The sequence below is a fragment of the Sphaerisporangium dianthi genome (genome assembly GCF_042654065.1).
GTDB lineage: Bacteria > Actinomycetota > Actinomycetes > Streptosporangiales > Streptosporangiaceae > Sphaerisporangium > Sphaerisporangium dianthi.
In genome coordinates, this window is the sequence record NZ_JBHSFP010000031.1 from 55,353 (window position 1) to 108,578 (window position 53,226).

Annotated in this window: 42 protein-coding genes (1 of these 42 cut by a window edge); 27 read left to right on the top strand and 15 right to left on the bottom strand. The window is 73.0% G+C overall.

Annotated elements, in window-relative coordinates:
- From ACFO60_RS32125 to ACFO60_RS32190, 14 genes are all read left to right on the top strand, one after another.
- Positions 1 to 136 carry the 3' portion of an MSMEG_0570 family nitrogen starvation response protein gene (locus ACFO60_RS32125; RefSeq protein WP_380848120.1) on the top strand. Its footprint begins 137 nt before the window's first position, so 136 of the gene's 273 nt are visible here — the last part of the coding sequence; its start codon lies off the left edge, out of view; its stop codon occupies positions 134 to 136.
- On the top strand, positions 133 to 1,539 hold the full coding sequence (locus ACFO60_RS32130) for an MSMEG_0569 family flavin-dependent oxidoreductase (RefSeq protein ID WP_380847997.1): 1,407 nt from the start codon (positions 133 to 135) through the stop codon (positions 1,537 to 1,539). Before ACFO60_RS32125 ends, ACFO60_RS32130 begins: the two co-directional genes overlap by 4 nt.
- Before the next feature lie 3 nt (positions 1,540 to 1,542).
- Positions 1,543 to 2,358: an amidohydrolase family protein gene (locus tag ACFO60_RS32135; protein ID WP_380848000.1), complete on the top strand. Its 816-nt coding sequence runs from the start codon at positions 1,543 to 1,545 to the stop codon at positions 2,356 to 2,358.
- A gap of 96 nt (positions 2,359 to 2,454) precedes the next feature.
- Positions 2,455 to 2,976 (top strand): MSMEG_0572/Sll0783 family nitrogen starvation response protein, encoded by a 522-nt coding sequence (locus ACFO60_RS32140; RefSeq protein WP_380848003.1) that lies wholly within the window; start codon positions 2,455 to 2,457, stop codon positions 2,974 to 2,976.
- Positions 2,977 to 2,985: 9 nt separating this feature from the next.
- Complete coding sequence (locus tag ACFO60_RS32145; protein WP_380848006.1) at positions 2,986 to 4,038, top strand: MSMEG_0568 family radical SAM protein; 1,053 nt, start codon at positions 2,986 to 2,988, stop codon at positions 4,036 to 4,038.
- 107 nt (positions 4,039 to 4,145) lie between these two features.
- On the top strand, positions 4,146 to 5,648 hold the full coding sequence (locus ACFO60_RS32150) for an MSMEG_0567/sll0787 family protein (protein ID WP_380848009.1): 1,503 nt from the start codon (positions 4,146 to 4,148) through the stop codon (positions 5,646 to 5,648).
- On the top strand, positions 5,645 to 6,505 hold the full coding sequence (locus ACFO60_RS32155) for a carbon-nitrogen hydrolase family protein (protein WP_380848013.1): 861 nt from the start codon (positions 5,645 to 5,647) through the stop codon (positions 6,503 to 6,505). The genes ACFO60_RS32150 and ACFO60_RS32155 overlap by 4 nt, the downstream gene beginning before the upstream one ends.
- Positions 6,506 to 6,508: 3 nt before the next feature.
- The gene (locus ACFO60_RS32160) at positions 6,509 to 7,327 is read left to right on the top strand and encodes a carbon-nitrogen hydrolase family protein (protein ID WP_380848016.1); all 819 of its coding nucleotides are present in this window, start codon (positions 6,509 to 6,511) and stop codon (positions 7,325 to 7,327) included.
- Between the two features lie 114 nt (positions 7,328 to 7,441).
- Positions 7,442 to 8,506, top strand: a complete 1,065-nt coding sequence (locus tag ACFO60_RS32165) for an MSMEG_0565 family glycosyltransferase (protein WP_380848019.1) — start codon at positions 7,442 to 7,444, stop codon at positions 8,504 to 8,506.
- 448 nt (positions 8,507 to 8,954) lie between these two features.
- A complete protein-coding gene (locus tag ACFO60_RS32170; protein ID WP_380848022.1) occupies positions 8,955 to 10,229 on the top strand; it encodes an ABC transporter substrate-binding protein in 1,275 nt (424 codons plus the stop codon).
- 47 nt (positions 10,230 to 10,276) lie between these two features.
- On the top strand, positions 10,277 to 11,230 hold the full coding sequence (locus tag ACFO60_RS32175; RefSeq protein ID WP_380848025.1) for a carbohydrate ABC transporter permease: 954 nt from the start codon (positions 10,277 to 10,279) through the stop codon (positions 11,228 to 11,230).
- Positions 11,227 to 12,069, top strand: coding sequence for a carbohydrate ABC transporter permease (locus ACFO60_RS32180; RefSeq protein ID WP_380848028.1), 843 nt, complete (start codon positions 11,227 to 11,229; stop codon positions 12,067 to 12,069). Before ACFO60_RS32175 ends, ACFO60_RS32180 begins: the two co-directional genes overlap by 4 nt.
- Positions 12,066 to 12,611: a hypothetical protein gene (locus tag ACFO60_RS32185; RefSeq protein WP_380848031.1), complete on the top strand. Its 546-nt coding sequence runs from the start codon at positions 12,066 to 12,068 to the stop codon at positions 12,609 to 12,611. Before ACFO60_RS32180 ends, ACFO60_RS32185 begins: the two co-directional genes overlap by 4 nt.
- A gap of 58 nt (positions 12,612 to 12,669) precedes the next feature.
- Positions 12,670 to 15,369: an exo-rhamnogalacturonan lyase family protein gene (locus tag ACFO60_RS32190; protein WP_380848034.1), complete on the top strand. Its 2,700-nt coding sequence runs from the start codon at positions 12,670 to 12,672 to the stop codon at positions 15,367 to 15,369.
- A gap of 107 nt (positions 15,370 to 15,476) precedes the next feature.
- Here the strand turns inward: ACFO60_RS32190 and ACFO60_RS32195 are convergent, their stop codons facing one another.
- The 7 genes from ACFO60_RS32195 to ACFO60_RS32225 all read right to left on the bottom strand — a co-directional run bounded on the left by ACFO60_RS32195 (position 15,477) and on the right by ACFO60_RS32225 (position 23,401).
- Positions 15,477 to 16,742, bottom strand: coding sequence for a sensor histidine kinase (locus ACFO60_RS32195; protein WP_380848037.1), 1,266 nt, complete (start codon positions 16,740 to 16,742; stop codon positions 15,477 to 15,479).
- A 168-nt stretch (positions 16,743 to 16,910) separates the two neighbouring features.
- The gene (locus ACFO60_RS32200) at positions 16,911 to 17,891 is read right to left on the bottom strand and encodes a M24 family metallopeptidase (protein ID WP_380848040.1); all 981 of its coding nucleotides are present in this window, start codon (positions 17,889 to 17,891) and stop codon (positions 16,911 to 16,913) included.
- Complete coding sequence (locus tag ACFO60_RS32205) at positions 17,888 to 18,802, bottom strand: ABC transporter ATP-binding protein (protein WP_380848043.1); 915 nt, start codon at positions 18,800 to 18,802, stop codon at positions 17,888 to 17,890. The genes ACFO60_RS32200 and ACFO60_RS32205 overlap by 4 nt, the downstream gene beginning before the upstream one ends.
- Positions 18,799 to 19,689, bottom strand: coding sequence for an ABC transporter ATP-binding protein (locus ACFO60_RS32210; RefSeq protein WP_380848046.1), 891 nt, complete (start codon positions 19,687 to 19,689; stop codon positions 18,799 to 18,801). Before ACFO60_RS32210 ends, ACFO60_RS32205 begins: the two co-directional genes overlap by 4 nt.
- Positions 19,686 to 20,567 (bottom strand): ABC transporter permease, encoded by an 882-nt coding sequence (locus tag ACFO60_RS32215; protein ID WP_380848049.1) that lies wholly within the window; start codon positions 20,565 to 20,567, stop codon positions 19,686 to 19,688. The genes ACFO60_RS32210 and ACFO60_RS32215 overlap by 4 nt, the downstream gene beginning before the upstream one ends.
- Positions 20,568 to 20,598: 31 nt before the next feature.
- A complete protein-coding gene (locus tag ACFO60_RS32220) occupies positions 20,599 to 21,810 on the bottom strand; it encodes an ABC transporter permease (RefSeq protein WP_380848052.1) in 1,212 nt (403 codons plus the stop codon).
- The gene (locus ACFO60_RS32225) at positions 21,785 to 23,401 is read right to left on the bottom strand and encodes an ABC transporter substrate-binding protein (RefSeq protein ID WP_380848055.1); all 1,617 of its coding nucleotides are present in this window, start codon (positions 23,399 to 23,401) and stop codon (positions 21,785 to 21,787) included. Before ACFO60_RS32225 ends, ACFO60_RS32220 begins: the two co-directional genes overlap by 26 nt.
- Positions 23,402 to 23,520: 119 nt before the next feature.
- Here ACFO60_RS32225 and ACFO60_RS32230 point away from each other — a divergent pair, with 119 nt between their 5' ends.
- Positions 23,521 to 24,171 (top strand): Lrp/AsnC family transcriptional regulator, encoded by a 651-nt coding sequence (locus ACFO60_RS32230; protein ID WP_380848058.1) that lies wholly within the window; start codon positions 23,521 to 23,523, stop codon positions 24,169 to 24,171.
- Between the two features lie 16 nt (positions 24,172 to 24,187).
- Here ACFO60_RS32230 and ACFO60_RS32235 read toward each other — a convergent pair whose 3' ends face one another.
- On the bottom strand, positions 24,188 to 24,571 hold the full coding sequence (locus tag ACFO60_RS32235) for an avidin-fold protein (RefSeq protein ID WP_380848061.1): 384 nt from the start codon (positions 24,569 to 24,571) through the stop codon (positions 24,188 to 24,190).
- 216 nt (positions 24,572 to 24,787) lie between these two features.
- On the opposite strand from ACFO60_RS32235, the gene ACFO60_RS32240 reads away from it, so the two are divergent.
- The 7 genes from ACFO60_RS32240 (at position 24,788) to ACFO60_RS32270 (ending at position 33,155) form a co-directional block, all read left to right on the top strand.
- Positions 24,788 to 26,344, top strand: coding sequence for an AMP-binding protein (locus tag ACFO60_RS32240; protein WP_380848064.1), 1,557 nt, complete (start codon positions 24,788 to 24,790; stop codon positions 26,342 to 26,344).
- 312 nt (positions 26,345 to 26,656) lie between these two features.
- Positions 26,657 to 27,469 (top strand): SCO2525 family SAM-dependent methyltransferase, encoded by an 813-nt coding sequence (locus tag ACFO60_RS32245; protein ID WP_380848066.1) that lies wholly within the window; start codon positions 26,657 to 26,659, stop codon positions 27,467 to 27,469.
- Between the two features lie 31 nt (positions 27,470 to 27,500).
- Positions 27,501 to 29,333: an SCO2524 family protein gene (locus ACFO60_RS32250; RefSeq protein ID WP_380848069.1), complete on the top strand. Its 1,833-nt coding sequence runs from the start codon at positions 27,501 to 27,503 to the stop codon at positions 29,331 to 29,333.
- The gene (locus ACFO60_RS32255) at positions 29,333 to 30,253 is read left to right on the top strand and encodes an SCO2523 family variant P-loop protein (RefSeq protein ID WP_380848071.1); all 921 of its coding nucleotides are present in this window, start codon (positions 29,333 to 29,335) and stop codon (positions 30,251 to 30,253) included. Before ACFO60_RS32250 ends, ACFO60_RS32255 begins: the two co-directional genes overlap by 1 nt.
- Positions 30,253 to 31,212, top strand: a complete 960-nt coding sequence (locus ACFO60_RS32260) for an SCO2522 family protein (protein ID WP_380848074.1) — start codon at positions 30,253 to 30,255, stop codon at positions 31,210 to 31,212. The genes ACFO60_RS32255 and ACFO60_RS32260 overlap by 1 nt, the downstream gene beginning before the upstream one ends.
- Positions 31,199 to 32,242: an SCO2521 family protein gene (locus ACFO60_RS32265; RefSeq protein ID WP_380848077.1), complete on the top strand. Its 1,044-nt coding sequence runs from the start codon at positions 31,199 to 31,201 to the stop codon at positions 32,240 to 32,242. Before ACFO60_RS32260 ends, ACFO60_RS32265 begins: the two co-directional genes overlap by 14 nt.
- Positions 32,184 to 33,155: a hypothetical protein gene (locus tag ACFO60_RS32270; protein ID WP_380848080.1), complete on the top strand. Its 972-nt coding sequence runs from the start codon at positions 32,184 to 32,186 to the stop codon at positions 33,153 to 33,155. The genes ACFO60_RS32265 and ACFO60_RS32270 overlap by 59 nt, the downstream gene beginning before the upstream one ends.
- Here the strand turns inward: ACFO60_RS32270 and ACFO60_RS32275 are convergent.
- Positions 33,152 to 34,351 carry an NAD(P)/FAD-dependent oxidoreductase gene (locus tag ACFO60_RS32275; RefSeq protein WP_380848082.1) on the bottom strand — a complete coding sequence of 400 codons (1,200 nt, stop codon included), beginning with the start codon at positions 34,349 to 34,351 and terminating at the stop codon, positions 33,152 to 33,154. The two genes, ACFO60_RS32270 and ACFO60_RS32275, sit on opposite strands and share 4 nt — an antisense overlap.
- A 325-nt stretch (positions 34,352 to 34,676) precedes the next feature.
- Between ACFO60_RS32275 and ACFO60_RS32280 the strand changes: the two genes are divergently transcribed.
- A complete protein-coding gene (locus tag ACFO60_RS32280) occupies positions 34,677 to 35,081 on the top strand; it encodes a hypothetical protein (RefSeq protein WP_380848085.1) in 405 nt (134 codons plus the stop codon).
- Positions 35,082 to 35,121: 40 nt separating this feature from the next.
- Here the strand turns inward: ACFO60_RS32280 and ACFO60_RS32285 are convergent, their stop codons facing one another.
- Entirely contained in the window at positions 35,122 to 36,561 is a 1,440-nt protein-coding gene (locus tag ACFO60_RS32285) for a S41 family peptidase (protein WP_380848088.1), read from the bottom strand.
- Positions 36,562 to 36,648: 87 nt separating this feature from the next.
- Here ACFO60_RS32285 and ACFO60_RS32290 point away from each other — a divergent pair, with 87 nt between their 5' ends.
- From ACFO60_RS32290 to ACFO60_RS32300, 3 genes are all read left to right on the top strand, one after another.
- On the top strand, positions 36,649 to 37,302 hold the full coding sequence (locus ACFO60_RS32290) for a response regulator transcription factor (RefSeq protein WP_380848091.1): 654 nt from the start codon (positions 36,649 to 36,651) through the stop codon (positions 37,300 to 37,302).
- Positions 37,299 to 38,528: a HAMP domain-containing sensor histidine kinase gene (locus ACFO60_RS32295; RefSeq protein WP_380848094.1), complete on the top strand. Its 1,230-nt coding sequence runs from the start codon at positions 37,299 to 37,301 to the stop codon at positions 38,526 to 38,528. The genes ACFO60_RS32290 and ACFO60_RS32295 overlap by 4 nt, the downstream gene beginning before the upstream one ends.
- 353 nt (positions 38,529 to 38,881) lie before the next feature.
- Positions 38,882 to 40,291, top strand: coding sequence for an acyl-CoA carboxylase subunit beta (locus ACFO60_RS32300; RefSeq protein ID WP_380848097.1), 1,410 nt, complete (start codon positions 38,882 to 38,884; stop codon positions 40,289 to 40,291).
- A 19-nt stretch (positions 40,292 to 40,310) separates the two neighbouring features.
- On the opposite strand, the gene dpgD is transcribed toward ACFO60_RS32300, so the two are convergent.
- The 5 genes from dpgD to dpgA all read right to left on the bottom strand — a co-directional run bounded on the left by dpgD (position 40,311) and on the right by dpgA (position 46,043).
- Positions 40,311 to 41,108: an enoyl-CoA-hydratase DpgD gene (dpgD, locus tag ACFO60_RS32305; RefSeq protein WP_380848100.1), complete on the bottom strand. Its 798-nt coding sequence runs from the start codon at positions 41,106 to 41,108 to the stop codon at positions 40,311 to 40,313.
- Positions 41,109 to 41,270: 162 nt separating this feature from the next.
- On the bottom strand, positions 41,271 to 42,728 hold the full coding sequence (locus ACFO60_RS32310; protein ID WP_380848103.1) for a benzaldehyde dehydrogenase: 1,458 nt from the start codon (positions 42,726 to 42,728) through the stop codon (positions 41,271 to 41,273).
- 58 nt (positions 42,729 to 42,786) lie between these two features.
- Entirely contained in the window at positions 42,787 to 44,151 is a 1,365-nt protein-coding gene (gene dpgC / locus ACFO60_RS32315) for a (3,5-dihydroxyphenyl)acetyl-CoA 1,2-dioxygenase DpgC (protein WP_380848106.1), read from the bottom strand.
- Entirely contained in the window at positions 44,148 to 44,897 is a 750-nt protein-coding gene (gene dpgB / locus ACFO60_RS32320) for an enoyl-CoA-hydratase DpgB (RefSeq protein WP_380848109.1), read from the bottom strand. Before dpgB ends, dpgC begins: the two co-directional genes overlap by 4 nt.
- Before the next feature lie 36 nt (positions 44,898 to 44,933).
- Positions 44,934 to 46,043: a 3,5-dihydroxyphenylacetyl-CoA synthase DpgA gene (gene dpgA, locus ACFO60_RS32325; RefSeq protein ID WP_380848111.1), complete on the bottom strand. Its 1,110-nt coding sequence runs from the start codon at positions 46,041 to 46,043 to the stop codon at positions 44,934 to 44,936.
- Positions 46,044 to 46,402: 359 nt separating this feature from the next.
- Between dpgA and ACFO60_RS32330 the strand changes: the two genes are divergently transcribed.
- The coding region (locus tag ACFO60_RS32330) for a beta-ketoacyl synthase N-terminal-like domain-containing protein (RefSeq protein ID WP_380848114.1) at positions 46,403 to 53,226 on the top strand (6,824 nt) is incomplete at its 3' end.

A 53,226-nucleotide genomic window follows, 5' to 3' on the forward strand; every position in this document is an offset into this window, starting at 1 on the left:
CGCCGCGGGCGAGCGGGTGCGGGAGAAATACGGCTTCTTCTGCACCGGCGCCGCCCGGCAGATCGCCGAGATCGAGCGGAAGGCCGCCGCGTTCACCGGCGAGGGTTCGGTGACGGTCGAGAGCTTCGACCGGTGAGCGGGGACCGTCACCCGGGGACCCCGGACGGGCGCCGCGCCGAGGCGCCGGACGGGAGCGGGGCGCAGGCGCCGGACGGGCGCAGGGCCGAGGCGGCGGGCGGGCACCACGCGGTGGTCGTCATCGGCGGCGGGCAGGCCGGGCTGGCCATGAGCCACCACCTGAAGCGGGGCGGCGTCGACCACATCGTGCTCGAACGGCACCGGGTGGGCCACGAGTGGCGTTCCCGCAGGTGGGACTCGTTCTGCCTGGTCACGCCGAACTGGCAGTGCCGGCTGCCGGGGTTCCCCTACCCGGGCGACGACCCCGACGGCTTCATGCGGCGCGACGAGATCGTCCGGTACGTCGAGGACTACGCGGCCTCGTTCGGGCCTCCCGTGCTCGAGGGGGTCTCCGCCACCGGGCTGACGACCGCGCCGGGCGGGTTCGAGATCCGCACCGACCAGGGGACGTTCACGGCCGGCCAGGTGGTGGTGGCGACCGGGCCGTACCAGACGCCGGTGATCCCCCGGCTGTCCGAGCGGTTCCCCCGGCACGTGGCGCAGCTCCACTCCGGCGAGTACCGCAACTCCCGGCAACTGCCGCCGGGCGAGGTGCTGGTCGTCGGCAGCGGCCAGTCCGGCTGCCAGATCGCCGAGGATCTGCACCTGGACGGGCGCCGGGTCCATCTCGCGGTGGGGTCCGCGCCGCGCGTCGCCCGCTTCTACCGGGGCAGGGACGTGGTCGCCTGGCTGGACCTGATGGGCCACTACGACCGGCCCATCGGCTCCTTCGCCGACCCGGACGGGGTGCGGGCCCGCGCCAACCACTACGTCACCGGGCGCGACGGCGGGCGTGACATCGACCTGCGGGCCTTCGCCCGCGACGGCATGCGGCTGTACGGCAGGCTCGCCGGCGTCGAGGACGGCACGATCAGGTTCGCCCCGGGCCTGCGGCGCGACCTCGACCACGCCGACGCCGTGTCCGAGAGCATCAAGGACACCATCGACTCCTTCATCGCCGCCCGCGGCATCCAGGCGCCCGCCGAGGCCCGGTACCGGCCGGTGTGGGAGCCCGCCGGCGAACCGGAGGGCCTGGACGCGCGCCGCGTCACCTCGGTCGTCTGGTGCACCGGGTTCCGCGCGGACTACCGGTGGATCAGAGTGCCGGTCTTCGACGGCACCGGCTATCCGGTCCACGAACGGGGCGTCACCTCGGTGCGCGGGCTGTACTTCCTCGGGCTGCCCTGGCAGCACACCTGGGGGTCGGGCCGCTTCTCCGGCGTCGCCGGCGACGCCGAGCACCTGGCCCGGCACCTGGGCTCGCCCGGCGTGCCCCGGCCCCGGCCGCACCACGTGCCGGACGCCCAGGAGTTCCCCGACGCCGGCCGGTACTTCGTCCACCCCGAGCTGCTGGGGAGCTGATCGATGGTCTTCGACGCGCATCGCCACCTCGGCGTGCTCCCCGCCCACCCCTTCTACGGCGGCCCGCCGGTGCGGCCCGACGTGACCGCGCGGGCGACCGTGGACCAGCTGCTGGAAGACCTGTACGTCGAGGGCACCGAGCGGGCGCTGGTGCTGCCCAACTACGGCGTGCCCGACCCGGCGGTCGCCTTCGGGTTCAACGAGCTGTGCCTCGAGGCCGCGGCGCGGGACGAGCGCGTCCGCTGCGGGCTGTGGGTGTCGCCCCGCCCGCAGGACGCCGAGCGCACCGCGGCGGCGCTGGCGCTGGCCGGCGAGCGCGGCGTGCGGGCGCTCAAGCTGAGCTTCCTGCTGGGCGGCCGGCCGACCGACCCGGCCTGCCGGCCCGCGCTGGACCGCATCTTCGCCGTCGCCCGCGCCCACGACCTCGTCGTCCACGTGCACACCTCGCCGGGCGCCGCCTCCGACATCGACGAGGTGGGCCACCTGGTCGAGTGGTACGGCGACGAGACCGCGGTGCACCTGGTGCACTTCGGCGGCGGGATGAGCGGTCACATCAAGCTCGCCGGCTCTCGCTTCTTCGACTGGATCGCGGCCGGCAAGCGCGTCTACACCGACCTGTCCTGGGCGATCGGCTTCGCGCCCCGGTGGCTGGCCAGTGAGATCGAACACCGAGGCGTCGGCCACGACCGGGTGCTGTTCGCCAGCGACGAGCCGTGGGGCGACTTCACGGGCGAGCGGGCCCGGCTCGGCGCGGCGGTGGGCGACGGCGAGCTCGCCCGGCTGATCTTCCGCGACACCTTCGAGAAGCTCTACGGCTGACCCGCGTCCGGCCCCCGTCCCGTCCGCCCGCCGGACCGCCCCACGTGCATCCACCTTTCAGATACGGCTCCAACCCCCCTCGACAAGGAGATGTCCATGTCCGAAGTGTCCGAACTGACCGACCTTGAGAAGCAGAGCCTGACGGAGATCCCGCACCCCTCGCTGCCGGAGGGATCGAGCCTCTACGGCGGCACCAAGGTCTTTCCCGACTACCAGGCGGAGAACGGCGAGAGCTACTTCACGCTCGTGCACGGCATCGCCCACGAGTCGTCGGTCAGCTTCGTGGCCATCCTGCAGGCCACCCGGGCGCTGCGGAAGGGCTTCGAGTCCGCCATCTACTTCTACGGGCCCGGCTCGCTGAACTGCCTGGCCACCCGGGGCTTCCCCACCACGGGCAACTCCGCCTTCCCTGGCGAGCACAACATCAACAACTCGCTCAAGACCTTCATCCAGGAGGGCGGCAAGGTCTACTGCTGCCGCTTCGGCCTGTCCCTGCACGGCGCCCGCGAGGAGGACCTGATCGAGGGCGTCATTCCCACGCACCCGCTGGACGTGCAGGACGCCCTGATCCACTACGGCCGCAAGGGCGCGATCATCAACTCGACCTACATGTTCTAGGAGGCTCGCGTGAGCGTCGGTACCAGGGTCGACGTGGCGATCAGGGGCGTCCGCGCGGACACCCCGGTGCGCCGCGCGGGCGGGGCGGGACCGAGCGACGACGGTCACCTGATCATGGGTGGCGCCGGCGCGGCGATCCCGTTGAACCCCGGCAGTCCTTACATCGTCCGCGACGGCAGCCTGTGGCTGGGGGAGACCGATCTGGGCGTTCCGGTCCTGCCGGTGCCGCGCCCCCGCTTCTACGACCTGGTCACCGCCGACGGCGTCCCGTACGAGAAGATCGCCAAGTTGCACGGCGCGGACGTGCTGGCCACCACCGTCGTGCAGACCTGCGTCCGGTACGGCGAGGCCGACCGGTGCCGGTTCTGCACCATCGAAGAGTCGCTCGACGCCGGCGCCACCGTCGCCGCCAAGACCCCGGCGCAGCTCGCCGAGGTCGCCGAGGCGGCGGTGCGCCTGGACGGGGTGCGGCAGATGGTGATGACCACCGGCACCACCTCGGGCCCGGACCGGGGCGCGCGGGTCCTCGCCCGGTCGGTACGGGCCGTCCTCGCGGCGGTTCCCGGGCTGCCCGTCCAGGTGCAGTGCGAGCCGCCCGCCGACCTGTCGTGGATCACGGCGCTCAAGGAGGCGGGGGCCACCGCGATCGGCGTCCACATCGAGTCGCTGGACGAGGCGGTCCGCCGCCGGTGGACGCCCGGCAAGGCGAGCGTGCCCCGGGCCGCCTACGACGCCGCGTGGGCGGAGGCGGTGCGCGTGTTCGGCCGCAACCGCGTCTCCACCTACCTGCTCGTCGGCCTCGGCGAGGACCCGTCCGAGCTGGTCGCCGGCGCCGCGGAGCTGATCGGGCGCGGCGTATACCCGTTCGTCGTGCCCTTCCGCCCGTTGAAGGGCTCCCTGGCGGGGCGGGACGGCCTGCCGGCCCCGTCGCCGGGGGTCGTCCGGGAGGTCACCGAACAGGTGGCCGCGCTGCTGCGCGCCGCCGGGATGACCGGCGCCGACCAGCGGGCGGGCTGCGCCGCCTGCGGCGCCTGCAGCGCCCTCGCCGTCGCCGGCGGCTGAGGCGGCGATGACGGTGAGGCGGGCTGACGGTGAGATGGCGATGACGGTGAGGCGGGCTGACGGTGAGATGGCGATGACGGTGAGGCGGGGATGACGGTGAGGCGGCGATGACGGCGGCGCACGACCTCGGCGGGGCCCTGCTCGGGACGCCCTCGCGGCGCGGGCCCGGGACGGACCCCGGCGGCGCGTCCGCGGGAAAGGCGGCGCGGACGCCCGGCGAACCCGTCTGCGACGTGCTGCTCGGACGGCGCCGGCCGGGCTTCCTGGTGGAGGAGGCCGACGGCGCCGCGCTCGCGGCCTACCGGGCGCTGCGCAAGAAGGTCTTCGTCGAGGAACAGGGGCTGTTCCGCGGCCACGACCTGGACGACCGCGACCACGACCCGCGCACCGTGGTACTGGTGGCGAAGAACCGCGCGGGGGCCGTGCTCGGCGGCGTCCGGCTCGGTCCCGCCGCGGACGGGCCGGACATCGGCTGGTGGCGGGGCGGCCGCCTGGCCGTCGACCCCGCGGAACGAGGCGGCTCCGGCATCGGCCCCGCCCTGGTGCGAGCGGCGAGCGCGCGGGCGGAGGCCGCCGGGGCGCTGCGCTTCGAGGCCACGGTGCAGGCCCACGCCGCGCCGATGTTCACCCGCCTCGGCTGGCGGACCGTGCGCGCGCTCCCGGTGGCGGGCGTCCCCCACCTGCTGATGCGCCGGCCGATCGGGCGCATCGCCGCCCTGGCCCAGGGCACCAAGCGGGCGCTGGGCGCGCTGCTGGCCGGGATGACCCCGGGAGGCCCGCGGTTCCTCGGCGACGACGGGGCGCCGGTGCCGGGCAGCGACCTGGTCGCGGCGTGCGACGCGATCCTGCCGGCGATGGTGGAGCGCGACCCCGGCTGGGCCGGCTGGTGCTCGGTCCTGGTCAACCTCAACGATCTCGCCGCGATGGGCGCCGCTCCGGTGGGCCTGCTCGACGCGCTCGGGGCGCGGGACGTCGCCGCCGCCGAGCGCGTGCTCGCCGGGCTGCGCCGCGCGGCCGCCGCGTACGGCGTCCCGGTGCTGGGCGGGCACACCCAGCTCGGCGTGCCGGCGGCGCTGTCGGTCACCGCGCTGGGCCGCACGCGGCATCCCGTCCCGGGCGGCGGCGGCCGTCCGGGACACCGGGTGCGGCTCACCGCCGACCTGGCCGGCGGCTGGCGGCCCGGGTACACCGGGCGGCAGTGGGACTCCACGACGCGCCGCCGCACCCCTGAGCTGCGCGCCATGCTGGGCGCGGTGGCGGCGGCCCGTCCGGCGGCGGCCAAGGACGTGTCGATGGCCGGCGTCGCCGGGACGCTCGGCATGCTCGCCGAGGCGTCGGGGTGCGGCGCCGTGCTGGACGTCGCCGCGGTCCCTCGCCCCGGCGCGGCGACCATGGGCGACTGGCTCACCTGCTTCCCCGGCTTCGCGATGCTCACCGCGGACGAGCCGGGCCGTCCCGGCCTTCCCGCCGGGCCGGCGACCGGCGCCGGGTGCGGCGAGCTGACCTCCGGGCGCGGGGTCATGCTGCGCTGGCCGGACGGCGAACTGACCGAGGCGATCGCCGGCCCGGTGACCGGGCTGGGCGCGGCGGGCGAGAAGGGCTGGGCATGAAGATACGCATGGGCGCCGTCGCGGCGCCGTTCGACCGGGACGTGGAGGCGTGCTTCGCGCGCGTGGAGCACCTGGTGGCCGAGGCGCGCGCGCAGGGCGTGCGCCTGCTCGCCCTCCCGGAGGCGTGCCTGGGCGGCTACCTGCTCAGCATGGACGGCGACGCCGGCGACGTCCCGCCCGCGTTCGAGCGGGACGGGCCGGAGATCCGGCGGCTGGCGGCGATCGCGGGCGACATGGTGGTCTGCGCCGGGTACTGCGAGGCCGCCGGGCCGTGGCGGTACAACAGCGTCGTGTGCGTGTCCGGCGACGGCGTGCTCGGCCACCACCGCAAGGTCCACCAGCCGCTCAGCGAGGACGCCCTGTTCGCCGCCGGCGACGGGTTCGCGGCCTTCGACACCCCGGTCGGGCGGCTCGGGATGATGATCTGTTACGACAAGGCGTTCCCCGAGTCGGCGCGGTCGCTCGCGCTGGACGGCGCCGAGATCGTCGTGTGCGTGTCCGCGTGGCCGGCCAGCCGCACCGACCCGGCGCCCGACCTGGCCGAGGACCGCTGGACGCGGCGCTTCGACCTGTTCGACCAGACGCGGGCCCTTGAGAACCAGGTGGTCTGGGTGTCGGCCAACCAGTCCGGCGCCTTCGGCACGCTCCGGTTCGTCGGCAGCGCCAAGATCGTCGGGCCCGGAGGGGAGATCCTCGCCCGCACCGGAGTGCCCGGCGGCGTCGCGGTCGCCGAGGTGGACGTGCGGGCGGCGCTCGCCGTCGCGCGCCGCTCCATGGGGCACCTGCGCGACCGCCGCCCCGACGCCTACGCCCGCGACGACGGAGTCTCGCCGGTGGCGGCCGCCGGGAGGTCCTGACCGGTGGTCCGCATCGCCGCCGTCTCCGCGCACTTCGGGCGCGACCTCGCGTTCGACCTTCAGCGCATCGCCAAGCTGGTGGCCGACGCCCGTTCGTCCGGCGCCGCGCTGCTGGTCCTGCCGGACGCCTCGCTGGGCGGCTACCTGGCCGACCTGCGTCATCCCGACCCCGACTCGCTCCCGCCGGCGCTGGACCCCGACGACCCGATCTTCAAGCGGCTCGGCGTGCTGGCCGGCGAGATGGTGCTGTGCGTCGGCTACTGCGAGGACGCGGGCCCGGTCCGCTACAACGCGGCCGTCTGCCTCAGCGGCGACGGCGTGCTCGGACGGCACCGCAAGGTCCACCTGCCGGCGGGGGAGACCGCCGCTTACGCCCCCGGCGACCGGTTCGACGCCTTCGACACGCCGGTGGGCCGCGTCGGGATGCTCATCGACTACGACAAGACCTTCCCCGAGTCGGCGCGCAGCCTGGCCCTGGACGGCGCCGAGATCCTCGCCTGCCTGTCCGCCTGGCCGACCAGCATCACCAACCGGGCCCCGCGGATGACCCAGGACCGCCAGTCACGCCTGTTCGACCTGTACGACTGCGCGCGGGCGGCGGAGAACCAGGTCGTGCTCGCCTCCTCCAACCAGACCGGCGCGATGGGCGGCATGCGCTTCCTGGGCCAGGCCAAGGTGGTCGGCCCGGGAGGGGAGGTCCTCGCCCGCACCTGGTCCAAGGCCGGTCTCGCGGTGGCCGAGGTCGACGTGGCCGCGGAGGTCGCCACGGCCCGGCGGGTGCTCAAGCACCTGGACGAGCTGCGCCCGGGCAGCTACCGATGAGACCGGCGGGCACCCCTGAGCCACGGAAGACGCCGATGGGACCGGCGGCGGCCATGGGGCGCGGATGACGCCGGTCGAGGCGAAGGGGCCGCAGATGACGCGGGGGAGCCGCAGGTGAGGATCGCGCTGCTGACGTACTCCACCAAGCCCAGGGGCGGGGTGGTGCACACGCTGAGCCTGGCCGAGGCGCTGGCCGCCGCGGGCCAGGACGTCACGGTCTGGACGCTCGCCCGCGGCGGGGACGCCGGCTTCTTCCGCGCGGTGGCCCCGGCCGTGCGGCAGGTGCTCGTCCCGTTCCCTGACATTCCCGGCGAGACGGTGGGCGACCGCATCATGCGCTCGATCTCGGCGTTGCGCGAGGCGTTCCGTCCCGGCGCCTACGACGTCGTGCACGCCCAGGACTGCATCAGCGCCAACGCCGTCGAGGACTGCGTGCGCACCGTCCACCACATCGATCACTTCACCACGCCCGAGCTGGCGGCCTGTCACGAGCGGGCGATCGTCCGCCCGCACACCCATGTCTGCGTCTCCGCGGCCGTCGCCGGCGAGCTCGCCCGCGGCTGGGGGATCGCCGCGGCGGTCATCCCGAACGGCGTCGAGTCCGAGCGCTTCGCCGAGGCCGCGCGGAACGGCGACCGGCGGTGGCGCGCGCGGTTCGGGCCGTACGTGCTGACCGTGGGCGGCATCGAGCCGCGCAAGGGGTCGATGGACCTGCTGGAGGCGTACGCGCTGCTGGCCGACCCGGATCTGCGCCTGATCGTCGCGGGCGGTGAGACGCTGTTCGACTACCGCGCCTACCGGGCCGAGTGGGAGGAACGCGCGGCCGCGCTCGGCGTCGAGCCGATCGTGCTCGGGCAGGTCGGCCACCACGACCTGCCCGCGCTGGTCGCCTCGGCCGCGGTCTTCGCCTTCCCCTCGCTCAAGGAGGGGTTCGGCCTGGCCGCCATGGAGGCCCTGGCCGCCGGAGTGCCGCTGGTCACGCGCGACCTGCCGGTGTTCCGGGAGGTGTTCGGCGGGGCGGCCCGCTTCGCGACCGGCCCGCGCGGTCTCGCCGAGGCGATGCGCGCGGCGCTCGCCGCCCCCGACACGCGGCGCCTGGCCGCCGGCCGCGCCCTGGCGGCCCGGCACACCTGGTCGCAGGCCGCCGCCCGCCACATCGCCCTGTACGACTCCCTCTAGCGGGATCGGGATCGGGCGGATCGAAGAGCGATCGCGGCGGTGCGGCGGCGGCCGGCCCGTGCGGAGGGCGGACGCGGGGCCCTGCCGGGCACCATGACGTTCGGCGTGTCGACGGATCCGTGGGCGCGTTTCACTTCCGCTCACTTCTCTCACGGAATGTTCCGGAATCCGGTGGCGGCCCGGTTCCGCCGAAAGGGAGCCGTGACCGCCGTCGTCGTCCTTCCGCCGTGATGATCAGGGCGTGGCGTACCGATGCGAGCCGGACGGTGGGTCTTGTGGAATCGTGTCAAGAACGTTTTAATCCCCGTTAAGGCGAGTGTGAAGATCGTGTGTTCCGCGAGGTGAAAGGCCGTGGAGGCCTTGCGCGCGCGGGTTGTGAGCGCTGTTCCGGGCTGAGGGACGGTGCGTTTCGCCATGCCGTCGGAAAGCGCTTTCCGTAGGAGGGGACATGTCTCTGCGCAAGGTCCTGACGACAGCTCTCGCGACCGGTCTGCTCGCCGCGGTGGCGGCCTGCGGCGGCGGTGGCGGCGGGGCCGGGGACGGCACGGCGACCATCCGCTTCGCCTGGTGGGGCAGCGAGCAGCGCGCGAAGATCACTAACGAGGCCGTCCGGCTGTTCATGAAGAAGAACCCGGCGATCAAGGTCGTCACCAGCACCGCCATCTACGACGCCTACTTCCAGAAGCTCGCCACCGAGACCGCCGGCGGCAACGCGCCCGACGTCATGCAGATGAGCGACCGCCACCTGCGCGAGTACGCCGACCGCAACGTCGTGCTGGACCTGCGCCCGCACGAGGGCAAGGAGATCCGCACCGCCGACCTCAAGAAGGAGGTCATGGGGCTCGGCACGATGGGCGACAAGCTCTACGGCCTGCCCCTCGGCCAGACCGCCGTCGTGATGATCTACAACCCGGTGCTGTGGAAGAGCGCGGGCGCGAAGGAGCCGAAGCTCGGCTGGACCTGGGACGACTACTTCGAGGCCGCCAAGAAGGTGACCGAGCACACCGGCAGGAAGGTCTACGGCGCCGGGGACTTCGGCGGCATCGAATCCTGGTTCAAGGTGTGGCTGTCCCAGCAGGGCAAGGGCCTGTACACCGCGGACGGCCGGCTCGGCTACACCGAGAAGGACGTCCTCACCTGGTGGGAGATGGCCACGAAGTTCCGCAAGGCGGGCGCCTCGACCCCTGGAGAGATCACCGCGGTCAACCCGGCGGGCTCGCCGCTGGCGCGCAAGCTGTCGGCCTCGGAGTTCCAGCCGGACTCCACGGTCGCGCCCGACGCCTGGGCCGGCTACGACAACCCCTACGCACTGGCGCCGCTGCCGCAGGTCGGCGGCGACCTCGGCCTGTACGGCGAGCCGCCCATGCTGCTCAGCGTGTCCGCCCGGACCAAGCAGCGGGCCGCGGCGCTCAAGCTGGCCGACTTCATCATCAACGACCCCGAGGCAGCCAAGATCCTCGGCATGTCGCGCGGCCTGCCCGCCAACGCCACGAACCGCGAGGCGATCGCGCCGTCCCTCACCGGAGCGTGGAAGCAGGTCTACGAGTACGAGGAACTCGTCGCCGGCAAGGTCAAGCTCGGCCCGCCCGCCCCGCCCAAGGGCGCCGGCACGCTGTTCACCCTGTTCGACAAGTACTACCAGGACGTCATGTACGACAAGGCGACCCCGGCCGACACCGCGAAGCGGTACTACGCCGAGGCCCAGCAGATCATCGCCGGCTGATCGGGACGGCCGATGCATCCCACCAGACGGACCCGCGGGCGGCCTCGATGAGCGCGCGGCCGTCCACGCTGGAACGGGCCCGCGCCGCGCCCGCCGCCGGCCGGCCACGCGCGGCCTACGGGGAGCGGCCGGGCGTGGCGTACCTGTTCCTGTCGCCGTGGGTCGCGGGCGCCGTGCTGCTGACCGTGGGGCCGATGCTCGCCTCGCTGTACCTGTCGTTCACCGACTACGACCTGTTCACGGCGCCCTCGTTCGTGGGCGCGGACAACTACGTCCGGCTGTTCACGCAGGACGCGCACTTCCTCAACGCGGTGTGGGCGACGGCCAGGTTCGTCGTCTTCTCCGTCCCGGTGCAGCTGGTGGCGGCGCTGGCGGTGGCCATGCTGCTCAACCGGGCGAGCCGCATGCAGGGGCTGTACCGCTCGGCGTTCTACGCTCCCTCGCTGCTCGGCGCGAGCGTCGCGGTGGCCCTGGTGTGGCGGGCGATGTTCTCCGGCGGCGGGGCCGCCGACCAGGTGCTCTCGATCTTCGGCGTCAGGACGGGCGGCTGGGTGACCGACCCCGACCTCGCGCTGCTGGTGCTCGTGCTGCTGGGCATCTGGCAGTTCGGCGCCCCGATGGTCATCTTCCTGGCCGGTCTGAAGCAGATACCGGTGGAGCTGTACGACGCGGCGTCGGTGGACGGCGCGGGGTGGTGGCGGCGGTTCTGGTCGATCACGGTGCCGATGCTGTCGCCGGTGATCCTGTTCAACCTGGTGCTGGACACGATCAGGGCCTTCCAGGTGTTCAACGCCGCGTTCGTCGTCAGCAACGGCACAGGCGGCCCCGGCGACTCGACCCTGTTCTACACGCTCTACCTGTGGCAGAAGGGCTTCGTCGACTTCCAGATGGGCTACGCCTCGGCGATGGCCTGGGTCCTGCTGGCCGGCATCGCCCTGGTCACCACGCTGATCTTCAGGTCGGCCCGCTCCTGGGTCCACTACGGAGGTGGTGAGCGGTGACCCGTCCGAGAGTGCGCCGGGTGGTCTGGCACCTGGGGGTGGCGGCCGTGCTCCTGGTGATGCTGTACCCGGTGCTGTGGCTGGTGACCAGCTCGGTCAAGCCCAGCGCGCGCATCGCCGCGAGCGTCGGGCTGTGGCCGGAGTCGTTCACGCTCGGCAACTACGCCGCCGTCCTCGACGCCTCCGCCGGCACCCCGGTCTGGCGGTACTTCCTGAACTCCACGCTCGTCGCGGGCGGCGCGGTGATCGGCAACGTCGTCACCTGCTCGCTGGCCGCCTACGCCTTCGCCCGGCTGAGGTTCCGGCTGCGCACCCCGCTGTTCGCGTTCATGCTGGCCACGATCATGCTGCCGCAGCACGTCGTCCTGATCCCGCAGTACACCATCTTCCAGCGGCTCGGCATGGTCGACTCCTTCTGGCCGCTGGTGCTGCCGAAGTTCCTGGCCACCGACGCGTTCTTCGTCTTCCTGATGGCGCAGTTCATCAGGCAGCTGCCCCGCGAGCTGGACGAGGCGGCCCGCATCGACGGGTGCGGGCCGATCAGGATCTTCGCCCACATCACGCTGCCGCTGATCAAGCCCGCGATGATCACGACGGCCATCTTCACGTTCATCTGGACCTGGAACGACTTCTTCACCCAGCTGATCTACCTGTCGTCCCCCGAGCGGCTCACCGTGCCGCTGGCGCTGCGCATGTTCGTCGACCTGCAGGAGAGCGCCGCCTCCTTCGGGCCGATGTTCGCGCTGTCGGTGCTCTCGCTGGTGCCGGTGCTGCTGTTCTTCGCCGCCTTCCAGCGCTTCCTGGTCCAGGGCCTGGCCACCTCGGGACTCAAAGGATGAGCCGCCGCCTGGCGCTCCTTTCCGAGTCGCTGCTGCTCGGGGTGCTGGTGTTCCTCGCCTCGCTGCCGCTGGTGACCGCCTTCGCCGCGCTGGCCGCAGGCTGCGCGCTGCTGCGCGAGCGCGGGGAGAGCGCCGTCGGGGTGCGGCCGTACGCCCGGCGTCTGCTGGCCGTCGCCCGGGCCGGGCCGCTCGCGTTCGCCGTCCCGGCGGCGCTCTGCCTGGTGCTCGCGCTCGACTGGGCGGCCGTGGAGTCCGGCCTGCCCGGGCACGAGGCCTTCGCCGTATTGGTGCCGCTGCTGGCCGTCGCCGCCGCCGCGCTCGCGCTGCGCTGCGCCGGGGCCTGGCGGCCCGGGACCGGCTGGCCTGAGGCCTTCCGCGCGGCGTCGCGGGCCGACGTGTACGGCACCGCGCTGCTGGCCATGGCGGTGGCGGCCGCCGCGGTCGTCTGCTCGACCTTTCCCCTGGTCACCCCGCTGGCCCTCGGCCAGCTGGTCCTCGCCGCCGTCGCCGTCGACGCGCGGGTCCCCGTCCAGCACGCCTGACCTCGGACGCCAGCACGTCTCCGAGGCCGGCCATCACGCACGGAGGTGCAGTTCAGCCATGCCGGAGATCGCCCGACGAGATGTGTTGAAGGGGATGGCGGCGGCCGGCGCCGGCGCCGTCCTGCCCGCCGGCCCCCTGTACCAGGGCGCCGCGACGGCCGCCGCGGCGCCCGAGGTGACGGTGCGCTGGCTGGAGGAGACGCCCTCCCTCGCGGCCGGCTCGACCTGGGGCACCCCGTGGCCGCGCGGGACGGTGCCGAGGGGGCAGGCGTTCGCGCTGACCGCTCCCGGCGGCGCGGCCGTGCCGGTCCAGACCTGGCCGATCGCCTACTGGCCGGACGGGTCGCTGAAGTGGACCGCGCACGCGCTGAGCGCCGCCGCGCCCGCCGCGGCCTACACCCTGGCGGCCGGATCGCCCGCCGCGCCCGCCGCGCCGGTCACCGTGAAGGACGCCAAGGGCCACGTCGAGGTGGACACCGGCGTGATCAGGGTCCGCGTCCGCAAGGAGGGCTCGGAGCTGATCAGCCACGTCTGGCGAGGCGCGGCCGAGATCGCCCGCCGGGTGCAACTGGTCAGCCTCCGGCAGGACGCGATCGCCGACGACGACGAGTCCGCGCCGCGGCGCGAGCGCCTCCTCGGCGACGTCCGCAAGGTCACCGTGGAGCAGAGGGGACCGGTGCGGGCGGTGGTCCGCGTCGAGGGCAGGCACCAGAGCGCCAAGGGCGGGACGTGGCTGCCGTTCACGGTGCGCCTGTACTTCTACGCGGGCGCCGAGAGCATCCGCATGGTGCACACGTTCGTCTTCGACCGCGACGGGACGCGCGACTTCGTCGCCGGGCTCGGCGTGCGGTTCAAGGTGCCCATGCGCGACGAGACCTACGACCGGCACGTGCGGTTCGTGGGGGAGGGGCACGGGATGCTGGCCGAGGCGGTCAAGGGCATCACCGGCCTGCGCAGGGACCCCGGCGCCGCGGTGCGCGCCGCCCAGGTCGCGGGCGTCAGGCTGCCCGACGTCTCCACGTGGGACACCCGCGTGAGCGGCCGCCTCCACCTGATCCCCACCTGGGGCGACCACACCCTCGCCCAGCTGTCGGCCGAGGGCTTCACGGTGCGCAAGCGGACCAAGAAGGGGCACGCCTGGGTCGACGTCGACCAGGGCGGGCGCGCCTCGGGGCTCGGGTACGTCGGCGGGGTGTCCGGCGGGGTGGCGTTCGGGCTGCGCGACTTCTGGCAGCGCCACCCCACCCAGCTCGACGTCCGCGGCGCCGCGTCGGAGGAGGCCGAGGTCACCGTCTGGATGTGGTCCCCCCAGGCGGCCCCGATGGACACGCGCTTCTACCACGACGGGATGGGCCAGGACACCTTCCCTGAGCAGCTGGAAGGGCTGGAGATCACCTACGAGGACTACGAGCCCGGGTTCGGCACGCCGTACGGCATCGCCCGCACCAGCGAGCTGATGTTCTGGGCCGTCGGCGCCACCCCGGACGCCGCCCGGCTGAGCGCGATGGCGGACGCCGTGCGCACCCCGCCGCAGATCGTCAACCCGGTCGGGCACCTGGTCGCCGCGAAGGTCTTCGGCGGGCTGTTCGCCCCGGCCGACCGGTCGACCCCCGCCGCCGCGGCGATCGAGGACCACCTGGACTTCCTGTTCTCCTACTACAAGGGGCAGGTCGAGCAGCGGCACTGGTACGGGTTCTGGAACCACGGCGACATCATGCACACCTACGACACCGACCGGCGGGTCTGGCGGTACGACGTCGGCGGGTACGCGTGGGACAACTCCGAGCTGTCGCCGGACCTGTGGCTGTGGTACGCGTTCCTGCGGTCGGGCAGGGCCGACGTCTACCGGTTCGCCGAGGCGATGACCCGGCACACCGGCGAGGTGGACGTCTACCACACCGGCCCGTGGGCGGGGCTCGGCACCCGGCACAACGTGCAGCACTGGGGATGCAGCGCCAAGCAGCAGCGCATCTCCACGGCGGCCTACCGGCGCATCTTCTACTACCTCACCGCGGACGAGCGGGTGGGCGACCTGATGCGCGCGCTGGTCGGCTCCGACAAGACGTTCATGGCGCTCGACCCCCTGCGCAAGATCCGCACGGAGCCGTACACGCCGGACCCGGAGGCGCTGGCCATCGGCCTCGGCACCGACTGGTCGGGGCTGGCCGCCGCCTGGCTGACCGAGTGGGAGCGCGGCGGGGACCCGGTCGCGGAGAGGAAGCTCAAGGCGACCATGCGCACGATCGCCGCGATGCCCAACGGCTTCGTCACCGGCGAGGGGCTGTACAGCCTGAGCACCGGCGAGTTCGCCCCGGCGCGGAAGAAGGTGGCGGTCTCGCACCTGTCGGCCATGTTCGGCCAGGTGGAGATCTGCGCGGAGCTGATCGACCTGGTCGACATGCCGGAGTTCGAGGCTGCGTGGCTGCAGTACTGCCGGCTGTTCAACGGCACCGCGGCCGAGCAGACGGCCGAGACGGGGGCGGCGTTCGGCAATCTCATCCTGCGGCAGGGGCACTCCCGGCTGACCGCCTACGCCGCGGTGCGGCTCGGGCGCGACGACCTGGCGGCCCGCGCGTGGCGCGAGTTCTACACCGGCGACGGCTACGCGCCCACCCTGCCGTGGCGGTCGGAGAAGGTGGCGACGACGCTGAACCCCACCGAGGAGGCGGCGTGGGTGTCCACCAACACCACCGCCTTGTACGGCCTGGCGGCCATCCAGAACCTCGCCCTCGTCGGCGACCGGATCACCCCTCCCTGACCCGCGACCGGCGGGCCCGGCGGGCCGCGCGCCCTCCTTGGCCCGCGACCGGCGGGTCCGGCCCGCCGCGTGCCCGCCCGGGCCCGTAGCCCCGGCCGCGGCCAGGGCTACGGGCCGCTGAGGAGGGGGAGGCGCAGGACGAAGCGGGCGCCGAGCTGGCAGTCCTCGATGACCAGGGTCCCCTCGTGGTGCTGGGCGATGTCCCGGGCGATCGCCAGCCCGAGGCCGGTGCCCTGCTTGTCCTTCTCGCGGCCGGAGGGCAGCCGCGTGAAGCGCTGGAAGACGACCTCCCGCTGGTCGGGCGGGATGCCCTCGCCGTCGTCGATCACCTGCATCTCGGCGCACCCGTCGTCGCGGTCCACGATGATGGTCACCGTGGAGGTGGCGTGCCGCTCGGCGTTGTCCAGCAGGTTGGTCAGCAGCCGCAGCAGCTGGAGCCGGTCGCCGCTGACGACCACGCCGGGCCGCAGGCGCAGCACGACGCGTTTGCGCCGGGGGCGGCGGCCGACCTCGGTGCGCACCAGCTCGGCGAGGTTGATGTAGCTGCGCGAGGCCTGCTCGCCGGCGTCGAGCTTGGCGAGCACCAGCAGGTCGGTGACGATGGCCTGCAACCGGTCCAGGCTCGAGACCAGCGCCTCGGCCATCTTCAGCCAGTCGGTGTCCTCCGGGTGCAGCAGGGCCTCCTCCACCTGCGTGCGCATGGCCGTGATGGGGCTTCGAAGGTCGTGGCCGGCGTCGGAGGCGAAGCGCCGCTGCTGCTCCACCGCCTGTTGCAGGCGGTCCAGGGTCGAGTTGACGGTCTCGGTGAGCGCGCCGATCTCGTCGTGCTTCTCGGGGGCCGGGACCCGGCGGCCGAGGTCCGTGACGGTGATCTCCGACAGCCCCGCGCACACCTCCTCGACGGGCGCGAGGGCGCGGCGCACGATGCGGTACGTCCCGATGGCGCTCGCCCCCGTGAGCAGCAGGCAGACGCCGGCGACCACCAGGAAGAACGCGGGGTTGACGTACCACGGGACGGGCGGGCCGGCGCCGTAGATGATGTAGTCGCCCTGCGGCCGGTAGAAGCGCAGCGCCACGACGTCCAGGCAGGTGTGCGGGAACCCGGGCGCGGAGCAGATCTCGTTGCCGGCGACCGCGGCATCGCCCGGCGGGACGAACCGCGCGATCGGCGGGCGCCCGGCGAGGTCGGCGGTCGAGGCGATGACGTGGCCGGAGGGGTCGACGACCTGGATGTGCCGCACGTCGTCCTCCGGCGCCACGATCGGGCGCAGTGATCCCTGGTGGATCATGCGGGAGACGTGCATGAGGCTCGCCATGATGTCCTGGCGCTGGTGAGACTCCGCGAGGCGGTACATCCCCATGAAAACGAGCACGCTCGCGCCCGCGCACGCCAAGGCCGTCATGACGCTGGCGACCCATGTCAGCCTGGTCCGTACGGACCAGTCGCGCCAGAGCCTCACCGCGCCCCCCTGTCCGCCTCGTGATCACCCTAAATCCGCATCATTCGAGGTCAGGGCAGCGAAAGGGCAAGATGGCACAAACTATGGATCAAGGACATGCAGCGTATGGGGTGCCTGGTTCATCGTCCGCCCCCCGGTTCCTGTGCATTCCACTACATCTCCGAGCCGGGCTCCGTAAAGGTCCGGCACATGGATCGCGGGCTCGATCGTCATGGTCATGCCGGCGGTGAGCACCGTGCGGTCGGCGGCGGTGAGCCAGGGTCCCTCGCGCGGTTCCAGGCCGACGCCCTGGCCCGTTCCCCGCGTGACGTGGGGCCCGTAGCCGCTCTCGTCCAGCACGGTCCAGGCGGCGGCGTCAACCTCGGCGGCCGTCGCGCCCGGCCGCACGGCCTCCGCGGCGGCGTCGTGAGCCGACAGCAGCACCGCGTACAGCGCCTCGAAGTCCTCCGGCGGCTCGGCCACGAAGAAGGCGCGGGCGGCGTGCGCGTGGTATCCGCCCGACCGGGCGGTGACCCGCACGGTCACCGCGTCGCCGGGGTTGATCACGCGTCCGGACGGCGCGTGCCGGGGCCGCGCCGTGTTCTCCCCGGCCGCCACCACCACCGAGACGTGCCCCGCGTCCCCCGCCTCCGCGCGGAGCCGGCCGGCCATGCCCTCCTCCGTGGCGCCGAACCACGACAGCGTGCGCGCCGCCGCGAGGACGCGGTCGGCGGCCGCCGCCGCCCGTTCGATCGCGGCCACCTCCGCGGGGCGCTTGCGCATCCGCAGCGGATCGAGCACGGCCGAGGCCAGCACCAGGTCGGCGTCCACGCGCAGCACGAACAGCTCGTGCGCCCGCATCTGCGCGTCCACGCCCACCCGCGACGCCGAGGCGGGGATGAGCGCGGCGGCCTCGGCGGCGTCGGAGGCGAAGCCGGGCGGCAGGCCGGGCACCAGCACGAGGAACCCCGAGGCGTCGTGCCCGGCGACGTACCGCAGGTCGGGCGAGGGGCGCAGAACCAGCGCGTCCAGGCCCGCCTCCGACATCCGCGCGTGGACGGCCGCGATGACCTCCCCGGTCATGCGGGCGGATGCAGCCAGCAGGCCACCGGCCCGAACGCGGGCTCCTTGTCCGCGCACACCTCCATCGCCACCGGGCACCGCGGATGGAAGCGGCATCCGGACGGCGGGTCGGCCGGGTCGGGCACGTCCCCGGGCAGTTCCGCGGGCAGCCTGCCGAGACCGTCCGGCTCCGGGATGGCCCTCAGCAGCGCCTGGGTGTAGGGGTGGCGGGGCTCGGCCCAGACCTCGGCGGTCGGCCCGGTCTCCACGATCTTCCCCAGGTACATCACCGCGATGCGGTCGGCGATCAGCCGGACCACCGACAGGTCGTGGCTGATGAACAGCAGTCCCGCGCCCGACTCGACCGCGAGGTTGCGCATCAGCGTCGCCACCTGCGCCTGCGCGGAGGCGTCCAGCGCCGAGATCGGCTCGTCGCCGATCAGCAGCGAGGGGCGGGCCGCCAGGGCGCGGGCGATCGCGATGCGCTGGCGCTGCCCCCCGGAGAACTCGTGCGGGTAGCGCCCGGCCATGTGGCCGGGCAGGCCCACGCGTTCCAGCATGTCGGCCGGAGTGGTCTCGCGGTCGCCGGCCGCCGCCAGGCCGTCGGCGATCTGCGCGCCCACCCGCCGCCGGGGGTTGAGCGAGGCGTACGGGTCCTGGAACACCATCTGGATCTTGGTGAGCGCGGGGTCCCTGCGGCGCAGGCCGAGCGGCGTGACCGGGCCGTCCTGGAACGCGACGGCGCCGCCGCCCGCCGGGACCAGCCCGCAGACGGCGCGGGCCAGGGTGGACTTGCCGCAGCCGGACTCCCCGACCAGGCCGACGACCTCGCCGGCCGCCACGTCCAGGCTGGCCCCCGCGACCGCGCGCACGGCCGGCCTTCCGGGCGTCCGGTGGTCGACGACCAGGTCCCGCACGGTCAGCAGGCTCATGAGCCCTCCCTCGGCGAGGTGTCCGGCGCTTCGCCGGGTGGCACGGGTTCGCTCGCCGGCCCCTGCGCCGGGTCGCGCGGCCCGGCGGCCGCGCCCTCCCTCGGCAGCGCGTCCAGAAGCGCACGGGTGTAGGGATGCTCCGGCTCGCGCAGCACCCGGCCGCGCGGCCCGGTCTCCAGGACCAGGCCCTCCCGCATGACGCTGACCTCGTCGGCGACCGCCGACATGACGCCGAGATCGTGCGTCACCAGCAGCACGGCGAGCCCGAGGTCGTCGCACAGGCTCCTGATCAGACGCAGCACGCCCGCCTGGACGGTCACGTCCAGCGCGGTGGTCGGCTCGTCGGCGATCAGCACCTTCGGGCCGCAGGCCAGGGCGATCGCGATCGCGATGCGCTGGCGCATGCCTCCGGAGAACTGGTGCGGGTAGCGGTCGGCCGCCGCGGCCGGTCCGGGGATGCGCACCTTCCCGAGCAGCTCGACCGCCCGCGCCCGCGCCTCGGCCTTGCCGATGCGCAGGTGGTGGCGCATGTGCTCGGTGATCTGGCGGCCGACGGTCAGCATCGGGTGCAGGCTGGTCGCCGGGTCCTGGAACACCATGGCGATGTCGCGTCCCCGCACGGCGTTCAGGTCGCGCTGCGCCAGGCCGAGCAGGTCGCGCCCGTCCAGCTCGACGCGGCCGCCCGTACGGGCGCCGTGCGGCAGCAGGCCGAGCGCGGCGAGCCCGGTCATCGTCTTGCCCGAGCCGCTCTCGCCGGCCAGGCCGTGCACGCGTCCGGGGCGCAGGGTCAGGTCGACCCCGCGCAGGATCTCGTGCCCGCCGATCGAGACGGTCAGCCCTTCGACGCTCAGCACCGGCGAGGCGTCCCGCGGGTCGTTCACGGTCACAGCGCACGCTCCTTGATGGCGCGGGCGGTGCGCGGGTCCAGGGCGTCGCGGAGCGTGTCGCCCAGGAAGTTGAAGGCGAGCACCACGGTCAGGATGGCGAGGCCCGGGAAGGTCGCGACCCACCAGCTGTCGAAGACCTCGACGCCGGAGGCGACCATCGCCCCCCACTCGGAGGAGGGCGGCTTGGCCCCGAGCCCGAGGAAGGACAGGCCCGACAGCAGCAGCAGCGCGGTGCCGATGTCCAGCGTCGCGAGGACCAGGATGGGCCCGGTCACGTTGGGCAGCACGTCCACCCGCAGGGATCGCCAGGCGGAGAAGCCGAGCAGCCGGCCGCTGAGCACGAACTCGCGTTCGCGCATGCCGAGCACCAGGCCGCGCGTCACGCGGGCGTAGGCGGGCCAGGCCACGACCAGCACGGCGAGCACCGCGTTGGTGAGGCTGGCGCCGAGGGCCGCGGCGACGACCATGGCGAGGATCACGGTGGGGAAGGCGAAGACCAGGTCGGCCAGCCGCATGATCCCCTCGCCGACCCATCTGCCGAAATATCCGGCGCAGGCCCCGAGGGCGCCGCCGATCAGCAGCGACAGCACCACCAGCAGCAGCGTCAGCGGGATGGACACCCGCGCGCCGTACATGATGCGGGACAGGATGTCGCGGCCGAGCTGGTCGGTGCCGAACCAGTGGCCCGGGCCGGGGGAGGCCAGCCGGGGCAGGTCCTGGGCCAGCGGGTCGTGCGGCGCGAGCAGCGGGGCCGCCACGGCGATGACCAGCCAGGCGAGCGCGACCACCCCGCCCACCACGGCGAGCGGCTGCCGCCACGCCTCCGGCAGGCGAGAAAGGACGCCCTTCCTGTCCGGCGCGCCCGGAAGGATCCTCACGCCGGCCCCCCTCCGCGGCGGACGCGGGCGATCACGACAGCCTCACTCTCGGGTCGATGATCCCGTACAGGACGTCGACCACCAGGTTGATCAGGACGTACACGAAGCCGACCACCAGGCCGACGCCCATGACGGCGGGCAGGTCGAGGGTCGTGGCGCTCTTGTAGGCGTACTGGCCGATGCCGGGCCGGGCGAAGACCGACTCCACCAGCACCGTGCCGGACAGCAGGCTGCCGAACGCCAGGCCGGCGACCGTGATGATCGGCACCAGCGCCGACCGCAGCACGTACCGGAACAGGATCACCCGTCCGGGCAGGCCCTTGGCCCGCGCGGCGCGCACGTAGTCCTGCCCGAGCACCTCCAGCACCGCCGACCGCGTGAAGCGGGTGAGCAGGCCGATGGTGTAGGCGGCCAGCACCAGCGCCGGGGTGATCAGGTGCCCCACGGCGGAGGAGAACACCTCCCACTGGCCCGCGAGGGCGGCGTCGACCGTGTACAGGCCGGTGACCGCCGGCGGCGCGCCCATGTCGGGCGCGATCCTGCCGCTGCCCGGGGTGATCTGCAACCGGAAGAAGAACACGTAGAACGCCACCAGGGCCAGCCAGAAGGTCGGCACCGAGATGCCGACCAGGCTCACCACGCGCAGCACCTGGTCCGACAGCCGGTCGCGGCGCAGCGCGGCGACGACGCCGAACGCGACCCCCGCCACCAGCGAGATCAGGATGGCGCCGCCGGCCAGCTCGATCGTGGACGGCACGAACTCCGCCAGGTCGTCCAGCACGGGACGGTGGCTCTGCTGGCTCATGCCGAGGTCGCCCTGGACCAGGCCGCCGAGGTAGGTCAGGTACTGCGCCGGCAGCGGCTTGTCCAGGCCGTGCTCGGCGCGGAACTGCGCGACGATCGCCGGGTCCCCGAGCGCCCGCTGGCCGAGGTTGGCCGTCACCGGGTCGCCGGGCACCAGGTTGGTCAGGACGAAGGTGACCAGCGTGATCCCGAATCCGAGCAGCACCGCGACCGCGATCCTGCGCGCCAGGAACCGCGCCAGCGGATGCCGCCGGTGCCCCCTGCCGGACGTCCGCCGCCGGCCGCCGTCGCTCGTGCCCGGAGCGCCGTCGCTCATGGCAGGACCGCCGTCGGTCGCGCCGGGGCCGCCGCCCGCGGCCCGCGTGCCGCCCGGACGGGCGGCGCGGCCGGTCGCCGCGCCGCCCGCCGGGTCCTCACTTGGCGCCGAGGGCCGCGACATCGACCGTCCACACCGGGTGGAACTGGAGCCCGGTGACCGAGGCCGCCGTCACGATGTTCTGGCTCGGCTGGATCAGCGGGATGAACGGCCCGGAGGCGTTCAGCTTGTTCTGGATGTCGGTGTAGAGCTGCTTTCGCGTGTCGTCGCCGATCGTGGAGGCCGCCTTGTCGCCGAGGGACTCGAGGTCCTTGTCGGCCCCCGCCTTCCAGCCGGCGCGCAGGCCGACCGTCTTGCCGGGCAGGAAGGCCAGGTAGTCGGTCGGGTCCGGGTAGTCCGGGCCCCAGTACCAAAGGCCCAGTTCCTCCTTGCCGTTGCGGTAGTTGTCCAGCGCCGTCGCCACCGGCGCGGGGGCCAGCTCGACGGTGATGCCGACCTCCTTGAGGTTGGCCTGGATGCGCTCGGCGAACGGCTGGAACGACAGGCCCTGCAGGGTGAGGTCGCTCGGGTACTCCAGCTTGACCGACGGGTTGCTCACCCCGCTCGCCGCCACGGCCGCCTTGGCGCCCTCGACGTCCCGCTTGACGGCCTGGTCGGCGGGCAGCGCGCCCAGCAGCATCGTCGGGATGACCCCCGGCGCCTGCACCGAGCCCTCGCCGGCCAGCTCCAGCAGGCCCTGGTAGTCGACGCCCTTGCGGACGGCCTCGACGATCTTGGGGTTGACGGTCGCCTTGCTGACGCCGGGGTCCTGGTTGGCCAGCAGGAACACGACGTTCGCCGAGGCGGTCTTGAGGGTCTGGAAGTTCCCGCTGACGCCCTTGATCTGGTCGCCGGACAGGTCCAGCGCGATCTGGCTGTCACCCCGCTGGACGTTCAGCTTCTGGGTGGCCGACTCGACGTTGCGGATGACCACCTTGGTGTAGGTGGGCTTGTCCGGGCCCCAGTACTTCGCGTTGGCCTTCAGCACGACCTGCGAGGAGGTGTTGAAGGACTCCAGCTCGTAGGGCCCCGACCCGGCGGAGGCGCCGTTGAGGTACTGCTCGGCCTTGTCGGAGGAGTCGGCCGTGCCGCCGTGCTCCTTGACGACCTTGGAGTTCAGGATGCCCAGCGCCGGGTTGGGGAGGATGAACGGCAGCTCGGGCCGCGGCGTCTTGGAGGTCATCGTGACCGTCGTCGCGTCCGTCTTGGCCACCTCGACGCCGTCCAGCAGGAAGGACGGGTTGCCCTTCAGGTCGCGGACGCGGTTGAGGGAGAACACGACGTCGTCGGCCGTGATGGGGGAGCCGTCGGAGAACGTGGCGCCCTGGCGCAGCTTCAGCGTCAGGGTCTTGCCGTCCGGGGACTGCTCGAAGGACTCGGCGAGCGAGGGGACCGGCTTGGTGACGTCCGAGCCCTCGAAGGTCAGCAGGGTGTCGTAGAGCGCCTTGCCGACGATCAGGCCGGTCGGCTCGTAGTTGCGGCCGGGGTCGGCGGTCTTGAGGGTGAAGGACGCGTCCATCACCAGGGTCTTGCTCGTGCTGCCGCCGCCCTGCGGCGACGTGGTGGACGTGCTGCCACCGGAGCAGGCGGCGAGGGAGAGCGCGCCGGTGAGCAGGACCGGCAGCAGAGCCGCCCTCGCCTGCCATGCCGTACGGCGCCGCGAGCGGGTCGCCATTCTGTGTCCTCCGGAATTGGGCTATGTAGACGATTGTTAGCGTGTGGTCCAGGATTGTCCGGTAAAACGTCCAGCTCATGGCAGTGGGCCGAGACGGATAGAGCACATGGGGACGATGTATGACCGAAATGTCAGGCCCGCCATCGTCCGGGACCGGGGTCCCTGGACGGATCGGCATCGGACTCCAGCTGGACGCCGTCCACATGAAGATCCTTGAGGTGCTGCGGGAGAACGGCCGCATCTCGGTGGCGGCGCTGGCGGAGCGGGTCGGGATCTCCCGGGCGAGCGCCTACACCCGGTTCGAGGCGCTGCGCGCCGACGGGGTGATCAAGAGGTTCACCGCCGAGGTCGACCACGTGCGCGCCGGGCTCGGCATCACCGCGCTGGTCTTCGTGACCGTGCGCCAGCAGATGTGGAAGCAGTTCCGCGCCCAGCTCGCGCAGATGCCCGAGGTGGAGTACTGCGCGATCACCACCGGCCAGCACGACGCGATGATCCAGGTCAGGATGCCCGACGTCGCCTCCGTGCACGCGCTGGTCACCGAACGGCTGGCGAGCATCCCCGCGGTGAAGGCCACCGAGACCGTCTTCATCCTGGACGAGGTGCTCAAGCGGCCCTACGTGCTGCCCTCCGACGGCCGCTCGCGTCAGGCCCCTCGCCGGCCGCCGGCCGCCGACCCGGCCCCGCAGCCCCCGTCGAACGTGCCCCTCGGCAAGATGCGCTTCGTCGGCGCCGCCGAGGGCCGCGCCCACCTCCACAAGGACACCTGACGAAAGAGGGGCTCGCTCAGGCCGTTCCCACCTCTTCGCAGACGCTGACCTGCGGGGTGTCGTCGCCGTCGAAGGCGAACTCCTCCACCAGGCGCAGGCGCCCGTCGGGCAGGGTCTCGATGCGGCTGGTGCTGCGTCCCGTCGCCCTGGCGCCGGACTTCAGCGCGTGGGCGTAGGTGAGTTCGATCAGGTCGCCGTCCCTGGTGCCGACGAACCGGCCCTGGACGACGGTGTCGCCGGTGTAGCCGCCCCAGATGACGCCGTTCGCCTCCTCGTAGCGGAACCGCGTGGGCTCGTCGGCGTCCACCTCGCTCGCCGTCGAGCTGACCATGACGAACGTGCGGCCGTCCAGAAGGTCATGGGAGGGGGAGAGGTCGCGGGGAAGGTTGCTGTCGCTCACGTCACCGCATCGTGCCCGTCCGCGCCGCCGGGGCAAAACCGGGCTGGACGTTTCGCTCACCGTCGCCGCGCCGGCGGGGTGATCTGTCTGCGGCGTCCCCTCGGACCGAGCGATGTTCTGTACGACCGGCCGCGCGGGTTCGGAGACCGTGCGGTCGGGGGACGGAGTACATGAATCGGCCTCACGCCTCGACCATCCCCGCGACGAGGAGCGCCCATGGACATCAGTGACCTTCCGGGCTTCTATGCCATCGCCGGCGCCGACCCCGGTCGCGAGGCGGTCGTCGGCCCCGGCGGCGCCGTCACCACCTACGGCGAGCTGCTCGCCCGCGTCGACCAGGTGTCGCACGGGCTCAGGGCGCGCGGGCTGGTCAGGGGGGAGGTGGTGGCGGGCGTGCTGCCCAACGGCGTCGACCCGGTGGTCATGCTCCTGGCGACCGGGCAGATCGGCCTGTACTACGTGCCGGTCAACTGGCATCTGACCGCCGCCGAGATCGCCTACATCCTGCGCGACTGCGACGCCCGCGTCGTCGTGTACGGAGACACCGGCGACGGCGCCCTCCCGGCCACCGTCAAGGACGCCTGCGCCGCGGCGGAGATCCCGGCGGAGGCGACCTTCGCCGGGTACGCGGGCCTCGCCCAGGGCCGGCCGGCGGGGGCGCCGGAGGACCGGTCGAGCGGGTCGGTCATGTGGTACACCTCCGGCACCACCGGGTTCCCCAAGGGTGTGCAGCGGGCGCTGCCCGGCTCCGCGCCCGAGGAGTCCTGGCCGGGCACCAGATGGTTCGTGGGCGAGGTCTGCGACCTGCGGCCGGGCGACGAGGTCCACCTGGTCACCTCGCCGATGTACCACTCGGCGCCGTGCGCGCACACGCAGATCGCCCTCCACCTCGGACACACCGTGGTCATCGCCCCGAGGTTCGACCCGGTCGCCATCCTGGAGCTGATCGAACGCCACCGGGTGACCAACGCGATGATGGTGCCCACGATGTTCCACCGCATGCTCCGGCTGCCCGCCGAGGTCAAGGAGCGGTACGACCTGTCCTCGCTGCGGCAGGTCGTCCACACGGGCGCCGCCTGCCCGGTCGCCGTCAAGAAGGCGATCATGGACTGGTGGGGGCCGGTGCTGTACGAGTACTACGGCTCGACCGAGTCCGCCATCGCCTTCGCCGTCAAGCCGCGCGAGTGGCTGGCCAGGCCCGGCACCGTCGGCCGTCCCGCGCCCACGTTCGAGGTCCGGATCCTGGACGAGGACGGCGGCGACCTGCCCGCCGGCCGGCCCGGCATGATCTACGTCAGGTCCTCCGTGGGCTCCTTCCACTACCGCAACGACCCCGCGCGGACCGCCGCCGGCAAGCGCGGCGAATGGTACGCCCCCGGCGACATCGGCCACCTGGACGAGGACGGCTACCTGTTCCTGTGCGACCGCCGCACAGACCTGATCATCTCGGGAGGGGTGAACATCTACCCGGCCGAGGTCGAGGCGGCCCTGCTGGAGCATCCCGCCGTCGCCGACGTGGCCGTGATCGGCGTCCCGGACGAGGAGTGGGGGCAGAAGGCCGTCGCCCTCGTCCAGCCGGCTCCCGGCACGCCCACCGGCCCCGCGCTCACCGCCGAGCTGCTGACCCACTGCGCGCCGCGCATCGCCCGGTTCAAGCACCCCCGCGTCGTCGAGTACCGCGACGAGCTGCCCCGCACTCCCACCGGCAAGCTCTCCCGCTCCCGCCTCCGCGACGCCTACCTCCAGACAATGGGGGAGATGCGTGATTTATAGGGGTTTATCGACTGAGCTAGTTCCTGTAGGCTAGAATCCAAGTGGCGTACTATTGCCACGTTCAAGGTCCATGTCGGGTTTTATGGGCGGCGCCTTTTTCTTATTTCTGTGCGGCGGTTCTTGCGCTGATACCCATGGCGCATGAATAAGATGTGGCGACAGCCGGCGGCTCCGAGGGCGCCCTGGAGCCACTGCGCCTGGGACGCGGTCGTTCGAGGCCACGGCTCTCCGCGTGACAGGGGTTCTCCCTGGCACGGCGGAGCCGTCTCGCCCGATCGTGTCGTTCATGAGAAAAGGCAGCGTAGTACCGCCATGCATGCTGATCCAGAAGTCGGGACCGGTGCGGCCGGGCATAACAGCGACTTCCCGTGGGACGAGTTCGACTCGCAGTCGTATTACCGGCACAACTACCGGACGATACGGGACGACGACCGGGCCATCCTGGGCGAGGTTCGCGACTTCTTCAGCTCGTTCGGCGACAGGTCGGGGCTCAAGGGTCTGGACGTGGGGACGGGCGCCAATCTTTACCCTGCTCTGGCGTTGCTGCCGCTTTGCGATGAGATCACGATGTGGGAGTACTCCGAGTCCAACGTCGTGTGGCTCCGGCGGGAACTCCGCGGATACTCCGGCTTCCTCGACGCGGCGCTCAAGGTGCTGACCGGCCGCGGTCTCGGGTACTCGCGGACCTGGGACGCCTTCTGGGAGGTCCTCTGCGAGAAGGGTCTCTACGGTGGCGTGGACGACCCGCGCAAGACGCTGAAGGCGCGCGCCAGGGTGTGCCGGAGCAGCATCTTCGAGCTTCCGCCGCAACAGTGGGACGCGGGAACGATGTTCTTCGCCGCCGAATCGCTGACCGGAGACGAAGGGGAGTTCGAAAGCGCGGTCCAATGTTTTCTGGGCGCTTTGCGGCCGGGCGCGCCGTTTGTCATCGCCTCTATGGAGAACTCTCAGGGCTACACCGTCGGGAAGTATCGGTACCCCGCCGTCGCGATAGAAGAGGATGACCTTCGCAAGATGCTGAAAGATCGCGCGACCGGCACCTCGGTACGGCATATTGAAAGTGACGGGTCATTGCGTACGGGGTATAGCGGGATGATTCTAGCGCGCGGCATACTACGGGAGTAGCTCGCGCGACCCGCGGGAGGCAGGGGCGCCTATGAAACTGAAGTCTCGGCAGCAGCTTCTCGAGGTATGGGAGGCGGTCGCCAGGGCGGCGCTGCGTGAAGGTCGGTGGACATGGGGAGGCCGGGACGGCACATGTTCCATCTCGGATACCGAACAACTTCTGTGCCTCCTGTTCCCCGCATCCGAATTGGCCGGTTTCCGGCTGGATGTCCCCGATGAGACGTCGGAGGACGTTCTCGAGTCGCTCGCCGCACTCGGCGACAGCGTCGAGATCCCCAAGCTTCTCCTGCGAGTGATCAGCGAATACCTCGACAATTACACCGATGATCTGCAACGCCCGATCTTCTCGGGCGGCAGCTATTTCACGTCGAGCGATCCCGCCCAAGACATGACGAAGGAACAACTCGCCCTCGACGTGGTCGATTCCTTCTCCATGTCGGTCACCCTGATGCTGGGGACACTCGGTTTCATCAAGGTCTTCCGCAGAAGCGTTCGCCGGGAGGACCTTCTGCGGCAGATCGCCAAGGTGGAGGAGCAGGCGAGCAAGAGGCTGTCGGCCGCCATGGTCGGCCTCCTGCGCAGCTTTACCGTCAACGTCTTCGACCTTGGCTCTCCCGCCGGGCGCACGCTCATCCGTGCCGTGAACCAGACCGGCGCCCCCCAGCGCCGGGTCGTGGAAGATCTGCAGCGGCGGCTGCAAGGGGTCAGGGCCGGCCTGCGCGACCTCACCATCGGGTCCGGCCAGGTCGACCTCGACAACCCCAATCTGCTGTTCGAGTGCGGCTGGACGTGGGGCATCGCCAAGGACGCGCCGCTCATCGAAACGCCGCTGGACGTCGGGCGGCAGCCGGACGGCGTCGCGCTCAATGCTCCTTACCTGTACTTCACCGTCATCGCGCTGACCAGCATCACCGACCTGTTCTCCGAGCGCACCCGCGTGCTCGGCCTGCTGAACGACGACCAGATGCAGCTCGCCCAGGCCCTCCAGCGCCGCTGGGACCTCACCCAGGCATACTGGTCGGCCATCGCTCTGTACGGCCGGGGGCGCTGGCCGCTGGAGGACATTCCCTGGCGCACCACCGACGAGGTGGAGTCCGACTATTTCAGCCTCCTGGTGACCGCCATGGTCGTGCAGAACCTCCTGCGCGGGCAGGTGAGCGACGCCCGGCTCGGCAGGGTGGCCAGCGTCCTGGAAGAGCTGGCCATGCGCGGCCGGATCACCAGGCGGGCCATCGCCGGCGACCCGCCGGTCAAGATGCACGCCCCAGGAGTCCGTTTCGTGCTGGACGGCAGCGACGAGCTCGGGCCGCGCCTCGACTGGGTCGTCTCCGACTTCGCCGTCACCCTCCTGAAGCGCACGATCACCGTCGCGTCCCTCGCGCAGAGCGCCCACATGCGCGAGCGCCTCCAGTCCCTCGCCGACGAGATCTGGCAGCACATCCTGGCGCGCCGCTGCGGCGACGGCGCCGCCGACGGGCTGTGGGACCAGCCGGCGAACGTCTTCGACGATGTCAAGCACAAACACGAGGAGCCCTCGTGGTACTTCACCGTGCGTGTCGTGGAATTTCTGGTGTCGGCGGCCAAGAACAGCGAGGGGGCGCCGTTACGCAGCCCGCTCCTGGCCGACATCGCCTCCGAGATGCTGATCGAGGCCGAACACCTCTACGACCAGGAACTGCTCATCTGGGCCGTGAGCTCGGGACAGGCGATACAGCCGAAGCTGGGCAGCACCCAAGCCCGCCTCCAGCGGGCCCGCGGCATCCTCAGAGAGAGGCCGGGTAGCGCGGTGGCGCTGATCAGCGAGGCTCTCCGAGATCTCGAGATGCTCGCCGCCGCACGCGAGAACGCGGCGGAGGCGACCTGATGATGCTCGTATTCGCCATATCGGACAAGGGCGGGACCGGCAGGTCGGTCACCGGGACCAACATCGTCTACCGCCGGGCCCTGCAGGGCAACGACGTCTGCTACCTCGACTTCGACTTCGGGTCCCCCACGGTCGGGGCGATCTTCAACGTCGGCTCCGCGGACCGCGGCACCGACCTCGGAGGGCTGCATTCGTACCTTCTGAACAAAGCCCCCGAACCCCACCGCATCGACGTGTGGACCGAGTCGGACCGCGAAGGGCTGCGCGCCAAGCCGGCCGGCGCGGGCCGGCTGGTCTTCCTGCCCGGGGACGTCGGCGGCGGCGAGTTCCCCATCAAGCCCGACGTCGTCGGGCGATGCGTCAGGCTGTTCACGCGCCTGCGGGAGGAGTTCGACCTGTGCCTGGTCGACCTCAGCGCGGGCCGATCCTACGCCGCCCACATGGTACTGGCGGCGACCGCTCAGCCCGAGCTCGCCGCGACCCCGTTCCGATGGCTGGTCTTCCACCGGTGGACCCGCCAGCACATCATCGCCGCGGCCGGCCTCGTGTACGGCCCGCGAGGGCTGCTGGAAGTGGGGGTCGAGCGCGGTCACGAGCGGTCCGCCCTGACCGACCGCATCCGGTTCGTCCGCACGGCCGTGGTCGAGCCGGACGCCCCCGAGCTTTCCCCCCTGCGGCCGACCCAGCTCGCCTGGCTGGGCGACTGCAACCGCGAACTGCAAGAACTGGCGAGGAAACACCGTGTCGGCCGCACCGTCATGCTCGGCAAGGTGCCGCTGGACCCGGTGCTGCAGTGGAGGGAGCAGCTCATCTCGGACGAAGACGTGTGGGCGACACAGATAGCCAACGCCAGAACCGTCGAGGCCTTCGACGAGCTGGCCAAGAAGATCGTCGATGACAGCGCCTGGGAGGGCCTCTGATGTCGGCAGGAGCGGTCTTCGGCGAGCTCGCCGCCCAGCGTCGCGTGGTCTCGACGCAACTGTCCCACCTCTCGATCGAGCTGGGTCATCTCTACATGGAGGACTTCGAGCAGGGCTTCGAGGCCATCGCCGCCCGGTTCCGCCGGGTGGGCCCCTGGGTGGACGCCGTGCGTCATACGCGTGAGGGCCTGTTCCCCGCCCAGGGCACGCCCAGGATCAGCACCTGCTTCCTGATCGACGACTACTTCACCCGGTTCAGCACGCCGGGCGAGATCGTTCCCATGGTGATCGAGGCCGCGGCGGCGAGCGGGCTGACCATCGACTACCTGGCCCGCGAGTCGGCCTGCGCGCGAGCCGGCGAGGTCGAGCCGGCGAAGCTGGTCGAAGACCGGCTGGTCGTCGACCCCGCCCCGGACACCGACGGGTCCCGGCCTCCCGTCACCGAGACCGGGTGGCTGTGCAACGGGCAGCGCTCGCCCGAGCCGGACCTCACCGAGGCGATGGGCGCGGCCCCGGCATGGCGGCACCCTGTCCAGAACGCCGCGCGCCGCCATTCCGTCTTCGTGGACGTGGAGCTGTGGGACCTGGACGAGAAGGGCGAAAGGACGTGGTCATGCGCGTTCTTGGCCTCGGTCTGGCAGCTGCTCCGGCTGGGCATGCTGCGGTCCCACGGCGCGGAGGTCCTCTCCCCGAGCCCGGCCGCGACGCCCTACCTGGACGAGTGGGACGCGCTCGCGCCGGTGACGCGTCTGAACGAGGCCGCGCACCCGTTCAGCGCCTACCAGACCCTCTCCATACTGCCCATCCGCTTCCTGCCCATCGAGTTGGCCGTCCGCACGATCCTGAGCCAGATCGCGGTGGACGGGGAGGTGCGGCGTCAGGTGGCCGCCCGCAGCGGCGCGGAGGGAATACCGCCGGCGGACGAACTGGTGGACCGAATCTCCTATGTCTTCCTGTGAGCCGGAAGTGCTCCCGGCCTGGGTCCCGGAAGACCACGTGCTGATGATGGGCGAGGTCCGGACCGGCCTGCTGCAGAACACCGTGCAGATCTCGCTGCCCGCCTGCGAGGACGTGCTGAACCTGATGGCCGGAGAACGTGTGCTCACCTCGCGCCGCCCCATCCCCCGCGCCGACTCTCCCGACGTTCTGACCGGCGTCGACTGCGCGCTGGCAACGGCCTCCGGGGCGCGGGTGCGCGGGGTCGGCACCGTCGTGTCCCACGCCGCCATCACCGGGGGCCGGGTCCTGCAGACCTCCTCCTACGCGCGACTGGCGCCCTCCGCCGTCAACCGCCGCATGCCGTGGTCGCATTATCTCGCCACGCCCGGCGTGGTCGAGGTGCTCGGCAGGCCCCGCTGGGCGGACCTGGCCGCAGGCTTCTCCGCCCCCGCCGTGCCCCACGGCCGCCTGGACTTCGGCGCGATAAGCGAGCGGCTGATGGACGCCGTGCAGGCCTCGCCCCATCTCGACCGTCAGGCGCCGTTCCGCGCCGCCCGCACCCGGCTCCGATGGGTGATCGCAACGAAGGAGGAAGACGCACTCGACATCCACCTCGTTCTCGTCAACGACACCGTGCGAACGCTGCGGCTCGCGGGTGATCCGGCGAACGCCGTCGTGGCGTTCTGCGAGGATCTCGCGCTGCACGACTGGCTGCTCACCACCGTGGACGCGCTCACCGAACGCGCCTTCATCGGAAGCGCGCCGCCGGCCGAGGTGGCCGCGCGGTTGGCTCCCGCCATCGACCATCTGCTGCACCTGTGGATGCCGGCGGCTCGGATGGACGACTCGGTCCTGCACTTCTGGGAGCAGCTCGAGCGCAAGCCCGGCTTCGGCCGGCAGTGGCGGTCGTCCGTCGACAGAATCCGTGACCAGGTCGCGTCCAACACGCTATCTCTTCTGAGCCTGATGGCTCGGGACCGGAGAGACTCAGATGAACGGAAGAGCCCTCGGCGGGCCGAGTGCGGAGGTAACGTCAAAAGCCCTCCGTAAGATCATCGTTACGGTCCTGACCGGCAGCATCACGTTCGGCCTCACCAACATCATCGTCGACCAGCCGATCTACAGCGTCATCCTGTCCACCTTCCTGGGCGGCGTCGTGTACGTCATCCAGTACCTCGTCGAGGTGGACACGCAGCTTCAGGCGGTCCGCGACGAGCAGCGCCGGCACCACGGCACCATCGAGGCGCTCGTCCGCTCGGGGTTCTCGCGGATCAGCGAGGCCACCGAGCTGTTCGGCCTGGTCGAGTCCTCCGCCTTCCGGACCGACGTGGTGACGCAACTGGTGCGCAACGCCACCCAACTGGGGCCGGAGACCCCCGAGCTCATCCACGACTTCGCGCAGGCCGAGATCGAGAGGATGTCGCGGTTCTTCCGGGAACTGGGCGAGGGCAATGTCATTCACGAAGGCGAGGATCGTGAATGGCTGCTGGGGCTGGCCACCAACACCCGCTCGTCCATCGACGCGATAAGCCTGACGACGGTGGACGCGGGTTCCTCCGATGTCGAGGGGGGATTCTGGGTCACCGACCTCGGTCAGCGTTATCTGCGCATCCAGCGCGACCTTGTTCAGCGCGGCGTGCGGGTGCGCAGGATCTTCATCCTGGATCGTTCCGACAGGCTGCAGGCCGAGGTCTTCCGCCGCCAGTACCACTGGCAGGAGGAGATCAGCATCGACGTCCGCGTCCTTGAACTGCTGACCATCCCCACGGCTCTGCGCAGCTCCATCTTCGACTTCATCATCTTCGACGACGCGGTCAGCTATGAGGTCACTCCGACCTCCTGGGTGGGGGACAACCTGGGCTCGCTGATCGTGAACACCCGTCTGGTGCTCGACGACCCGCACATCGCGGACCGGAAGAAGACCTTCGAGGAACTGTGGGAGCTGGCGGCGCCGCTCGGCTAGTCAAGGCCGGTGGCCGCTCCGGAGGCGCCGCCGCGCATGAACCTGCCGGGACCGCAGACGGCCAGGTGACGCCGGAGCCGAGGGGTCATGGGGGTCGTGCCGAGCACGGCGCTCACCATCTCGGCGGTCGCCGGCGCGAGCGTGATCCCGAGGCCGTGGTGTCCGGTGGCCAGGACGACCCGGCCGTCCGCGTCGGCCGGGCCGACGAGCGGGAGGTCGTCGGCGGTGGCCGGCCGTATCCCGGCGCAGTGCCTGATCGCCGGCCACCGGGCCGCCGCGGGAATCAGGGCGGCGAGTCCTCTGCGGATCATCGCCTGGTTGGCGAGGGTCGGGCGGGGCACCGAGACTCCGACGTCGTAGCTCACTCCGGCGCTCAGCCGGCCGCTGATCCTGGGCACGGCGTAGGCCGGGCACCGTGAGCCTCCGAGGTCGACGATCGAGTAGACGTGATGCCGGAGCGGATAGGCGTGCCGGTGGTCCGGCGGGCGGACCTCCATCGCCTCGCCCTTCACCGGGAACAGGAAACGGGCGAGCCGCGGGATGAGCGCGCCGCTCAGATGGCCTCCGGCTATCACGGCCGCGGCCGACCGGAGGGTCACGCCGTTGTCCAGCACGACGACCGCGCCGCCCGCGTCCGGCCGGACCGCGACGGCGCGGGAACCCGTCTTGACGCGGGCCTCGCGGTGCAGGCGCAACGCGGACGACAGCGAGGACATCAGCGTCACCGGTTCCAGCGCCGGCTCGGACGGCAGCAGGTAGCCTCCGCGGACCTGGGGACTGAGAAGCGGTTCGCGCTTCAGCAGTTCGTCCCTGCCGAGGCGGCGGACGTCGGATCCGGTGGCCGCCCAGCGCGGGAAGACCCGCGTCTCCAGGCGCCGCATCTCCTCGGCGTCGAGCGCCACCTGGATCGCCCCGGTCCGGAGCAAGGGCACGGGGACGCCGGAGCGTTCCTCGATCTCCCGTAGCCACGCCGGATACAGACGGCGGCTGTGCCGGGTGATCTCTCCGAGCGGCGTGAAACATGAATCGTCGGTCTCGGAGATGATCCCGCCCATGGCCGACGACGAGGCTCCGTCACCCAGTTTGTCGCCGGCTTCGACGATGATCACCTGTAGACCCTCGGTGCACAGGCGATCAGCGATCGCGCAGCCGATGACTCCACCACCGACGATGGTGACGTCGCAGGTCTCATGCACGCGGCGCTCCCAAGCTCCTGGTGGCTCTCGCGTTTCGAGGGGAAGCGAGAGCCTCGGGTGGCTGGAACTGTGACCGCCGTCTCGAAGTCTGCGAAGAGCAGGCCGGCATCCGGGTCCTCCACGCGGATGATTACCGTCGGTATGACATTATCTCGATGCGCTTATGTGGAGGAGTGCCGCGATTGGTTGGACTTCTTCACCTTTATGGCTATATACGGTTCGAGGTCGTGCCGGCGATTGATCAAGATGTTGCCATGGGGGAGGATGCGTTCCTGTAGCGCCGTACCGGGTGGGTGCGATGTGCGCCAGAGAGAGGGAGGAAGCCTTGCCGTCTCGACCGGCCGGCACCGTGGTATGGGTGCTCGTCCTGCTCCTCGCCGGTTCCGCGGGCGTGGCGCTGTCCCTCGCGACCGCGCCGGTGGCGTCGGAGGCGACGTCCCGCGACCAGATGGACTCGCCCTACCTGATCCCCGTCTTCCTCGTCCTCGCCCTCCTGACGGCCCTCGTCGAATGGCTGGCCGGCAGGAGGGGATTCTGGTGGGGCCTGGTGGCCCCGCTTCCGTTCCTCGTGTGGTTCGTCATGGGGGTCGTCCGCGGCGCGGGCGGCGAACAGGGCCTGTGGCCGGTCGGCCTGATCTTCCTGCTCGTCCTGGCGCTGGTGCACGCGGGCATCGCGCTCGCGGCGGTGTCGGTGGTGCCGAAGCACCGGCGCGGACCGACCGCGAGCTGACCCGCGCGGGGCCGCCGCGGACGGTCCGCCCGCGGGTGCTCTACAGAAGCGCGAGGGCCTTGGCCAGGGCGGGGTCGCGGCCGGAGGCGAGGTCGAGGGCGGTCATGGGCGCGTAGTGGTCGACCGGCACCCCGATCGTGTCGATGATCTCGCGTGCGGGCCCGAGGTGCCGCACCTGCGGCAGGAGCAGGACGCTGCCGTCGTCGAGCAGGTAACCGGCGGCGGGCCCGGAGACGGCTCCGGCGGTGCGGGTCCCGATGAGGGGGCCGATGCCGTTGTCCTTGACGGCCCCGCTGAAGTCCTCGCAGGCCGAGGCGCATCCGCGGTCGGTGAGCACGATCAGGCGGGCGCCGAGGAGCGGCACGCCGTCATCGGTGCGGTTGGCGGTGCACTCGCCCTCGAGCGGGCAGAAATAGCTGGTCACCTTGCCGTGCGCGAACGCGCCGAGCAGCCGCGTGACCTCCTTGGGCGACCCGCCGCCGTTGCCGCGCAGATCCAGGACGACGGCCTTGGGCTTGTCCTGCAGCTTGGCGATGACCTGGTCGGCGGCCTCGGGGAAGAACGCGGGCAGCCGGACGTAGGTGACGCCGTCGCCGAGCGCCTTGGACGTCACCGCCGGGCGTTCCTGCGTGACGGGGCCCTCCTTCAGCGTCACGGTGCGGACCCGTCCGGTGGTGGGGCGCTTGAGCGTGAGCCGTAACGGGGTGGATTCGATGACGGCGAGAATGCCCTGGTTGAAGGTGTCCCCGATGAACGGCGGCATGCCGCCGATCTTGAGCACGATGTCACCCGGCCTGACGTCGGCCTTGGCCGCGGGGCTGCCGGGCAGGACGCGGGTGATGAAGAGCGGCGGCCGCGCGGCCGGGTCGGGCTCCGGGCCGTACAGGGGGGCGGCGCCCGCGATGCCCGTCCCGGTCGGCCCGCCCTCCGGCGGCGGGGTCGGCCGGATCGAGCGGGCGTGGTTGTCGTGCAGTCCGGCGACCATGCCGGTGATCGCGGCGCGCAGCGCGGCGGGATCGCCGGCGCCGAGGACCTTGGCCACGGCCGTCCAGTCGCTCGCGCGGTTCCCGGTCAGGGCGGGCAGCTGGAGGCCGGGGCGGTCGGCGCCGCGCCGCATCAGGTCCTGGGTGTAGGCGGCGAAGGCGCTCTTCAGCAGCGTCCTCGGATCCATGGCGGGGCCGCTGTAGTAGTGGTCCAGCACGCAGAGGTACGCCTGCCTGAGGGTGTTCACCGTGGTCGGCGCCGGGTCCTCCGGGGGCGCCGTGGCGGGCGCGCAGGCTCCGCCGGGAGCGGCGGAGGCCGATGAGGACGCGGATCTCGCCGGAGAGGCCGGGGCGGTGGAGGAGGCCGGGGCGGTGGAGGAGGCCGGGGCGGCCGGGGCGGCCGGGGCGGCCGGCTTCGGGACGGGGGCCGGGGTCGCCGAGGGAGCGGACACCAAGGCGGCCGCCGACACGACGGCGGCGCATAAGGCTCTGATCATGGCCCCAGCGTGGCCGGAGGCGGGTTGCACGGCCGTGAACGGGTGCGTTAACGCCGCTGTTACCGGGAATGGGGTACGAACGTCGGCATGCGAGTGCTGGTGGCCGAAGACGAGCGCGACCTGGCCGATCTGGTGGCGGTGGGGTTGCGCCGCCATGCCATGGCCGTCGACGTGGTGTACGACGGCGCCGCCGCGGCGGAGCGGCTGGCGGTGCACGACTACGACGTCCTCGTGCTGGACCGGGACCTGCCGGAGATGCACGGCGACCTGGTCTGCCGGGAGCTGGTGGCGCGCGGCGGCCGTACGCGGATCCTGATGATGACGGCGGCGGCGTCGGTGCCCGAGCGGGTCGCGGGCCTCGGCATGGGAGCCGACGACTACCTGCCGAAGCCCTTCGACTACGCCGAACTGGTCGCACGGGTGCAGGCGCTGGGGCGGCGCAGCCGCTCACAGGTGCCGCCGGTGCTGACCCGGCACGGCATCGTGCTGGACGCCCACCGGCTTCAGGTGTCGCGGGACGGGCGGCATCTGCACCTGTCGCTCAAGGAGTTCGCCGTGCTGGAGGTCCTGATGAGGGCGGACGGCGCGGTCGTGAGCTCCGAACGGCTGCTCGAAGAGGCGTGGGACGAGAACGCCGACCCGTTCACCACCGTCGTGCGGGTCGTGGTCAGCCGCCTGCGCGCCAAGCTGGGAGACCCGCCGTGCATCCAGACGGTTCCCGGCGCCGGATACCTGCTGTGACGGCGGGCCGGGCGCCCACCGCGGGCGGGGCGCCCACCGCGGGCGGGGCGTCCGCCGTGACGGCGGGACGGGCGCACGCCGTGGCGGCGGGACGGGCGCACGCGGCGGCGACGGTGCGGGTCCGGCTCACGCTGATCTACTCCGGGCTGTTCCTGCTGACCTCCGTCGTGCTGCTGGTCACGGTCAACGTGCTGCTGAGCCAGGCGCTGCGGACGCGGATCGGGCGGATCCCCGACGCGCCGTTCGCGCCGCCGGGTCCGGGGCGCGCGATGCCGGAGGTCCGGCCGGTGCCGCTGCCGGATGTGGTGGACGACGTGGTCAACTACCAGTGGGAGATGGCCACGCTGACGGTCGGCGTCCTCGCCCTGGTGTCGGTCGTCGTCGGCTGGCTGGTCGCCGGGCGGATCCTGCGGCCCGTCCACCGGATCACCGCCACGGCCCGCCGGTTGTCGATGTCGAACCTGCACGAACGGATCGCGGTCACCGGGCCGAAGGACGAGCTGAGGGAACTCGCGGACACCTTCAACGCGATGCTCGACCGGCTCGAACGCTCCGTCGAGGGGCAGCGGCGGTTCATCGCCAACGCCTCCCACGAGTTGCGCACCCCGCTCGCCGTCCAGCGGGCGGCGATCGAGATCGGCCTCCCCGAGGACGTCGGCGCGATCCGCGACAAACTGCTGTTCCACAACCGCCGCACCGAGAACCTCATCGACGCCCTGCTCGTCCTGGCCCAGGCCGAACACGGCCTGGACCGCAGGAGGCCGGTGGCCCTTGAGGAGGTGGTCAGGCTCGTCGTGGCCGAAGGGCGCCCGGGGGAGGTCACCGTGACGACGCGCGTCGAACCGCTCGTCGTCGACGGGGATCCGGTCTTGCTGCACCGGCTCGTCGCCAACCTCGTCGACAACGCGATCCGCTACAACCGTCCCGGCGGAACGGTGGAGCTGACGCTCTCGCGGCGGGAGCTGACCGTCCGCAACACCGGGCCGGTGGTGCCGGTGGACCGTCTCGGCGAGCTGTTCGCGCCGTTCCGGCGGCTGCACACGACCCGTGACCAGGGCAGCGGGCTCGGTCTGTCGATCGTCGCGTCGATCGCCGGGGCCCACGGGGCGGGGGTGCGCGCGACGCCCAACCCCGGCGGCGGCCTGGTAGTCATCGTGACCTTCCCTCCCCGCGAGAGCGCCTTCACCGCCGTGACGCGGGCCCCCGTGCCACAGGTTCGGCGATAATCCGCCCCCCGCACGGGAAACGGCCGGCATCTCCTCCGCGCGGGCCTTCCGTGCCGCGCCGCGTTTCCGGCCGCGCGGCGCTCTCGCCCTCCCGCGCTCCGGTCCGATGACGTTCACGCACGCCGGCGCGCACAACCTGCCCTTTCGCGCCGATATCTTTATCTCGAGGGTGATCGCATTCATAGTGGTCGCGGCCGCACTTTCGACAGGGGTTGTTAGGGGTTGAAGTAGGGGCAGCCGTTGTAATTAGCTTTGCGCATATTCGATCGGCGCATTTTCGAGATGATTCCGACCGCGAGTGAAAAGCCTTTCCCGGCGTACTCCGCGCCATCCCATCACATACGAGGTGGAAAATGACGCAACTCGATATCCGCCCGGCGCGGATCGACGTGCGCGACCCGGCGCACCGGCTGGAGACGCTCTTGGACGCCGGGTCCCAGACGCCCTTCGGCGACCCGGCCTGCGGCGAGGTGCGCACGGTGCGCGGCCGGGTCGGCGGCGCACCCGTCGTCGCGTACTGCACGAACGCCGCCCTGATGGGCGGGGCGATCGGATCGGCGGGCAGCAGGCGGATCGCCGAGGCCATCCACACCGCCGTGCGCGACCGCTGCCCGGTGATCGGGCTGTGGCACTCAGGCGGGGCCCGGCTCGCCGAGGGCGTCGAGTCGATGGACGGCATCGGCCACATGTTCGCGGCGATGATCCACGCCTCGGGCCGGGTGCCGCAGCTCTCGCTGGTGCTCGGGCCCGCGGCGGGGGGCGCGGCCTACGGCCCCGCCCTCACCGACCTGGTGATCATGGGGGCGGCCGGCCGGGTCTTCGTCACCGGGCCCGACGTGGTGCGGAGCGTCACCGGCGAAGAGATCGACATGGAAGGGCTCGGCGGGCCCGACGCGCACGGCCGCAACTCCGGCGTCGTCCACGTCGTCGAGGAGACCGAGGAGGACGTCTTCGCGACGGCCCGGGAGATCACCGGCCTGCTCGCCCGGCCGGGCTTCTTCGACCCGGCCTCGCTCGGCGGCCCCGAGGACCTGCGGGCCCTGCTGCCGCCGCAGGCCCGCAGGGCCTACGACGTGCGGCCCCTGGTCCGCAGGGTCGTGGACGCGGGCGCCTTCACCGAACTGCAGGCCAGGTGGGCGCCGAACATCGTGGTGGGGTTCGGCAGGCTGGCGGGCCGGTCGATCGGCGTCATCGCGAACAACCCGCTGCGCAAGGGAGGCTGCCTGGACTCGCTGAGCGCCGAGAAGGCGGCCCGCTTCGTGCGCATGTGCGACTCGTTCGGCCTTCCGCTCGTGGTGATCGTGGACGTGCCGGGCTACCTGCCGGGCGTACGGCAGGAATGGGAGGGCGTCGTCCGGCGCGGGGCCAAGCTCCTGTACGCCTTCGGCGAGGCCGAGGTGCCGCGCGTGACCCTGGTGACGCGCAAGTCCTACGGCGGCGCCTACATCGCCATGAACTCCCGGTCGCTGGGCGCGACGGCGGTGTTCGCCTGGCCGGAGGCGGAGGTCGCGGTGATGGGCGCCGAGGCGGCCGTGGGCATCCTGCACCGCAAGGCGCTGGCGGCGGCCCCGGAGGCCGAGCGCGAGACGCTGCGGGCCCGGCTCACCGACGAGCACCGCCAGGTCGCCGGCGGCCTGGACCGCGGGATCTCGCTCGGCGTCATCGACGAGGTGATCGACCCCGCGGACACGCGCCGCAAGCTGGCCGAGGCGCTGGCCGCCGCCCCGCCCGGGCGCGGCCACCACGGCAACATCCCGTTGTGAGCCAGGAAGGCCGTCCCGCTCAGCGCCCCTGCCATCGGGGCGGCCGCTTCTCCACGAACGACAGCGGCCCCTCACGGGAGTCCTCGCTCACCATCCGCCTCTCCTCCCACACGTAGCGCCGGGCGAAGGCCTCCTCCAGCGGGAGGGTGGCGGCGGTCAGGGCCGCCTCCTTGATCGCGCGGACGGACAGGGGCGCGCACCGCAGCAGGTCCGCCAGCCAGGCCTCCACCGCCGCGTCGAGCTCGGCGGCGGGGACGACCTCGTTGATCAGGCCGAGCTCGTGCGCGCGGGCGGCGCCGAGACGGCGGCCGGTGATCAGATGCCCGAGCGCGGTGCGGTAAGGGATCTGGCGGGTGAGCCGGAAGACGCCGCCCGCGCCCGGGATCAGGCCCAGCCGCGCCTCGGGGAGACCGAACTGGGCGTCCTCGGCGGCGACGATGATGTCGCACGCCAGGGCCAGCTCGAATCCGCCGCCCAGGGCGTACCCGCGGACCTTGGCGATCAGCGGCTTGGACAGCGTGAAGCGTTCGGTCAGCCGGGGCCAGCCGGGCCTGCCCCTGCTGCCGAACGTCGCGGGCCGCGAGGGGCCGGAGGGCGCGGACGCGACGAGCTCCTTGAGGTCCTGCCCGACGCAGAAGGCGCGATCGCCCGCACCGGACAGGACGCCGGCCCACAGGTCGTCGTCCCGCTCGAAGTCGTCCCAGATCTCGGCGAGCTCCTCGTGCGTGCGCAGGTCCATGGCGTTGAGGACCTCGGGCCGGTTCAGGGTCACGTGGGCGACGCGGTCCTTCTTCACGTACAGCACTCTGGACGGCATCGGCCGCTCCTTCCGTCTCCCCATGGTGGATGCCGGCGCCGGCCGCGCCCCCGTCGTACCGCCGCCCGAACCCGGGCCGTGCCGCCGTCCTGCCGCCCCGCCCCGGCCGTCCGGCCCCGCCGCGGGGCGCGGGCAGGTCCGGACGGACGGGGCGGGGGACGCCTAGAACGGGAAGGGCTGCGGCGTGCCGCGGACGGTCAGCCACTGCCACTGGGTGTAGGACTCCCAGCTGTGCGGCGCGCCGTGCGGGGCGCCGTTGCCCGAGGCGCCCCGCCCGCCGAACGGAACGACCGCCTCGTCGTTGACGGTCTGGTCGTTGACGTGCGCGATGCCGGTCCGCAGCCGGTCCGCCAGCCGCAGGCCGCGTTCGGCCGATCCGGTCAGCACGGCGGCGGTCAGCCCGTAACCGGTGTCGTTGGCCACGGCCACCGCCTCGTCCTCGTCGCCGACGACGATGATCGGCGCGACCGGGCCGAAGATCTCCTCGGTGAACGCCGGCATGTCGCGCGTCACGCCGGTCAGCACGGTCGGCCGGTAGAACAGGCCCGTGCCGGCGCCTCCGCAGCGCAGCTCGGCGCCGGCCTCGACGCTGGCGGCGACGATCTCGTGCGCCCGCTGGAGCTGGCCCGCGTCGATCATCGGGCCGAGGTCGGCCGGCCCGGTCCACGGGTCGCCCACCGTCAGGCGGTTCGCCCGTTCGACCAGCCGGTCGGTGTACTCGGCCGCCACGGAGGCGTGCACGATGTGCCGGCCGGCCGCCATGCAGATCTGGCCCTGGTGGAAGAAGGACCCGAAGGCCCCCGCGGAGGAGGCGCGCTCCACGTCCGCGTCGTCGAGGACGATCAGGGCGTTGTTTCCGCCGAGCTCCAGCGACGCCCGTTTGAGAGCGCGCCCGGTCACCGCGCCCACCTCCCTGCCGGCGGCCGTCGACCCGGTGAACGACACCATCGCGACGTCCGGGTCGCAGGCCAGCGCCTTGCCCGGCCCGGCGTCGCCCGGCAGGACGTGCAGGACGTCCTCGGGAAGGCCCGCCTCCTCGAACAGGCGGGCCACCAGCAGGCCGCCGGAGACGGCCGTGCGCTCGTCTGGCTTGAGCACGACGGCGTTGCCGAGCGCGAGCGCGGGCGCGACCGAGCGGAGGGCGAGCAGCAGGGGGAAGTTCCACGGTGTGATCACCGCGACGACGCCGAGCGGCACCCGCCGGGCCAGGCTGGCCCGGCCGGGGGAGGAGGGCAGCAGATGGCCGTGCGGCCGGGTCGGCAGCGCGGACGCCTCCCGCAGCTCGTCGAGCGCCGCGCCGATCTCCGCCTCGGCCTTCATGGGGACGGCGCCGCCCTCCCGGATCAGCCAGCCGGCCGCCTCCTCGCGATGCCTGTCCAGCACCTCGGCCGCGCGGCGCAGCACCGCGGCGCGTTCGGCCGGGGCCGCGTCCTGCCAGCCCGGTTGCGCCCGCGCGGCGGCGCGGGCCGCGAGGCCGGCGTCGACGGCGTCGGCGACGCCCACGCAGGCGAGCGTCTTGCCGGTCGCGGGTTCGACGACGTCGCGCGTGCGCGCCGCCGTGCTCCTGCCCGCGCCGAACAGCCGGCCGTCCAGCATGCCGGCGTCGAGAAGAACGGACATCGTTTCCTCCTGCCCGGGCCGGTGGCGGGGGCCGCGGCCGACGATCGGGACCTGGTCGTCATGACTCGCCGCGCGCCCGCCCGGGGGAGGACCGCCCCGTGCTGAACCGGTGGACCTTGTCGATGACGTCCGGGCTGTACAGCCGCAGCGCCTGTTCGAGGGCGAACTCGGCGGCGTAGGCGCGGAAGTGGTCGACCGGTTCCTCCGCGAGGTTGATCATCCGGCGGTTGGCGACGACCGCCGGGTTGGCGAGCCGCTCCGTCGCGGCCTGGACGGCGGCGTCCATGAGGTTGGGGTCGGCGACCTCGTCGCAGATGAGCCGGGCGTCGGGCTCGCCGGCCCAGATCTTGCGCCCGGCCAGGATGACCTGGCGCGAGAGCCGGCCCCCCGCGAGGCTCGTCAGCCGCATGTTGGCCATGCCGGGCACGATCCCCTCCTGGGCGGCGGGGAGGCTGAAGTAGGCGTCGGCGGCGGCGATCACGTGGTCGACCGAGAACAGCAGCTGCATGCCGCCGCCGATGGCGAAGGTCTCGACCGCGGCGACCCAGGGCTTGTCCACCGTCGGGCGCGGCCACGGGTCCTCCGAGCGCACGCCCCTGATGAGCTTGTGGATGTACCCGAGCTCGCGGCGCAGCAGGAAGTCCACGTAGGAGATGCGGCCCTGGTGGAGGTCCACCAGGTTGATCCCGGCGCAGAAGACCCGGCGGCCCTGGTAGCGGGGGTGGGTCATCTGCCCGCCGCGCAGCACGCCGACCTTGACCTGGTCGTCCAGGAGCACCAGGTCGACCGCGGTCTCCATGTCGTCGATGAGCTGGTCGTCCTCGGCGTTGAGGAAACGGCCGTTGGCCAGCGTGATGTGCGCGGCCTGCCCGAGCCGCTCGAGGCGCAGCGTGCCCAGCACGGCCGAGCCCGTCCTGCGCCACTCGGCGAGCAGCGACCTGGCCCGCCGCGTCGGGCAGAGCATCGAGTCCAGCAGGTGGTGCCCGGCCCGCGGGGAGCCGAGCACGGCGTGGAAGAAGATGCCCTGGTCGATCTCCAGGCCGTCCTTACCGGCCTGGGCGAACTCGCGCTCCGCGGCCATCTGCTCCCTCGTCGGCGCCAGCCCGGGGAAGGCGTCGGCCGCGGCGAACACCAGCTCCGGCAGCCGCAGCCGTTCGCGCAGCCCTCCGGTCAGCTCCTCGTAGACCTGCTCGGCGTGCAGCCGCAGGAAGCCGTGGCGCGCCCGCCGGCGCTGGGTGAGGGCCTCGTCGGCCAGTCGCCGCTGGTCGGGCCCGCGTTCGGCTTTGGGCGGGAGGCCGGCCAGCAGTTCGTCCACCTCCGCCGCGTGGGTCATGAGCGCGTCGGCGTCGGCCAGCAGCGCCCCGGTGAAGACCGTGGCCGCCCCGGACCACGGGTCCGCGGTGCCGGCGGCGCCGCGCCTCATCGGCGGTTCTCCTTGGCGCCGGCGCCGGGCCCCGTGCGTTCCTGCCGCGAGGCGGGGCGCGCGCCGTCCGAGCGGCGGACGAGCGTGCGGTCACAGGCGGCCAGGTGCATGCCGAGCGCGTCCTCGAAGCTGGTCGCGGCGGCGTCGTGGACGAGGCGCCGCCGGATCGCCAGCTCCGCCTGCTCCAGACGGCCGGCCGCCGCGGCCACGCGCGCGGCGGACGTCGCCGCGTCGGCGGGCATCTCGTCGAGCAGGCCGGTCTCGAGCGCGCGCTCGGCGGACATCTCGGCGCCGAAGAGCACCATCCGGCGGGCGAACGCGCCGCCGAACTGGCTGACGAGCCGGTGCACCGCCATCCCCGCCCAGATGCTGTCGTCGCTCACCGGCACCTCGAACCGCGCGTCCGGCGCGCCGATGCGGTAGTCGGAGGTGAGCAGGACCTCGAAGGCGGGGCCGCCGCAGACGCCCTCCACGATGGCGATCTTCGCGATCTGGGTCCGTTCGAGCCGGCGCAGCGCCTTCTCCCACCGGCTCACCATGTCGATGCCGACGGCGCCGGGCCAGTGCCGCGCTGTGCCCGCGCCGCCGAGCCGCAGCACGGCGGCCGTGCCGGCCCGCGCGTCCTCGGCCTGGTCGCAGAACGCGTGGATCTCCGCGATCAGCGCGGGCGACAGTTCGCGCTCGCTGTCCACGCGCAACGCGGCGCCCGGAGCCTGCGGGAGCGGGGCGAGGTCGATGGGAGACATTGTCTGGTGTCCTCCTCGTCGGGGGCGGGTGGCGGGTCAGTAACGGACGAGCGCCGTCTCCAGCGTCGACCCGGGCCCCATGGTCACCAGGACGCCGTGGTCGCCGGGGCGCGTGACCCCCTCCCGCACGAGCCGCTCGTAGGAGAAGAGGAAGGAGCCGCTGGAGAGGTTGCCGTAGCCGCGCAGCACGCCCGTCGTGTGCCGCACGTCGTGCCGGGTCAGGCCGAGATTGACCATCATGGAGTCCACGACCTTCTTGCCCCCGGAGTGGATCAGCCAGTGCGCGATGTCGCTGCGGCGCAGCCCGGTGCCGTGCAGGAGGTCGCCGATGACCTTCTCGGCGTGCGCGCCGACGACGTAGGGCACGTCGCGGTCGAGGTAGAAGCTGAACTTGCCGTGCGCGTCGTCCCAGTCGTAGCGCATCGCGTCGATCGCGTCGGGGATGATGCAGCTCGCGTACTTCAGGACCCGCGGCCCATCCCGTCCCGGCTCGTCGGCCACCGCGACGGCCGCCGCGCCGTCGCCGAAGAGGCTGTTGACGACCGACGAGCGCATGGTCCCGTCGAAGACGTAGGCCGCCGAGCAGGCCTCGATGCACACCATCATCGCCAGCCGGCCCGGATTGGCCGAAGCCCAGCTCGTCGTCGCGTTGAGCGCGTTGAGCCCCGCGTTGCAGCCCATCCCGACGACGTCGAGCCTTCCGCAGTCCGTCGGGATGCCCAGTTCGCGGATGAGCAGCGCGGTGAACCCCGGGGTGAGGAGCCCCGTGGTGGAGACGCAGACGAGGTAGGCGATGTCGCTGACCGCGGCGTCGATGCGCTTCAGGCACGTCTGCAGGGCCCGCGCGCCCAGCTCGACGCCATGTTTCTTGTGCTTGGCCAGCAGTTCGCCCTGCGTCTCCACGCGGGGCCGGCCGTCGGAGCCGGTCGGGGGGACGGTGAGGTGGCGGCGGTCGATCGCGCTGTTGAGGAACACCGAGCGCACGCGCTCGTCCTGGATGCCGAAGAGGTCCAGGAGGTCCTGCTGTGAGTAGGACGTCTCGGGAGTGGCCGTGCCCACCCCGAGGATGGCCGGGCCTTTCAGGGCGGAGGGCCGTTCCGGCGCCGCGGGATCGGCGGCCGGCGCAAGGCGCTCGCTGATTCTCATTTTGGCCCCCTGTTGATTTGGTCGGGCACGACGCGAACGCTACTTCAGCCCCTGTGGCGCGCGATATGCGCTCGGGGTGTGAACGCCGTCATATCAACGGCTAGGGGTTACAGGGGTGGCCCTGAAGACGCTCGTCAGATGGCGCCCGGTGGACGGGACCAATAGTGCCGGAGCGTCGTCCGGCGCGAAATCCAGTCGGACTGTAGTGCTTATCCAGCGGCCTCTTCCAGACGTCGGTGAATCGGTAAGGGGCGGGCCTTGTATTAGGGGCTTGTAGGCGCCGCTCGGCGTTATCTAACGTCGGGGTCCTTCGGGTGCGTACCCGCGGTTGCCATCCCCCAGGAGCGAGGAGCGCGCGAGTGACGCGAGTCCAGGACCTCGAGACACTGCCGGAGCTGCTCGAAACCCACGCGACCCGCCGGGCGGACCAGGTGGCCTACGCCGACGCCGCGCGGGAGGTCACCTACGCCCAGCTGTGGGAGCGCACCGGACGGCTCGCCGGCCACCTGGCCGCGGGCGGGCTCGGGCGCCTGGACCGGGCCCTCATCCTGCTCGGGAACCGCGTCGAGACGGTGGAGAGCCTCCTCGCGGTCACCCGGGCGGCCGCGATCGGCGTGCCGGCCGACCCGCGGTCCGCGGACGCCGAACTCGCCCACCTGCTGGACGACAGCGGCGCCCGGACCGTCATCACCGACGGCGCGCACCTCGGCCAGATCGAGCGCCTGAGCGTGGGGCGGCCTCCGCTCACCGTCGTCCTCGCCGACGGCCCGGCGCCCGGCGCGCTCGACTTCGCCCGGCTCGCCGGCACCGCGCCCGAGCTGGGGCCGCGCGACGACCTGCGCCCCGGCGAGCCGGCCTGGATGCTCTACACGTCGGGCACCACCGGACGCCCCAAGGGCGTCGTGTCCAGCCAGGCGAGCTGCCTGTGGTCGGTACGCGCCTCCTACCAGGGCGTCCTCGGGCTGAACGCGGACGACCGGCTGCTGTGGCCGCTGCCGCTGCACCACAGCCTCGCGCACATCCTCTGCGTCCTCGGCGTCACCGCGAGCGGCGCCACCGCGCGGCTCCTGGCCGGCTTCGGCGTGCGGGACGTCCTTGAGGCGGTGCGCGCCGAGCCGTTCACCATGCTGGTCGGCGTCCCGGCGATGTACCACCACCTGGTGGCGGCCGTGGGCGAGACCGGCCTGACCATTCCGGGACTGCGAGCCTGCCTTGTGACGGGCGCGGTCACCGGCTCGGCGCTGGGCGCCGCGGTCGAGCAGGCCTTCGGCGTGCCCCTGGTGGACAGCTACGGGAGCACGGAGACCTGCGGCGCGATCACGATGAGCCGCCCGGACTCCCCGCGCGTCGGAGGGACCTGCGGGGTCGCCGTGCCCGGGACCGAGGTGCGGCTGGCCGACGCGGTGACCGGCGTCGCCGCCGGCCCCGGCGAGGAGGGGGAGGTCCTGGTCAGGGGCCCGAGCCTGATGATCGGCTACCACGGCCGCGAGCGGGAGACCGCGGAGGCGCTGCGGGAGGGCTGGTACCACACGGGCGATCTGGCCCGGATGGATCCCGAAGGGCGTCTCACCATCACGGGCAGGATCAAGGAACTGATCATCCGCGCGGGGGAGAACATCCACCCGGGCGAGATCGAGGAGGTGCTGCGCGCCGTGCCGGGGATCGCGGACGCCGGCGTCGCGGCCCACCCCGACGAGGCTCTGGGCGAGGTCCCGGTCGCCTACGTGGTCCCGTCGGACGCCGACTGGTCGCCGGAGGAAGCGGTGGAGGCGTGCCGCCGGCATCTCAGCTATTTCAAGGTGCCCGTGGAGCTGCGCGAGGTCGCCGCCCTGCCGCGCACCGGCTCTGGCAAGATCAGCCGGCGTGCCCTCCCCGGCCTGCCCTCCCGTCTGCGCGCCGCCGGCACCCCCCACCACGAGAACCTGTGGCGCTCGCGCTGGACCCCCTGGACCGCCGCTCCCGCGCCGGCCGGCCCGCACGCCGGGAGCTGGGCCCTGGTCGGCGAGGAGGACCCCGGCGTCGAGGCGGGGCTACGGCGATCCGGCGGCGCCGCCGCGATCTTCCCCGATCCGGCGGCGGCCCGCCGCGCGGATGGGCGCTTCGACGGCTGCCTGCTCGCGGCCCCGGCCCTCTCCGGCGCCGGCGGCTCCCTGGCCGGCCTCCTCGCCGGCCTTGAGGACCTGGACCTGACGGGACTGCCCGGGCGCGTCGCTGTACTCACCCGTGACGCGGTGGCCGCCCGTCCCGGCGAGCGGGCCGACCCGCTCGGCGCCGCGCTGCGCGCCTGGTCGCGCGCACGGCACGGCGACCGCGTCACCCTGGTCGACCTGCCCTCCGACGCCACGGCCGCCGACGCCGACGCCGCGTGGGGCGCCGTCCGCGCCGCGTCCGGAGGGGAGGACCTCGCCGTCCGGGACGGCACGCCGCTGGCGCCTGCCTTCTCCCGGGTCCCCGCCGCCGCCAGGGTCGACGGCCCTCCCCTCGGCACCGAGGCCAGGGTGCTGGTGACCGGCGCCTGGTCCCGGCCGGCACGGGTGCTCGCGACGCATCTGGTCGCCGCCTACGGCGTCGAGGACGTCGTGCTGGAGGACGACGGGCATGGGGCGGCCCGGGTGCTGGCCGCCGAGCTCGCCGGCCTGGGCGCCTCCGTGACCGTGGTCCCCGCGGACCCGGCCACGGAGGCGGGAGCCGCCGGCCTGCTCGACGCGGGCGGGCCGGTCACGGCGGTCGTGCATCCGGTCGCCTCGGTGCGCGACGCCGTGGCCGCCGGGCACCTGCTCGCGCTGGTGGCCCGTGGGGGCACGGCGACGGCCGTGACGCTGTGCGTGCCGCCCGGCGGCGACCTCGCGGCCGGGCGGGACGCCGCCGGGGCCGCCGCCGTCGCCTACGCCACGGCGCTCGCCGAGGGCGCGGACCGCACGAGGGTCGTCGCCCTCGGGACGGCGGAGGAGATCGGCGACGGCGAGGTCCGCGCGGCCTTCGACGCGGCCTGGGCGGTGCCGTTCCCGGTGACGGCGTCGCGCGCCGGCCCGCGCGCGGCCGGCGGCCCCGGCTCCCGCCCGCCGCAGGACCCCTCACCCGGTGCGGACGACGGGTCCGAGGCGGGACGGCTCTCGGAGCTGCGCGCGCGGCTGTCCCCGCTGCCCGCGCGCGGGCGCCTGCGCGCCCTCGGCGAGATGGTGCGCGAGGAGGTCGCACGGCTGCTCGACCTCGACGATCCGGGCGGCGTCGATCCCACGCTGGCCTTCACCCGTCTCGGATTCACCTCGCTCAGCGCCGTGCGGCTGCGTGACACGCTGGCCGCCAGGACCGGGCTGCGGCTGCCCGTGTCGCTGGCCTTCGACCGTCCGACGGCCGACGCCGTCGCCTCCTTCCTGGACGACGAGCTGTTCGGCGGGCCGGACGCCGCCGGCGCGGACGCCCCCGCCGGCGGACCGGCGTCGCGGATGACCGGCGGGGGGGAGCCCATCGCGATCATCGGGATGGCCTGCCGCTACCCCGGCGGGATCTCCTCGCCCGAAGACCTGTGGCGCTTCGTGGCGGGCGGCGGGGACGCGATCACCGGGTTCCCCGCCGACCGGGGCTGGGATCTCGACCGGCTCCTGCGCGGCGACGGCACCGAGGCGGGCACCGTCGCCACGCGCGAAGGAGGGTTCCTGGACGCGGCCGGCGACTTCGACGCCCCGTTCTTCGGCGTCAGCCCCCGGGAGGCCCTGGCCATGGATCCCCAGCAGCGGCTGCTGCTCGAAGTCGGCTGGGAGGCGATCGAACGCGCCGGCATCGACCCGCACGCGCTGCGGGGCACCGACACCGCCGTGTACGCCGGGCTGATGTTCCACGACTACGCGAGCCAGAGCGGCCGGCTCCCCGAAGACCTCGAACGCCTGGTGGGGACCGGCACCTCGGGCGCCGTCGCCTCCGGCCGCCTGGCCTACACGCTCGGCCTCACCGGACCGGCGCTCACCCTGGACACCGCCTGCTCCTCCTCTCTGGTGGCGGTCCACCTGGCGGTGCAGGCGCTGCGGCGCGGCGAATGCCCGCTGGCGCTCGCGGGCGGCGTCGCGGTGATGGCGAGCCCGGCCACCTTCATCGAGTTCAGCCGCCAGGGCGGGCTGGCCCCCGACGGCCGGTGCAAGGCGTTCGCCGCGGCCGCGGACGGCACCGGCTGGTCGGAGGGGGTCGGCGTGCTGGTGCTGGAACGGCTGTCGGACGCGCGCCGCCACGGCCGCCGGGTACTCGCCGTGATCAAGGGGAGCGCCGTCAACCAGGACGGGGCGAGCAACGGGCTGACCGCGCCGAGCGGGCCCGCCCAGCAGCGCGTGATCCGGCGGGCGCTGGCCGACGCGTGCCTCGCGCCCTCCGAGGTCGACGCGGTGGAGGCGCACGGCACGGGCACCGTCCTCGGCGACCCCATCGAGGCCAACGCGATCCTCGCGGCCTACGGCCGCGACCGGGACACCGGGGCTCCGCTGCTCCTTGGATCGATGAAGTCCAACCTGGGACACACTCAGGCGGCCGCGGGCGTCGGCGCGGTGATCAAGATGGCCGAGGCGATGCGGCACGGCATGCTGCCGCGCACCCTGCACGTCGACCGGCCCACCCCGGCCGTGGACTGGGACGCGGGTTCCGTGCGCCTGCTGACCGAGCACACCCCGTGGCCACGGACCGGGCGCCCGCGCCGCGCGGCCGTGTCGTCCTTCGGCGTCAGCGGCACCAACGCCCACCTCGTCCTGGAGGAGGCGCCCGTTCCCGAGCCCGCCGCCGCGCCGGCGCGGCCCCCCGCTCTGCTGCCGTTCATCCTGTCGGCGCGCACCGAGCCCGCGCTGCGCGTCCAGGCGGGACGGCTGCTCGGCCTGCTGGAGGAGGACACCTATCTCGCCCTGCCCGACCTCGCGGCCGCGCTGGCCACGACCCGGGCGTCCCTGCCGGTGCGCGCCGTGGTCGTCGCCGGGGACCGGGAGGAACTGCGGCGCGGGCTGGCCGCCGTCGCCGACGGGGACCCGCCGGGACCCGGGCTGTCCGGCACGGCGGGCGAGGGCGGGCTCGCGGTCGGCTTCACCGGGCAGGGCAGCCAGTATCCCGGCATGGGCCGCGACCTGCACGCCGCGTTCCCCGCCTTCGCCGCCGCGTTCGACGCGGCCTGCTCCGCGCTCGACCCGCACCTGGAACGCCCGCTGCGCGAGATCATGTGGGCGCCGGAGGGCACGGGCGAGGCGGCGCTGCTCGACCGCACCGACTTCGCGCAGGCGGCGCTGTTCGCGCTGGAGACGGCGCTGTTCCGGCTCGTGCGGTCCTGGGGCGTGCAACCGGACCTGCTGATAGGGCACTCGGTCGGCGAGGTGGTCGCCGCGCACGCCGCCGGCGTGCTGGCGCTGCCCGACGCGGCCCTGCTCGTCGCGACGCGGGGGCGGCTGATGGCGGGACTGCCGGCCGGCGGTGCCATGGCCGCGCTGGACGCGACCGAGCAGGAGGTCCTCGACGTCATCACCAGCGTCCCGGGCCTCGCGGACGTGTCTGACGTGTCGGACGTTTCGGGCGTCTCGGACGTGTCGAATGTCTCGGACGTGTCTGATGTGTCGGACGTCTCGAACATGTCGGATGACTTGAACGTGTCGGGTGTCTCGAACGTGTCGGGCGTCTCGGGCAATGGTTCGGACGGTGCGGATGTCTCGGGGCGGATCGCCGTCGCCGCGGTCAACGGTCCTCGCGCCGTGGTCGTCTCCGGCGACGAGGACGGCGTGGCCGCCGTCGCGGAGGCCTTCCGGGCAAGGGGCCGCAAGGCCACCCCGCTACGGGTCAGCCACGCCTTCCACTCCCCGCGCATGGAGCCGATGCTGGAGGCCTTCCGCGCCACGGCGCGGACCCTGACGTTCCGGCCGCCCGACGTGCCGGTGGTGTCCAACCTCACCGGTGAGATCGCCGAACCGGGCCGGCTCCGCTCGCCGGACTACTGGGTCAGGCACGTCAGGGAGGCCGTCCGGTTCGCCGACGGCGTGCGCCGTCTGGTGGCCGAGGGGATGACGGGCCTGCTGGAGCTCGGGCCGGGCGGAGTGCTCGCGGCGATGGCCGGCGAGTGCGCGGCCGAGGCCGAGCTCGCATGCCTCGGCGTACTGCGCCGAGGGCGTCCCGAGGTCCGCTCCCTGGTCACCGCGCTCGGCCGGGCGCATGTGCGCGGTGCCGCGATCGACTGGAAGGCCTTCTTCGGCGGCCCGCCGTCCCGGAGCGTGGAGCTGCCCACCTACCCGTTCGAGCACCGCCGGTACTGGCTCGCCCCGGCGCCGCGCGACCCGGCCTCCCCGGCGCTCGGGCTCGCCGCCGTGGACCACCCGCTGCTCGGCGGAGCCGTCTCGCTCCCCGACACCGGGGCGCACGTGCTGGTCGGCGTGCTGTCCCCGGACGCCTGCCCCTGGCTGGCCGACCACGTCCTGCTGGACACCCCGGTCCTGCCGGCCACCGCCCAGCTCGACCTGCTCCTGCGGGCCGCCGACGTGACCGGCGCCGGCGGGGTGGCCGAGCTGGAGGTCCACGCGCCGCTGGCCGTCCCCGCGGCCGGCGCCGTGCGGCTCCAAGTGTGGGTCGGCCCCGAGGGCCCCGGCGGCGGGCGCCCCGCCACCGTACGGTCCCGGGAGTGGCAGGACGGCGAGTGGACGCTGCACGCCACCGCCGTGCTGGCCGCCGAGGACGACGGGGGCCCGGCGGCGGAGCCGGCCGCCTGGCCCGGCGACGGCGCGCAACCGGTCGACCTGGACGGCCTCTACGACCGGCTCGCCGAGTCGGGACGGGTGTACGGGCCGGCGTTCCGGGGGCTCGAGGCGGCCTGGCGGTCCGGCGGCGACCTGCTCGCCGAGGTCCGGCTGCCCGAGGACGCCGTGGCCGGCGCGGACGGCTTCGCCCTGCACCCGGCGCTGCTGGACGCGGCCCTGCACGTCCTTGAGCTCCAGCCCCCCGGCGACGCCGGGGACGGGCTCCGGCTCCCGCACCGCTGGACCGGCGTGAGGCTCGACGCCGCCGACGCGACCGCCCTTCGCGTGCGCGTCTCGCCGGCCGGCCCGGACGCCGTCACGGTGCACTGCGCCGACGTCGAAGGACGTCCGGTCGCCCACGTCCGATCGCTGCGCCTGCGCCGGTTCGACGCGGGCGAGCCGCGCCCGGCGGGCACGAGGCCACGCCCGGCGCCGCCGCG

Excerpts from the sequence above, each read along its gene's own strand:
- ACFO60_RS32260 (WP_380848074.1), top strand. The coding sequence starts at position 30,253 with ATGTCGGCAGGAGCGGTCTTCGGCGAGCTCGCCGCCCAGCGTCGCGTG.
- ACFO60_RS32240 (WP_380848064.1), top strand. The coding sequence starts at position 24,788 with ATGGACATCAGTGACCTTCCGGGCTTCTATGCCATCGCCGGCGCCGAC.
- ACFO60_RS32175 (WP_380848025.1), top strand. The coding sequence starts at position 10,277 with ATGAGCGCGCGGCCGTCCACGCTGGAACGGGCCCGCGCCGCGCCCGCC.
- ACFO60_RS32135 (WP_380848000.1), top strand. The coding sequence starts at position 1,543 with ATGGTCTTCGACGCGCATCGCCACCTCGGCGTGCTCCCCGCCCACCCC.
- ACFO60_RS32245 (WP_380848066.1), top strand. The coding sequence starts at position 26,657 with ATGCATGCTGATCCAGAAGTCGGGACCGGTGCGGCCGGGCATAACAGC.
- ACFO60_RS32300 (WP_380848097.1), top strand. The coding sequence starts at position 38,882 with ATGACGCAACTCGATATCCGCCCGGCGCGGATCGACGTGCGCGACCCG.
- ACFO60_RS32225 (WP_380848055.1), bottom strand. The coding sequence starts at position 23,401 with ATGGCGACCCGCTCGCGGCGCCGTACGGCATGGCAGGCGAGGGCGGCT.
- ACFO60_RS32290 (WP_380848091.1), top strand. The coding sequence starts at position 36,649 with ATGCGAGTGCTGGTGGCCGAAGACGAGCGCGACCTGGCCGATCTGGTG.
- ACFO60_RS32220 (WP_380848052.1), bottom strand. The coding sequence starts at position 21,810 with ATGTCGCGGCCCTCGGCGCCAAGTGAGGACCCGGCGGGCGGCGCGGCG.
- ACFO60_RS32310 (WP_380848103.1), bottom strand. The coding sequence starts at position 42,728 with ATGTCCGTTCTTCTCGACGCCGGCATGCTGGACGGCCGGCTGTTCGGC.
- ACFO60_RS32190 (WP_380848034.1), top strand. The coding sequence starts at position 12,670 with ATGCCGGAGATCGCCCGACGAGATGTGTTGAAGGGGATGGCGGCGGCC.
- ACFO60_RS32170 (WP_380848022.1), top strand. The coding sequence starts at position 8,955 with ATGTCTCTGCGCAAGGTCCTGACGACAGCTCTCGCGACCGGTCTGCTC.
- dpgC (WP_380848106.1), bottom strand. The coding sequence starts at position 44,151 with ATGAGGCGCGGCGCCGCCGGCACCGCGGACCCGTGGTCCGGGGCGGCC.
- ACFO60_RS32185 (WP_380848031.1), top strand. The coding sequence starts at position 12,066 with ATGAGCCGCCGCCTGGCGCTCCTTTCCGAGTCGCTGCTGCTCGGGGTG.
- ACFO60_RS32265 (WP_380848077.1), top strand. The coding sequence starts at position 31,199 with ATGTCTTCCTGTGAGCCGGAAGTGCTCCCGGCCTGGGTCCCGGAAGAC.
- ACFO60_RS32250 (WP_380848069.1), top strand. The coding sequence starts at position 27,501 with ATGAAACTGAAGTCTCGGCAGCAGCTTCTCGAGGTATGGGAGGCGGTC.
- ACFO60_RS32150 (WP_380848009.1), top strand. The coding sequence starts at position 4,146 with ATGACGGCGGCGCACGACCTCGGCGGGGCCCTGCTCGGGACGCCCTCG.
- ACFO60_RS32255 (WP_380848071.1), top strand. The coding sequence starts at position 29,333 with ATGATGCTCGTATTCGCCATATCGGACAAGGGCGGGACCGGCAGGTCG.
- ACFO60_RS32285 (WP_380848088.1), bottom strand. The coding sequence starts at position 36,561 with ATGATCAGAGCCTTATGCGCCGCCGTCGTGTCGGCGGCCGCCTTGGTG.
- dpgD (WP_380848100.1), bottom strand. The coding sequence starts at position 41,108 with ATGCCGTCCAGAGTGCTGTACGTGAAGAAGGACCGCGTCGCCCACGTG.
- ACFO60_RS32155 (WP_380848013.1), top strand. The coding sequence starts at position 5,645 with ATGAAGATACGCATGGGCGCCGTCGCGGCGCCGTTCGACCGGGACGTG.
- ACFO60_RS32200 (WP_380848040.1), bottom strand. The coding sequence starts at position 17,891 with ATGACCGGGGAGGTCATCGCGGCCGTCCACGCGCGGATGTCGGAGGCG.
- dpgB (WP_380848109.1), bottom strand. The coding sequence starts at position 44,897 with ATGTCTCCCATCGACCTCGCCCCGCTCCCGCAGGCTCCGGGCGCCGCG.
- ACFO60_RS32270 (WP_380848080.1), top strand. The coding sequence starts at position 32,184 with ATGAACGGAAGAGCCCTCGGCGGGCCGAGTGCGGAGGTAACGTCAAAA.
- ACFO60_RS32230 (WP_380848058.1), top strand. The coding sequence starts at position 23,521 with ATGACCGAAATGTCAGGCCCGCCATCGTCCGGGACCGGGGTCCCTGGA.
- ACFO60_RS32205 (WP_380848043.1), bottom strand. The coding sequence starts at position 18,802 with ATGAGCCTGCTGACCGTGCGGGACCTGGTCGTCGACCACCGGACGCCC.
- dpgA (WP_380848111.1), bottom strand. The coding sequence starts at position 46,043 with ATGAGAATCAGCGAGCGCCTTGCGCCGGCCGCCGATCCCGCGGCGCCG.
- ACFO60_RS32140 (WP_380848003.1), top strand. The coding sequence starts at position 2,455 with ATGTCCGAAGTGTCCGAACTGACCGACCTTGAGAAGCAGAGCCTGACG.